This window comes from Stenotrophomonas sp. STM01 (assembly GCF_014852135.1).
In the GTDB taxonomy this organism is placed as follows: domain Bacteria; phylum Pseudomonadota; class Gammaproteobacteria; order Xanthomonadales; family Xanthomonadaceae; genus Stenotrophomonas; species Stenotrophomonas capsici.
The window spans coordinates 1875344-1932191 of the sequence record NZ_JACVBA010000001.1; the positions used below are offsets into that span (position 1 = coordinate 1875344).

Consider the following 56848-nt stretch of genomic DNA (forward strand, 5'->3'; position numbering starts at 1 on the left):
AGCATCGACACCACCGGCGTGGCCCAGCCCAGCGCACCGGCCAGGCCGAACGGCAGCAGCACGCAGAACAGCCACGCGCAGCGGTGCAGCAGCAGGGTGTAGGCAAACGGCAACGGGGTGCCGGCGATGCGCTCGCAGGCGGCCTGGACGCTGGACATGGCATGCAGGCGTGTTTCGAACTGCGCGTACAGGTACGGGTCCAACTGGCCGGCGTGCAGCGGCACCGCCAGTTCGCGCCCCAGCTGCGCCAGCACGCCGTCGGGGAGGTTGCGGCGTTCCAGCACCGGGGCCTGGTCCGGGGCCAGCCACGGTGCGGTCGCCGCGGCCTCGTCGCCGCCGCGCAGGCGGGCGGCCAGGGCATGGGCGAAACCGATCAGCAGGTGCGCGGCGCGCGCCTGCAGCGCCGGCTGGTGGGCCAGCAGCGCGGCCGCCTCGCGCGCGAAGCTGCGCGACTCGATGACCAGCTGCCCCCATTGCTTGCGGCCCTCCCACCAGCGCTCGTGGCAGGCGCTGTTGCGGAAACTCAGGAAGATCGACAGCACCAGGCCAAGCAGGGTGAACGGCACCACGGTGACGCCGTCACGGCCGAATGGGTGCCAGTACCGCTCGAATGCCGCCACGGCCACCGCCAACGCGCCGATGGCCAGCACCTTGGGCGCGATGGCCGGCACGATCGAGCCGCGCAGGATGTACAGCAGCTGCCAGCCGTGGGGGCGGGGTCGGATGATCATCGGGGGATTACGCCTGTCGCTGGCCCTGACGGCCGGGAAACACCCCGGCCAACCCCGTTATTTTACGCCCCCTGCCCGGCCATGGCCGTTCCCCCGGTCGGCGGGGCTTCAGATGATGCCGCCACCGATGCTCAGCCGGATCACGCCGACGATGATGACGATGGCGTTGAGCACCAGGCCGGTCTTGGCGCGGCCACGCTTGGTGGCGTGGGTGAACAGCAGGCCGATGGCGGCGATGATCGCGCCCACCGCGGCGAACGGGATCAGGAACCAGTTCCCCCAGCCCAGCAGCGGGATGAAGGCCAGCACCATCCACAGCAATGCCGCGATACCCCAGATAAGGCTGATCAGTCCCATGTCCTTTCCTCCATCAGAAACTCACTGCAAGATAGCCCGGAAATGCCCGTGTTCAAGTGGCCGCCGTCGCGGCAACCAGTTCGCGGCCGATTCAGTCACGGCCGTGGATCATCCGCAAACACAGATCACCGGGGAGTGAAGCCATGAAATTCCCGCTCGCCATCGCATTGGGCCTGGCCCTGGCCACCGGCGGCTGCGCCAGCACGTCCAAGGTCATGCTCGGCCAGGCACGCACGCCGGTGGATCCGGCCACGGTACAGATCTATTCCACCCCCCCGGCCGGCGCGGTCGAGATCGCCCAGCTGGAGTCCTCCAGCGCGGTCGGCTTCGGCACCCAGGGCCAGACCGACGCGGCCATCGCCCGCCTCAAGCGCGAGGCCGCCGCCCTGGGCGCCAACGGCGTGATCCTGATGGGCGTGGGCGCCGGCGGCTCGCCGGTGGGCATGTCGGTCGGCGCCGGCAGCTACGGCCGGCACAGCGCCGGTGGCCTGAGCGTGGGCATCCCCACCCAGCAGAAGCGCGCTGCCGGCGTGGCGATCTGGGTGCCGCCGGGACGGTAGGAGCGCCTTCAGGCGCGAAGCCGGGGAACGTCGAACACACGCGATACCTGCAATTGCACACGGCATCAGCTTCGCGGCCCAGGCCACCCTACAAAAAAGAAGGGCGCCTTGCGGCGCCCTTCTTTCACTTCCGGCGCTGGGCCGGAATGAAGACCTCATTGACCGCCGTAGCCAGCTGGTCCGGCGGCAACAGGCCCTGGTCGAGCAGGAAGTTGTTGAACGCCAGCCGGTCGAACTTGTCGCCCAACGCCAGCTCGGTCTGCATGCGCAGCTCCAGGATGCGGGTATAGCCATAGAAGTAGCTGCAGGCCTGGCCCGGCGAACGCACGGTGTAGCGGTCCAGTTCCTGGGTGGCCATCGCCTCGGACAGGCCCACACCCTCGACCAGCACCCGGCGGGCCTGTTCGCGGTCGGTCTGGCCGAGGTTGAGCATCGGGTCGAGCATGGCGCGGGCCGCACGCAGCAGGCGGAACTGCAGCGCGATCATCTGCCCGTCCAGCGGCTCGAACGGCACCATCTCCGCTTCGGCGTACAGCGCCCAGCCCTCGACGTTGACCGAGTTGAACGCGAACAACGTGCGCGCCAGCGAGATGCCCCGCTCGACCATCGCCGCGAACTGCAGGTCGTGGCCGGGGCGGCCTTCATGCGCGCTCAGCGTCCACGCCGCCGAGCCGAAGTTGAAGTCGTCGTATTGCGCCTTCGCGCCGGTGGCCGGGTTGCCCAGCGGCAACACGAAGGTGCCCTGCTGCCCGGTGTTGCCGACCAGCGGCGCCGGCAGGTAATGCGGGGCAGGCGAGGCTGCGCTCTCCGCTTCACTTCCCAGCCGCATCTGCAGCGGGCGCCGTGGCACGTCGACGATGCCCTGCTTGCGGATGATCGGGTCGATCGCATCGATGACGCCACGGTAGTGCGATTCGAGCTGGTCGTTGCCGATGGTGTCCTGCTTCAGCGCGCGGATCACCGCCGCATAGTCGTTCGGGTCGGCGACCTTCAGGCCCTTGTCCTTGGCCACCAGCGGTGCCAGCTGGCGCATCGCCGCACGGGTCTCCATGTATTCCAGCTGGGCACGGCGCACCAGCAGCGCCGGGTCGATGTCCACGCCCACTTCCTTGAGCTGGAAGGCATACAGCTCGGCCGGCAGGCGGTTGTCGGTGCGTGCCTGCGGCAGCACGTCCTTCTGCGTCCAGGCGATGTAGTCCTTCATCTGCGTGGACAGTTCGGCCAGCGCCGCATCGGCGCCTTCGATCTTGTACTTGGCGAACAACTTGCCGATGCCGTCGATGTAGGTATCGACGTTGGCGATGGCCTGCTCGACCTCGATCTTCGTCGGTTGCAGCAGGTTCGGCGTGCCGCTCTTCTCGGCATAGCGCTGGCGCGCCAGGGTGGCCAACGGCTGCGTGCCCGGTGCCTGCCCGACGTAGGCCTTCAGGCGGTCCAGTGCCTTGGCGCGACGCTCGGCCGGCACCTGGTCGGAGAGCAGTCCGTTGAGGCCGCTGAAGACGGTCTGCGGCACGTCCGCCCACGGCATCAGGTGCTGCTCGTTGAGCGTGCTGCCCTGGATGTTGCGCTCGGCCGTGGCGATCATGATCTCCAGGTCCTGGCGCACGTTGGGGTCACGCTCGAGCTGGAGCTTCTCGCGCAGCTGCTCGCGTGCACTGCCCAGTGCCTGGCGGTAGCGCGCGGCATTGTCCGGCCCCAGGTCCACCGCCTTGTCGTCGTAACCCGGCACGCCGAAGAAGCTGGCCATTTCCGGCTGGAACGGCGCCTGGGCCTGCAGCAGGATCTGCGCCAATTCGTTGCTGTGGGTGACCCAGGCCGGGGCGGCCGGGGTGGCCTTGGCGGCAGGCGCCGGGGCGGCGGTGGCAGTCAGCGGCGCGGCGAGCGCCAGGGCAACGGCAAGAACGAGCGGCTTCATCGGGCGACTCCGGAAAGGATGCCGGTGACGCTACGCAGTCAGGGCGCGAGCGGCAAGGGTGGGAAGTCAGGCCCGTCCCGGCCCTCCCCTTGCCCGAGGCAACGGGAAGCAGCGATTCACGCGCTTGCAGCAGGTCCACACGCCGTGGGCCTGCGCGCGCCGATCACAGGCAATGCGACATCAGTGCACAAGCTTTCTCGTCCTCGGTACGCAGGTCCAGCGGTACATGCTGGCCGGGCAGGTGCACCTGCAGCTTGTCGAAGGTCCAATGCTGGCGACGATACGCATCCACGTTGATCCGCCCCTTGCCGTGCGGACCGGAGATGCGGATCACCATCGACGCATTGGTCATTCCACCAGACCCGCCGATGCTGCCGAACGGGAACGGCTCGGCCTTGATCGGCTCCCCCAGCGCCTGTTGTACCTGCCGGTGCTGTGCGGCGCGGGCAATGGCCTGCCTGTAGGGCTCGCTGGCCTCCAGCGGTGCGGCCATCTGGCGCAGGCCCAACCAGTTGAGCAACAACCAGCTCGCCACGATCAGCACCGCCGCCAGCGGCAGCGCCCATTTCAGGTTGCGCTGCAGCCAGTTGCGCGGCGGCTTGCCGGGTGCACGTGATGCACCTGGCAAGGGGGGCGGGGACAAGGTCGGCATGCCCGCCTCTCGCCGCCGCTCAGGGCTTGAGGCAGCGTGCCAGGAAGCCCTCGGCGATGCGGTAGCGGTGCAGTGCGTTGGCACCGGACAGGCCATGCTTGGCACCCGGGTAGGTCATCAGTTCGAACGGCTGGCCACGCTTCTGCAGCGCGCTCATCAGGCTGGTCGAATTGGTGAACAGCACGTTGTCGTCGGCCATGCCGTGGATCAGCAGCAGCGGCGAGGTCAACCCGTCGATGTGGGTGAGCACGCGGCCCTCGGTATAGCCGGCCGGGTTGGCGGCCGGCAGGTTCATGTAACGCTCGGTGTAGTGCGTGTCATACAGGCCCCAGTCGGTGACCGGCGCACCGGCCACGCCGCAGGCGTACTGGTCCGACGCCTTGGCCAGCAGCATCAGGGTCATGTAGCCACCGTTGGACCAGCCCTGCACGCCGATCCGGCTGCCGTCCACCCACGGTTGCGCCTTCAGCCACTCCACGCCCTTGAGCTGGTCGGCCACCTCCACCGTGCCCTGCACGCCGTACAGCGCACCGCCGAAATCACGGCCACGGCGCGGCGTGCCGCGGTTGTCCAGCGAGAACACCACGTAGCCGTGCTGGGCCAGGTACTGGTTGAACAGGTGGTCGCCACGGCCCGGCCAGCTGTCGGTCACGGTCTGCGAGGCGGGGCCGCCGTATACGTACACCGCCACCGGGTACCGCTTGGACGGGTCGAAGCCTTCCGGCTTGATCAGGCTGTAGTGCAGCGGGGTCTTGCCGTCGGCGGCGGTCAGCGTGCCGTACTCGACCGGGCGCTGCGCTTCCACGTACCGGGCGTAGGGGTGCTTGGGGTCGGCCAGGTCATTGTCCAGCAGCGTGGCGATCTTTTCGCCATTGGCGCGGTACAGCTCGATCTGCGGCGGCGTGGTGCTGTTGGACCAGCTGTCCACGTACACGCTGGCATTGTTGGCGAACGCGGCGCTGTGCATGCCCGGCGCGTGCGAGAGCTTGACCGGCGTGCCGCCGGCCAGCGGCACGGCGTAGATCTCGCTGCGCAGCGACGATTCGACGCCGGCGCGGAAGTAGGCCTTGCCGGCGTCCTCGTCCACGGCCAGCAGTTCGTCCACCGGCCAGTTGCCCGAGGTCAGCGCGGTCAGCTGCTTGCCGTCGGCGCTGGCCAGGTACAGGTGCTGGAAGCCGCTGCGCTCGGACGACCACAGGAAGCGACCATCCTTGAGGAAGCGCAGGCTGTTGGTCAGCGGCACCCAGGTCCTGCTGGTCTCGGTGGCCAGCGTGCGCTGCCTGCCATCGGCCAGGTTGGCCTCGATCAGTTCCAGCGTCTTCTGGTCACGGCTCTGGCGCTGGAAGGTGAGGTGCTGCGGATCGCGCCAGTTGACGCGCGCCAGGTAGATGTCCTGCTCCTTGCCCAGGTCGACCCAGGCCGCTGCCGCGCCATCACGCGGCGCGACCACACCCAGCTTCACCAGTACGTTTTTGTCGCCGGCGGCCGGGTAACGCTGCTCGATCATCTCCACGCGGTCGGCGTACATCTCGTACCGCTTCTGCACCGGCACCGGCGATTCGTCGATGCGGGCGAAGGCGATGGCCGAATCATCCGGTGCCCACCAGTAGCCGGTGTGGCGGTCCATTTCCTCGTCGGCGACGAACTCGGCCACGCCGTTGCCGATGGTCGCGCTGCCATCGCGCGTCAGCTGCATCTGCTTGCCGCTGGCCAGGTCGATCACCCACAGGTTGCGCTCGCGCACGAAGCTGACGAAGCCACCCTTGGGCGAGAGCTTGGCGTCGGTGGTGAAGCCTTCGCCATGGGTGAGCTGGCGCACCGCCTCGCGGCCCTGCTTGCCCAGGTCGTACAGGTACAGCTCGCCGCCCAGCGGGAACAGCAGGCTCTTCGCGTCCGGCGACCACTGGTAGTCGACGATGCCGCTCAGCGCGGCGATGCGCTGGCGCTCGCGGCGCGCCTTCTCGGCATCACTGAGGGTTTCCTCGCCGGGCAGCACCACCTTCGAATCCACCAGCAACCGGGTCTGGCCGCTGGCGATGTCGTATTCCCACAGGTCCAGCTGGTTGCGGTCGCTGTCCTTGCCGCGCAGGAAGGTCACCCGCGAACCATCGGGGGCCACCTTGGGCTTCATCAGCGTCGGGCCGGTCAGCGGCGCCTTGCCGGTGATGGCCTCCAGGGTGAGTTTTTCGGCTTGGGCGACTGCAGGCATGGCACACATCATGGCAAGGGCAAGGAACAAGGGACGCATGGGATTCCTGTCGAAGGCATCACGGATCGCGCCATCCTAACGGAGCTGCCCCTACAGTGCCGGGGCCAAAAGTCCTGCATTCACATGGAGCTTCCCACGGTCATGGCCGACGCAACCCCGCAACAACAATGGCACGACGCCGTACATTCCTACGCCCACCATCTCAACGCCTATATCGCCAAGGGCGACGCCTGCGGCTGGGAGGGCATGGGCGAACCCGATGACCCGCCGGCGCTGTCGGCACTGCTGCCGGAACTGCGCCAGCAGCTGCGTGCCGCCAATGCCGAAGGCAGCGAGGCGGCCATTGCCCGCCTGCGCAGCCAGTGGCCACCCCTGCACGAGGCCACCAGCCCCTTGCTGGAAGACAACGGCCAAGGCTTCGGCGCGCTGGCCTGGCGTGCCGACGGCAGCCTGCTGATCCGCACCGGCACCTGGTATGAACCCGGCCAGGTGCTGCGCCTGCAGGGCCTGGAAGTCACCCCGGAGCCGGACCTGCAGATGTTCGGCAGCAGCCCGGATGGCCGGGTGCTGGCCCTGCTCCGCGAGGGCCGGATCGCACTGGTCCGCGGCGCCGACGACACCCCGGTCGCGGTGCTGCCGCTGCCCACCGGCCAGGAAGGGCTGCCGTCCGTCCTGGCCGCGCTGGCCGAAGACGACGCCACCGTGCAGCAGCTGGTGCCGTTCAACGATGCCCAGCGCGTGGTGGTGGTGCAGGCCGGCGGCGTGTTCCTGTGCAGTGCCACCGGCATCCAGCGCCTGCTGCCTGCCGCCCGTGAACTGGAAGAGGCCGCCGGCGAAGACGACCCCTACGGCGTGCGCCTGGACATGGTGCATGCGGCGGTGTCGCCCGACGGCAACTGGATCGCCTGCGGCCACCAGGACGGCCGCCATCGCATCTTCGACGGTCACGGCACGCCGGTCAGCGAGGTCGGCCCGCATGGCGAGTACCCGCACCATGCGGCGTTCTTCGCCGATGGCCGGCACGTCGCGCTCAATGCCTGCCACTTCTACAACGGCGCCACCATCGGCGTGGAGGTCGCGGCGCTGGCCCAGATCGACACGGACTTCTATGAAGACCACCCGGCGGTGCGGGTGATCGAACCCGGTGCCCGCGTCTATGCCAGCGCACCGCTGCCGGAAGGGCTGGTGCTCGGCGACGCCTATGGCTACCTGCGTGCGGTGGACAGCGCGGGAACCGTGCTGTGGAAGCAGCACGTCGGCAGCACCATCAGCGCCATGGCCACCTCACCGGACGGCCGCACGCTGGCGGTGGGCAGCCATTCGGGCACGCTGCACCTGCTCGACCTGGCCTCGACCGACGCCCACCCCGAGCAGGTCGGCACCCAGCCGCGCCGCGAACTGCGCCGCTGGCTGTTCTGGAAGCAGGAAGCACGGCCGCTGGCCTGGTGAGCATGGCCCCGCGGCGGCGGGGCCATGCCACGGGCAACGCTGGCCGGGCTCAGCGTTGCCCGAACAGGTGCCGCTTCTCTTCCTCGCTCAGTGGCTGCCCGGCCTGCGGGTTCACGGTCGGCCCGATCGCATAGGCGCGCTGGGTGGCCGGGCGCGCGGCGATGGCCTGGTGCCAGCGGCGCAGGTGCGGGAAAGCGTCGAAATCCACCGGCAGCTTGGCGTAGGCACCGATCCACGGGTAGCTGGCCATGTCAGCGATGCCGTAGTCGTCGCCGGCCAGGTAGGCCGACTGCTCCAACCGCTTGTCCATCACCCGGTGCAGGCGGCGCACCTCGCTGTCATAGCGCTCGATGGCGTAGGGAATGCGCTCGGGCGCATACACGTTGAAGTGCCCCATCTGCCCGCTCATCGGGCCCAGCCCGCCCATCTGCCAGAACAGCCATTCCAGCGTCGCGGCTCGGCCGCGCAGGTCGGTGGGCAGGAAACGGCCGGTCTTCTCGGCCAGGTACAGCAGGATCGCGCCGGACTCGAACACGCTCAGCGGTGCCCCGCCGTCGGCCGGGGCATGGTCGACGATGGCCGGCATCTTGTTGTTCGGCGAGATGGCCAGGAACTCGGCCTGGAACTGGTCGCCCTTGCCGATGTTGACCGGGTGGATGCGGTATTCCAGGCCCGCCTCCTCCAGGAACAGGGTGATCTTGTGGCCATTGGGGGTGGGCCAGTAGTGCAGGTCGATCATGAACACGCCTCCATCGGGACTGACACCGAGTGTACCGAGGCACACCGCTTGGCAGCGTGTGGGGGCGCCCGTTAACCTGCGCGCTTTCCGCAACGCAGCATCCCTTTCATGTCCGACCGCAAACCGTTGAGCCCGCTCTCGTCCCTGATCTTCGCCTCGCGTTGGCTGCAGTTGCCGCTGTATCTGGGCCTGATCGTCGCGCAGTGCGTCTACGTGTACCTGTTCGGCAACGAGCTGTGGCACCTGATCACCCACGCGCAGACCTGGACCGAGCAGCAGATCATGCTCATCGTGCTGGGCCTGATCGACGTGGTGATGATCTCCAACCTGCTGGTGATGGTGATCGTCGGCGGCTATGAAACCTTCGTGTCGCGGCTGCGCCTGGACGGCCACCCGGACCAGCCGGAGTGGCTGAGCCACGTCAACGCCTCGGTGCTGAAGGTCAAGCTGGCCATGGCGATCATCGGCATCTCCTCCATCCACCTGCTCAAGACCTTCATCGAGTCCAGCCAGATCGGTGCGCCGCTGTGCACCAAGGCGCTGACCGAGGCCGGCGAGCTGTGCTCCAAGTTCACCGCCGACGGCGTGATGTGGCAGACCATCATCCACTGCGTGTTCATCCTGTCGGCGATCGGCATTGCCTGGACCGACAAGCTGATGAGCAACGGCCACGCCAAGCCGGCCGCGCACTGAGTACCCCCGATGGGCGCCACAATGTGACGCCCATCACTTTTTCACCTTGTCACAATTTTCTGGCACCGCAGCCCGGTTCGGCGATGCTAGATTCGCGCTTCACTGTCGGCCGCCGCGGCTTTGGGAAACGCCGCGCCTTCTCGCCCATCAGGCACGGCCGTCCACGTTCGTCGATTCAAGGGGATGTTTGATGTCGTACGTCACGAAGCAAGGCAGGCTGCGCCTGTTGGCACCCGTCGTTCTGCTGGCCTCGCTGGCCGCCTGTTCCGGACCGGATGAAACCGCGCCTGCCGCCGCCAATACTGCCGCGGCTCCGGCCGCCGCCGCGCAGGCGGCCGCGGCCGACAAGGCCGCCTCGGAGAAGGTGCAGGGCATGGACACCGGCGCGTTGCGCGATGCCGCCAGTGCCGCGCTGCGCGAGAACCGCATGTACGCCCCGGCCGGTGACAACGCGATGGAGTACTACCTGGCCCTGCGCGACAAGCTGCCCGACGATGCCTCGATCAAGAGCGCACTGACCGACCTGCAGCCCTACACCCTGATCGCCGCCGAGCAGGCGCTGGGCCGCGAGGACTTCACCGAAGCCCAGCGCCTGATCGCGCTGGTGGAAAAGGTCGATCCCAGCGCCCCGGCGTTGCCTCGCCTGAAGCAGGGCGTGACCAGCGGCGTCCAGGTCGCCGAGCGCCGCACCACCGACGAAGCCGACAAGGCCAAGCGTGACGCCGAGAACCGCGCCAAGCAGCAGGTCGAGCAGCAGCGCCTGGCCCAGCAGCAGGCCGCCGAAGCCTCGGCCGCCCAGCAGCTGGCCGCCCGCCAGGAAGCCGCGCGCAAGGACAGCGAGCGACTGGAGGCCGAGCGCCAAGCCGCCGCCCGCCGCGAGGCCGAGCAGCGCAGCGCCGCCCAGGCAGCCGCCGCCGCTGCCGCCGCGCCGAAGCCGGCCGCGGCCCCCGCCGCCCCGACCCTGCGCGCGGTCAGCACCCCGGCCCCGCGCTACCCGGCCGATGCGCTGCGTTCGGGCACCTCCGGCGAAGTGCTGGTGGAACTGACCATCGGCACCGACGGCTCGGTCACCGACGCCCGCATCCTGCGTGCCACCCCGGCGCGCGTGTTCGACCGCGAAGCACTGGCCGCGGTCAGGCGCTGGAAGTTCGAGCCAATGGGCAGCCCGGTCACCACCCGCCGCACCCTGGCCTTCGCACCGAACAAGTAAGCCCGCAGGTGCGTGATGGCGACGAAGGCCTGGAGCGATCCGGGCCTTCTGCGTTTTGCCCCGTGCGGTGATCGTGCCGGCTAGACGCGGATGCTGTGCCGGCAGGGCTGCAGCCGCACCGGTGGTCCGGAAGGGACGGGGCCTGCCCTGCCGGCATCGCGCCACACCACGTCCCGGGCAATGCCGTGCCGACCGCTGCCCACCAAACAGAAGGCCCGGCATTCGCCGGGCCTTCTGCATCGCACTGCGGGTCGATCAACCCGAGATCGCCAGGCGCTCCTGGCGGTAACGCCACACCGCGATCCCCCACAACACCAGCGCCAGGCCCAGCGAGGCCAGCAGGTACACCCCCCACTGCGTGGCCGACGGCATCTCGCCACGGGTCACCTTCACCAGCATCTGGTTCTGCGACAGGAACGGCACCGCGTACTGCCACAGCTGGGTGTCCTTCAGCGGATAGGCCATCAGCGCGTAGCCCGGCAGCATCGGCAGCATCATCAGCCAGGCGATGTGACTCTGTGCTTCCTTCATGCTCTTGGCGCTGGCCGCCAGGCAGGTCAGCAGCGCGGTGCCGATCACCACCAGCGGCAGCAGGATGGTCAGCAGCTTGCCCATCGCCGCGAAGCTCACGTCCAGCGACGTGGCCGCGCCGGTGCCCATGCTGGCACTGAGCTTGAAGGAGAGCAGGATCAGCAGCATCGACACCAGCCCGACCGTGACCGCGGCCAGCATCTTGCCGCTGACCAGCGCGCCACGCGCCGCCGGCGTCGCCAGCAGGGGCTCCAGCGACTGCCGCTCGCGTTCGCCGGCGGTGGTGTCCATCGCCAGGTGCGAGCCACCGATGAAGGCCGACAGCATCAGCACCAGCGGCAACACGATCGACAGGAAGATGCCACGCTTGGCCTCGGCCGTGGCCAGGTCACGCGTGCCGACGTTGACCGGCGCGGCCACCTTCGGATCCACGCCGCGCGCCAACAGCCGCAACGCACCCACCGACTGGCTGTACTCGCCCAGCGTGGTCTTCAGCCGCATCACCTGCACGTCGCTGGTACGGCGCGTGGTGTCGGCCAGCACGTCGACCTTGGCCGGCTTGCCGGCATGCCAGTCCTCGGCGAAGTCCGGATCGATGATCAGCGCCACATCGTCCTTCTGCGCGCGGATGCGGGCCTCGATGTCCTTCGGCGCCTCGGTGGCGTTGATGCCGCGGCTGGCCAGGAAGGCCACCAGGTTCGGCGCCTGCGCCATGCCGACCACCGGCAGGGCCAGGTCCTTGTCCAGCTGGTTCTCGGTGCGCAGGCTGGTCAGCTTGCTCATGCCCAGGAACATCAGCGGGTACAGCAGCGGTGCGGTCAGCAGGGTGAGCAGGAAGGTGCGGCGGTCACGGGCGAAGTCGCGCAGCTCCTTGCGCATCACCGTGATCATGCAGCCCAGGAATCCGGTCCGGTTCATGCGTGCAGGCCCTCCTCGCTGCCGATCAGCTTGACGAAGGCATCCTCCAGGTTGGCCTCGTGCGCATGCTCGCGCAGCTCGTCCGGGGTGCCCTGCGCCGCCACCCGGCCATGGGCAATGACGACGATGCGGTCACACAGCGCCGCCACCTCCTGCATGATGTGGCTGGAGAAGATCACGCAGCGCCCCTCTTCGCGCAGCTCCTTGAGGAAACCGCGCAGGCCGCGGGTGGTCATCACGTCCAGGCCGTTGGTCGGCTCGTCGAGGATCACGTTGCGCGGGTCGTGGATCAGCGCGCGGGCAATGGCGGTCTTGGTCCGCTGGCCCTGGCTGAAGCCCTCGGTGGCGCGGTCCAGGAAGTCCTCCATCTGCAGCGCGGCGGCCAGCCGCGCGGTGCGCGCGGCGATGTCGGTGGCCGACATGCCGTGCAGCTCGCCGAAATAGTCGATGTTCTCGCGTGCGGTCAGGCGCTTGTACACGCCGCGCGCATCGGGCAGCACGCCCAGGTTGCGGCGCACCGTGTCCGGGTCCACCGCCGGGTCCACGCCATCGACCAGCACGCGGCCGCTCTCCGGCGTCATCAGGGTGTAGAGCATGCGCAGCGTGGTGGTCTTGCCGGCGCCGTTGGGGCCGAGCAGGCCGGTGATCTCGCCATCGCGCGCGGTGAAGCCCACCTCGTCCACGGCGATCACCGGGCTCTTGTCCTTGCCCCTGCCGGGGAAGGTCTTGCGGAGTCGTTCTGCAACGATCATGTAAGCGGATTCCTCAGTGATGCGTCGAGATCACGGTTCCCAGCCATTGAAGCTGGTGAACGGTGGCACGTAGTTGATCTTGTCCAGGCAGCTCGCATCCAGCGCGCGCGCATCGGCCTTGTCCATGAACTCGGTGAACAGCTTGGGCATGCAGCCGGCACCGATCACGTTGTGGCCCTGCCCGCGCAGCACGAACAGGCGGCCATTGGGCAGGTGCTTGACCACTTCCTCGCCATAGCGCGGCGGCGTGACCGGGTCGAACTCGCCTTCCAGCACCAGCGCCGGCACCTGCGTGGCCAGCGGTGCGTGGAAGTCCGCCGGGGCCTTGCCCTTGGGCCACACCGCGCACATCGCGGCCAGGCCTTCGGCCATGCGGTTGCCGAGCACGGTGTGCTCGTCGCCGGCGGTGGCGACCATGCTGTCGGCATCCTCGCTGCAGACCACCGACAGCTGCATGCCCATGGCCATGCTCTGGCTCATGTCCGACTGCAGCATCTGCGCCAATGCCATCAGGTTCTCGTAACGGCCGGCGCTGGCTTCGTGGATCAGCTTGGGCAGCAGCGCGCCGGCGGCCGGCATGTAGGCGTACATGCGCACCAGCCCGGCGACCAGGTCGGCGTTCAACTCACCCTGTTTCTGCTCACCGGTGGCCGCATCGCGGTAGGTGACGCTGACCGGTTGCGCGCGCAGGCGTGCCAGCAGCGCGTCCAGCTCGGCGCGCGGGTCGCCCAGGGCATCCTTGCACGAGGGCGTGAGGGTGCACTGGGCGAACTGCTTGGCCAGCGCATCGTCCAGGTTGCGCGCGAAGATGTTGCCCAGCGGCTGGCTGTTGGGCACCACCGAGTCGAGCACGATGCTGCGCGTCTGCTGCGGGTGGCGCATGGCGTACTGCTGGGCCACGCGGGTGCCGTAGCTGACGCCGATCAGGTTGATCTGCTCGGCGCCGATGGCCTTGCGCACGTCCTCCAGGTCGGCGACCGCGTCGGTGGTGGTGTAGTGGCGCAGGTCGGCCTTCTGCGAGAGCGTGCGCGCACAGGCGGCCGCATGCGCGCCCATGGCCGCGGCCGACACGTCGGTGCCTTCGCTGTCGGTGCAGGCCAGCAGGTTGGAGTCGCCGGTGCCGCGCTGGTCGACCAGGATCACGTTGCGCTGCTCGCGCACCTTGGTGAAGGCCGGGTCCAGCATCGGGTAGCTGTCCACCGCCGACTGGCCGGGGCCGCCGGCCAGGAACAACACCGGGTCGGGCTTGAAGTTGCCTTCCTTCTCCGGTGCCAGCCAGGCGATGTTGAGGGCGATCCGGCGGCCCTGCGGGTTGGCCCGGTCCTCCGGGACCTGCAACGTGGCGCATTGCGCCTCCAGGCTGGCGCGGCCGAACGTCGAGTCCAGGCTGCACGGCTTGAACGCCAGTGACCCCAGCACCATGCCCTTGGCGGGAGCGGCATCGGGTGGGGAGGCACTGCATCCCAGCAGGCCGCCGGCGACGGCCATGCCCAGGACAGTGGTACGGATGGTGCGGGACATCATCGGAACAGCCCCTCTCGGTTGAAAGCGTGGATTTGGACCTGCTGCATCACCAGACGCAGCATGGCCGGCTATGTGACATCAGGGAAGAAGATCCCCTCGATCTTCTGCTCGAACACGCGGGCGATGCGGAACGCCAGGGGCAGGCTGGGGTCATACTTGCCGGTCTCCAGCGCATTGACCGTCTGCCGCGACACCTCCAGGCGTTCGGCCAGTTCCCCCTGCGACCAGCCCCTGGCTTCGCGCAGTTCGCGCAGACGGTTCTCCATCCCGGCCTCAGTGGTAGCGCCGTGCGACCACGGCCTTGGCCAGGCCGTAGGACAGGCAGACCAGCGGGAACACCCAGATCATCGCCACGTTGGACGGCACGTCGATGACCTTGGCCGACTGCAGGAAGCCCCCGGTCAGGTAGACCAGCGACACGAACGCGGTGGCGGCGCTGACCGCTTCCAGTTCGATGCGCTGCTGCATTTCATCGACGTCGCGGATGTAGCGGACCATCGCGCGCAGCACCAGCACGATCGGCGGTACCGGCAGCAGAGCGATCAACGCGCGCAGCCCGGCGCCTTCGGCGCCACGCAGCAGGTACATCGACAGGCACAGCAGCACCACGTAGCCGAGCATGGCCACGACCACTTCACGGGTGTAGCGACGGCGCAGGGTCGGGGTGGCGGCATCGCAGCCGGCCGGCATCAACCGGCGCAGCACGCCGGCGATCAACAGGCCCAGGCCGATCCCGGCCAGCACCCCGGCCGCGCGTGCGTTGACCAGCGCCGCCAGCACCTGCTGCAGCAGCACGCCGCCCAGCAGCAGGACCGCGCCACTGCCCAGCAGCCACCATGACAACGCATGGCGGCTCATGGCCGCTGTCCCACGCGCGGGTTGGCACGGGAACGCATGGAAGTGCGTGTCTGGCGCATGATCCTGCCCTGTAAAGGATGCTTGACACATCCTGCAGTGCGGGTCCGGCCTCTGTCAAGCGTCCTTTACAAGCCCGCCAATGCGATGCGGGCCTCAGTGCGCCCGTTGTACCGCCATGCGCGCGTCGCCGCCGACCAGGCCCGACTCCAGCCCGTAACGCAGCAGGTCCAGGTCGCGCTTGAGGCCGAGCTTGAGCATGGCCGCACCCTTCTGGCTGCTGATGGTCTTCTTGCTGCGGTTGAGCCGCTCGGCGATCTCGTTGACGGTCATGCCCGATACGTACAGCCGGATCACTTCCAGCTCGCGGCCGCTCAGCGCGTGGATCTGCGCGCGACTGGTGGTGATCGAATCGGCCACCTCGGCGATGGTCGGCGACAGGTAGCGGCCATCGGCGTAGGCCACGTGCACGGCCGGCATCAGGTGGCTCATCGAGTCGGACTTGCTGAGGATGCAGGTGATGCCCAGCTTCAGCAGCGAGTGCACGATGCCCGGGTTGTCCAGCATGGTCAGCACCACGATGCGCAGTTCGGGGAAGCGCTGGCGGATCAGCCGGAACAGGAACATGCCGTCACCGTGCCGGCCACCGGGCATCGCGTAGCCGGTGATCAACACATCGCATTCCACCCGGCCAAGCAGTTCCAGCAGTTCGCTGGAATTGCGCGCGGTACCCATGATCGATGCGCCACCGGACGCTTCGATCACGTGGTGGATGCCGGCGCGGACGGCGGAATGATCGTCCGCGATGACGACCCGGAGGCTGAGTGGTTTCATGATGGCCAGAGTGATGAAGGTAGGCGGGCCGATGCACCGTGCAGGCACGCGCGGGCATCGTCGTGTGCCAGGTCCGACCCGTTGGTTGTTCCGGCACAATTTGTTAATTAAATGTATGTGCGGGCGCACAACGATGTAAGCGCCCAGGTCCGAAACCGGCCAGGCGGCCGATAGGACCGGTCTGAATTGATGCACGCAAGGCATCATCCGCCGTTCAAAGCGTGATCTTCATGCGTGCATCCTTGCAAAAGAAACTGCTTGTGCCGCGTCATCGTGGCTCACGCCATGGACATGCGGGCCGCACTCATTCCACGGCCGGGTCGACGCCGCCCGACGATGCCGGTGCGACCAGACCATTCTCCATCGCGTAACGGAACAGGTCCACGTCACGCTCCACGCCCAGCTTCTCCATCGCCTTGGCCTTCTGCGTGCTGATGGTCTTCTTGCTGCGATGCAGGCGCTCGGCGATCTCGTTGACGGTCAGCCCCGACGCGAACAACCGCACCACTTCCGCTTCGCGCTGGCTCAGCACGCCGTCCGGGTTGCGGCTGCGGCGGTTCCAGTCGACGCTGCTCACCACCCGTTCGATGCTCGGCGAGAAGTACCGGCCCTGCGTGCGCGCGGCATGGATGGCCGGCACCAGGTGGGTGATCGCATCGGACTTGCTGACGATGCATTGCACGCCCTGGGTCACCAGCGTGTGCAGCACCGCCGGGTTGTCCAGCATGGTCAGCACCACCAGCTTCACGTCCGGGAAGCGACGCCGCATCAGGCCGAACAGCGCCACGCCGTCGCCCACCTCGCCGCCAGGCATGGCGTAGTCGGAAACCACGACGTCGCACGGCACCTCGGCCAGCAGGGCCATCAGCGCCGTCGAATCACCGGCCGTCCCCACCAGTTCGATGGTCGATACCGAAGACAGTTCATGCCGCACGCCGGCGATCATCCCGGGATGATCGTCGGCCAGTACCACCCGGATCCTGAAACTGTCCACGCCACCCCCTCCAACGACCACCGCCCGCCGGCCGGTTCCGCCCTTGAAGGGTGCACCCATCGGCACACATGGGGACCATGTGCTGGGGCGATTCTATGTCAGTGGCCAGCCCGCCGCGCAAGCGCGTGCAAGCGTTGACGGGCCTGCTGCGACGTGCCGGCGCAATCCGTGGCGCGGCTCACTCGCCGCTGACGAAGTTCCACACCGGCGCGGCGTCGGCCTCGCGCAGATCGGCCACCTGCGTGACGCACTGGCCCGGCACCACCTGGATGCCCTCGCCCTTGCCGCGCGCCGGCAGGTGATACTCGACGCGGCACAGCGCGCGCGCATCATCGGCCCAGCGCACGGTCAACGTGCCAGTCTCGCGCAGGCCACGCACGAAGATGCGACCACCCTGCCCGACCACGCCGACTTCGCGGTCATCCTCGTCGATGACATTGGCGCCGAACGGCAGCACCGAACCGTCCTGGCGGCGTACTTCCAGCACCGCAGAGCGCCCGGACTCGGTGGCGAAGCGCACCTTCGCCACGGCACCGGCGCGCGGGGTGACCTGCTGGCTGTTGAGCTTCAGTTCCACGTCCGTGGACAGGCCCTTCGGGTCGATGCTGATGGTGTTCGCGCGATACGGGGTCAGGTACGGGATGACCGCGTAACCGCGCCCGTCCACCTTGACGCCGGCGGCGTTGAGCAGGCGCGCGCCCTTCGCATCGGCCACCTCGACGATGCCGAAGGTTTCCGACAGCGGCTGGGACAGCGTCCAGCCATCGGCATGGATCACCACCGCGCCGCGCGCGCCCACCGATGCCTGCGAGTGGTGGCTGCCCACCGCCATGCTGGCCTGCAGGTCGGCCTTGCCAGCGCGGTACATCAGGTTGGCATTGAGGTCGGAGGTGCTGTCGATGTCGCCGCCGCGTGCATGTGCCAGCGACAGGCCGTAGGACAGCTGGTTCTCCTCGCCCACGGTGCCGGACAGGGTGCTCTGCGCACGCGAGCGACCGCCATCGTTGTAGGACAGGTTGTTGCTCAGGGTCCGGGACCGCCCTGCGCTGCCCAGCGGCACCGTCAGGCTGGCGTAGTACTGGGTATCGGCGCGGCCATCGGCGCTGTGCTGGCGATTGGCCGAGATGCCGTAGTTCATCCGCCCCAGCGAACCGCTGTAGCCGAAGGAGTAGTTCACGTCCGAGCCGGGCCGGTTCCAGTAGTCGGACAGCGACGCGGTGGCATGCAGGCGGCCATGGCGCTCACCCAGGCGCTGCCCCATGCTCAGCGAGGCGCGGTTGCGCTGGCGCTGCGGTGCCCAGACATCGCTGTGGCGCTCGGCCTCACGTGCCTGCATCGCTTCGCCCAGGCCATAGAAGCCGCCGGTCGAGTAGCGGTACGCCGCGATCGCGACGTGGGTACCGGTGGCGGCGATGTCGCGTGCATAGCTCAGCCGGTAGCTGGCCCCACGCACCGCGTTGCCATCGGCCAGGACGGTGGAGGACTGGGTGACGTCGGCGCCTACCGCGCCGAGGCGGGTGTTCAGGGCCACGCCCACCATGCCGGCGGCATAGTCCGGCGCGGCGGTGACGCCGGCGTAGCCGGTCACGCGGTTGGACAGGCCACGCTGCCAGGTGCCCTGCGCGAACAGCGGCTCATCGCGGCCCTGGTGCTGGCGCAGCGTGCCCAGCGTGGCACTGAAACGGCTCACGCCCGGGCGCAGCGACAGCGGCACCGCGGCGAACGGCACCGAAAACACGCGCTGGCTGCCGTCGGCTTCCTGGATGGTGACCTCCAGGTCACCGCCATAACCGGTGGCGTAGAGATCATCGATCTCGAACGCACCCGGCGCCACCGTGGTCTCGTGGATCAGCGAGCCGCCTTGGCGGATCGTGATCCTGGCATTGCTGTTGGCCACGCCACGCACGGTCGGCGCGTAACCGCGACGTGATTCGGGCAGCATGCGGTCGTCGGTTTCCAGGCGCACGCCACGGAAGCCGACCGAATCGAACAGGTCACCGCTGGTGAAGGCCTCGCCGAGGGTCAGCTCGGCCGACAAGGCCGCCACCTCGCGCTTGGCATAGGTGGCCATGGCCTGGTAGTCGCGCTGGCCCTGGGTGTCGAAGCTGTAGGAGCCGTCATGGCGCAGGCGCCAGCCCCCCACGTTCAAACCGGCATTCACGCCAAGGTAGCCGCGGGTGACGGTTGCGTTGCCGCGCATCTTCTGCTGGTAGACATTGAAGCTGTAACCCAGCGAGGCGGCGTTGATGCCGGCATCCCAGTTGGAGGGATCCACGTAGCCACGTGCATGGCGCAACATGGCGACCTGCGGGATGCTCACCTCCAGGCGCTGCGCGGCGAAGTCGAAGTGCACGCGCGCATCGGCGATGACGTCCTCGATGCGCTCGCAGGCGGCCGCCACGGCCAGGCGGTCGCGGATGGCCGGGTCCAGCAGCGACAGGTCCGCGCCGAACCGGGCCAGCAGCGATTCATCGATGCAGGCCACCGCGTCGGCGCCCGCCTCGAGGCTGCGGAACGTGACGTCCGCACGCGCGACGTAATCGCCGTTGACCTGCAGGTCGGCGCGGTAGACACCGGGCAGCACCACGCTGCCCCGCTCGAAGCGGGAGATGTCAACGTTGCGGCCGCCACCGGCGACCAGGAACTCGGTGTCGAACTGGACCACCGCCGCGGCCGACATCGCCGTTTCCTGCCCCATCGCTTCCAGGCACTGCGTCGCGAGGATGGCAACGATCAGCGCCGGTAGGCGGCGGCGCACGGGGGTTGCAACGGAGCGGTGGCAAGCGGCGACAGGCAGGTTCACGGCAATCTTCCAGGTACGCACCAGGCGTCCCCATGCCGGGGCACCTGCTGATCGATTCGGGATCCGCCCAGCGGCCGCTCCGTGCCGGAAGCCGCTGGTGCGGGAAAGTGGGGGTCAGCGCGGAGCCGCCACTGGCGGCTCCTGGCTCAACGCGTGGGCGCGCTGACCGGCTGCACGCCCTGGGACGCACCGCCCCAGTCATTGATCGCGCTGTACTGCACTTCGGCGTGGGTAAGGACCGCGGCGGCCGAGGCGGCCGAGGCGGCCAGCGGAAACAGCTTGCTGCTGCCCGGCGCGACGTGGCCTCCGCCGGCATCAAGGGTACCGTTGCCGGTGCCCAGGCTGATGCTGCCGTAGTTGACGTAGTACGGCGTCGGGTTGCTGGCCTTGAGCGCGTAACCGGTGCCGTCTTCCTGCCGGCGCAGCTCCCAGCGAACCGCGGCGGGGGCGTCGGCGGCCTTGCCGGGCAGGCCGGCGGGGCGATACATCACCTTGATCCGGGTGCGCACCGCCAACTGCAGGCGGTTGGCATCGTCATTCACCTTCGGCGGTACTTCCAGCACATTGAGCCAGTACAGGCTTTCCCTGTCCCTGGGCAGGGCCGCCCCGGTGTGCAGCAGGCGCAATGCCTGGCCGTTGCCCGGGTCCAGCCGGAACATCGCCGGGGTGAGGGTGAACGGCACATTGATCGTTTCCGGCGATGCGGCGGCATCCCCCTCATCCAGCCAGGCCTGCACCAGCGCCGGCAGCTGCCCCGCGTTGTTCAGTTGAACCGTTGCTTCCTTGTCCTGGCCCGGAAAGATCACGCGGGTTCCTGCAATCACCACGCTTGCGTCGGCCTGCGAGGCAAACATGGCCAGTGCGACACTGGTGGACATCATCAATGTACGGATACCGTTGTTCATGGTCGTTTCTCCTGGGGCCGTGGGACCCGGTTGCCGCGCCGTCGTCCCGAAGGAGACGGCGCAGCGGAAATCCGTGCGTGGCGGCGATGCCGCCACGCGGTTTCGGCTTACTCGTAGGACATGGTGTAGCGGACGCGGGTCGCCACGGTGCCGGCTTCGGCAACACCGGTGGCTTCGTACTGCGCGTAGTAGTTCAGGACAGCGGAACCGCCAGCCAGGTCGACCTTCTGCGAGTTCTGGTCAACAGCGGCCTCACCCACCTTGATCAGGTCGTGGCGGTCATTGAGCAGGGCCACCTGGACGTTCTTGGCACCGCCGTCGTCGATGTTCAGACGGCCGTCCTTGGTCACATGGGCATCGGCTTCGAAGAAGGTCGAGATCTTGCCGGTATCCGGGGTGCAGCCGCTCACTTCGATCTTGAACGGGGTACGGCCGGCGACAGCGCCACCGGTGGCCAGCGAAGCAGCGGTGACGGTCGGCAGGACCACGTTGAAATCGGCATTGCCGCCATTGATGGAGCAGGTGACGGCAGTCACGGCGCCGGTGAACTCGATGGTGCCGTCGGCGGCCTGGGCGGCCGGGGCGGCGAACAGGGCGATGGCGAGGGCCGAAGCAAGGGAGAACTTGTTCATTTCAGTATTCCTGGATTGAGGGATTGGATTGCAACAAGGGCCTGACTTCCGTCCAGCGGGTCGTGCCGTGCGCCGTCTTGTCAGGGCAGGGGAAGTCTAGGGAGCAGGCTGCAGCGAGATAATCAGCGACGTCCGAATCCATGCAGCCTTCAGATAGGACTTATCTGAAACAAATGAAATCGGTTCGTTGAAGGGGTGCGCGATGCAATCGTGATGGGAATTACGCTATCGCCCGGGAGGAATCCCGATGCGCCTGCAAGCGACTCATTTCCGAAAAAAAAGCCTTCCTCGCGAACCCGAAAATTCCTACGACATCGTCTGCACTTGGCCTACCCGCTCCGGTCGGCGACGTTGCACGGATGCGATGGCGTCACGATGCCTTCTGCTGCGCCTGCACGATGCAGTGCGCTTACGTCCGCAGGGCGCCTGCCATCCGCATACCGTTGCCGGAAACAAAAAGGGCCGGCGCAAGGCCGGCCCTTTCCAACGTGCGGCGTTGCCTGTCAGGCGTTGTCGCTGCGCAGCACGTAACGCATGTAGGCGGCACGCGACATCGGCCGTGCATGCAGGTAGCCCTGGGTGACGTGGCAGCCCAGGTTGCGCACCATCGCCAGGTCTTCCTGGTCCTCGATGCCTTCGGCCACCACCGTGGCCACCAGCTGCCGGCCCATGGCGATGATGCTGGCCAGCACGCTGCGCGCATGCACGTGCTCGCGTGCCTGCATGATCATCCCGCGGTTGATCTTGATCTCGTTGAACGGCGCACGCATCAGCCGGTCCAGCGACGAATCGCCGGTGCCGAAGTCATCGATGGCGCACTGAAAACCACGCAACCGCAACTGCGCGACCACGCCGGACAGGGCCGCATTGCAGGCCGCACCACCGTCCTCGGTGATCTCGATGATCAGCTGTGACGGATCCACCCCGGCCACCTGGGCAAGGTCGGCCACGCTCTGAGCCCATTGCACCGAACAGGCGACGCTGGCCGGGACGTTCACCGCCACCACCCGGCCGGCACCGTGCCCGTCCATGGCCATGACCTCGAAGGCACTGGAGAGCATGTACTGGGTCAGGCAATCCATCATCCCGGCCCGCTCGAAAGCCGGCAGGAAGGCATGCGGCCCCAGCACCCGACCGCTCGGGTGATGCCAGCGGGCCAGGACCTCGGCGCCGCGCAGCGCGCCGGTCAGCACGTCGTGCTGGGGCTGGAAGTACGGCTTGATCTGGTGCGACAACAGCGCCCGGCGCAGTTCCTCGGCGCTGAAGCCATGCATCGACGGTTCCTCCGGCCGGGCCGCCTGCGGTGCCTGCGCGGCGCGGATGGCCTGCTCCTCCAGCAGGTCCTGCACCAGCATCGCGTCCAGCGGCTTGCGCAGCGCGGCAACCACGTTGAGGCCGCGCGCGGTGGCATGGCAGGACGCGGCGTGCAGGATGCGGCATGGATGGTTGCTCATGATCACCACCGCGGCCTTGCTGCCACGGTCGGCCAGCAGGTCGATCAGCTGCATGCCGGTGACGTCGGGCAGGTCCAGGTCCACGAACACCATGCCCCAGTCCTCACCGCGCAGCGCGTCGATACCGACGGCGCCGGCATGCACGCCCTTGACCCGGTCGGCACCGGCGCGTGCCAGCATCTTCATCACCGACGCCAGATGGAGCTCGTTGGCATCCACGACCAGCGCACTGGGGACCGGCAGGGCAACGGTGGCAGGAAGGACATTGCGGATCTGGGCGTTCATGAAGGCGTCTCCGGGCAGTGGGCGGGGTACCGTCTGTTGCGTCGGGGGACATTGTTCCAACCGCTCGTACCCGCCCATATCGGCCCAGTCTTATTCTTCTCCCCAGCAGGTAGGACATCCGCTCAGGCGTGCCCGGTTGACCCTATGATGGAGCGCCGTTCAGCTAAGGGGCACGGGATGACAACACCGCCGGAACGCGTGGGCCGGGGCCGCGATGCCCTGAGCCTGCTCAGCCGCCACCAGCGGCTGCTGCTGTTCGTGGGCGGGCTGGTGACCTCGCTGGTGCTGGCCACCGTCACCGCGGTGATGCTGTACGCGCAGGTCAACGACTACGTCGGCGAACGCCAGGCCGAATTCGTCATGCGCCGCACCGCGTTGCGCTCGCTGTTCGCCGTGCACGAAGGCGCCATGCGCATCAATGTCCGGCAGGAGGAGTACGCCTGGGCCAACCGGCAGGCCCCGGACCCCGCGCTGCTTGCGGCCTTCAGCGCCCACCACGGGCGGATGGTGCTGCAGCGCAACCGCAGCTTCCCGGCGGTGCTGGTGCGTGGTGACATCGACGCGGCGCACCCGCTGCAGGTGCATGCGCCTTACCTGCGCCTGGCCGACGAAGTGAGCTACCAGGCCGGCGCCTATTCGCATGCCCTGTTGGCCTCGGGCTATTTCTACAACCCCGACGGCAGCTTCATCGGGCTGGGCCCGCTGCAACCGGGCGACACCGCCACGCGTTTGAACACTGCCGGTGCCGCCGAGCTGATCGGCCAGGTGGCGCCAGACCTGGGCAACCTGCAGGACCCGCACGTGGTCGCGCGCCTGCTCGACCCTGCCCTGCCGTTGTGGCTGCGGCCGTCCACCGATCCGCTGAGCGGACAGCCCTCGGTGCGCCTGGTGCAGGGCGCGGCACAGGACGGGAAGCTGTTCGCGGTGTTCGTCGCCGCGTACCCTTCCGCGTCGTTCGCTTCGCGGCTGGCGACTGCACGCCCGCACGAGGCGCTGCTGATCGCCGACCACGACGGCCGCATGCTGATGGGCCCCAACCCGGGCACGTTGCCGCCTGCGCTGCTGCGCACCGCGCTGGCACAGCCGCCGGCGGATGAGGCGTTCAGCTACCAGGACGGCCAGTTCATCGCCAGCGACGTGCTCTCGGCCAGCGGCTGGAAGCTGGTCCATGTGTTCACCTGGCGCACCGTCCTGGCCGATCTGTGGCCACGGCTGGCGGCCTATGCCGGTGCGATGCTGCTGGTGATCGGCTTCGTCTGGACGGTGCTGCTGCTGATCGACCGCAAGGTCTTCAAGCCCGGCTACGCCCGCTCGCTGCGCATCATCGAGAGCGAGGACCTCAACCGCACGATGGTGACGACCGCTCCGTTCGGCCTGTCGCTGCTGGCGCCGGACACCGGCCAGGCGCTGCTGCAGAACGCGGTGATGGATTCCTATGCCGGGCAGGTACGCGCCGGCGACGCCCCGCTGCACCAGCAACTGCTGCGGTGGTTCGGCCCGGTCGGTGCGACGTCACCTGCCCGCGAAGCCGAGTTCACCCTGGCCATGGCCGATGGGTCGCACCGCGACCTGCTGGTGGTGGCCGTGCCCACCCGCTACCAGGGACGGCAGGCACTGCTGTGCAACTTCAAGGACATCACGCTGCGCAAGAAGGTCCAGCAGGAACTGGAACAGGCGCGCCGCGCCGCCGACGCGGCCAACCAGGCCAAGTCGGCGTTCCTGGCCACGATGAGCCACGAGATCCGCACACCGCTCAACGCCATCCTCGGCAACCTCGAACTGCTGGAACGCTCGCCGTTGTCCGGCAGCCAGCTGCAGCAGGTACGCACCGTCACCTCGTCCTCGTCCGCGCTGCTGGGCATCATCAACGACATCCTGGATTTCTCGCGGGTGGAATCCGGGCAGATGCAGCTGGAATCCATCGCCTTCGACCTCAGGGCCCTTGCCGTCGAAACGGCGGCGTTCTTCATGCCCATGGCACGGGCCAAGGGCCTGGTGCTGGACACCAGCCTGGACGATGGACTGGCCCCGGCGTACCGCGGCGACCCCACCCGCATCCGCCAGGTCCTCTACAACCTGCTGGGCAACGCGCTCAAGTTCACCCATGAAGGCGATGTGCTGCTGGAGCTGTACCTGCAGGACGAGGACCGGCCGGATTCGCCCTTGGTGATCGGCGTCAGCGATACCGGCATCGGCATGAGCACCGAGCAGCAGGCCGGGTTGTTCCAGCGCTTCTCGCAGGCGGACAGCTCCATCGCCCGCCGCTTCGGTGGCAGCGGCCTGGGCCTGGCCTTGTGCCGGGCGCTGGTCGAGTTGATGCAGGGCGGCATCCAGGTACACAGCGTCCTCGGCCAGGGCAGTACCTTCCTGGTCACGCTGCCGCTGGAACCGCTGCAGGCGGCAACTCCCACTCCGGGACCGTCGCTGGCTGTTGAACCGCCGCATAGCCAGCGACGGGTGCTGGTGGTCGACGACCATCCCGCCAACCGCGAGCTGATGCGGATGCAGCTCGACGCCCTCGGCCAGCAGGCCGACATCGTCGCCAGCGCGGCCGACGCCTTGGCCCTGCAGGAACGGCAGGCCTACGATGTGGTGTTCACCGACCTCAACATGCCCGGGATGGACGGCTGCATGCTCGCCCACGCCCTGCGCGCGCGTGGCTTCGTGCAGCCGATCATCGTCATTACCGCGCATGCCTCCGCACATGACCGGCAACGCTGCACGGAGGCCGGCATCAGCGAGGTGCTGGTCAAGCCGATCCTGCTGGACAGCATCGGCCGCATCCTTGCGCAGGACCACCCAGCGGCACCGGCGTCCGCCGCAAATGCCGCGGCCTCCGACCTTGCCACGGGCCCGCTGCCCGCCGCCGTGCATGCGGCCCTGGACAGTGCGTTCGAGCAGTCACTGGCGACACTGGATCAGCTGCTGGATCACGCAGGCCTAGCCAACGCGACGGTGCCCGGCGATGACCCCATCCACGCCATCGGCCAGCAGCTGCATTCGGTGCGCGGCGGCTTCGCGCTGGTCCATGAAACCGAGCTGGTGGCACGCTGCGCCCGGATGGAAGCGTTGCTGCAGCAGCGTGACCTGGGCGCAGTGCGCGCCGAGCTGGTCCACCTGCGTGAACAGGGCCGCCGGGCCTTGCAGCAGCGCAAGCCAGGGGCCTGAACCCAGCTGCCACCGGTGCCGGGAGGCATCATTCGTAGCTCAGCACGAAGGTGGCTTTGGCATTCGCGCTCCCCGGTGTGATTTCTGCCCGTGTCTGCACGTACCGGGCCATCAACGGGATCTCGAAGCGGCCGTTGTGGGTGCGTCCGGCAAACCAGCGTGCATCGGCGGCCGGCTCGCCGGCGTTGCCGCCATAGGACAGCAGTTTGCCGCCGTGGAGCACCTGCAGCCCCACGCCCACAGCGGTCGAGCCAGGGGTGAGGGACAGCTGGGTGGAGCGGTTCGCCGGATCGTTCTGGTCCGTCAACATCCCGTACACCGCCGTGGAAATCTGCGGGCGGCCGCCGTCGCACTCGACCGCGATGCTGAAGCCCTGCTCGCCCACCGTGGTGCCAATGCCGTTGAACTCCTTCAGCCGGGCCGAGCCCATGGGCACGGGCACCAGCGGCGTGGCGACCGTGCAGGTCGGCCGTCCCGCGTCCACATTGGTGGCGCCGTTGAACGCGAACACGCGCCATTGATGGTTGCCATGGCTGGTCAGGTAGGCACCGCCCTGCAGTCCGGCAAGCGAACCCGACTGGCTGATCGGCCCGGTCTTGACCAGTTGCAGGCGCCCCGGCCAGCTATGCGTGTCCTTGTGAGGAAAGATAAAGCGGTTTTCCAGCGGAAAAGCGACGCCATTGAAGTAGAAGCGGATACCCACGCCGGGGATGCCGCTCTCGTAGGTGTTCCCACCGAGATACACGCCACTGGAGAGCATGTACTTGTTGGGCGCTTCCCCTGTGATGCCCGGACAAAGCGTCTCAGTGGCCCCCTGCAGGACCATGGTCCCGCTGATGTCGGCCAGTAGCTTGCCGTCGGCGAGGTCCGGATTGATGGTGATCGTCTCCGGCAGGGTCATCGCGAAGGTCGCCGGCAGCCCGGTGTTGGTGGTGCAGACTTCGGCCATGGCTGTGCCACTGGCCCCCAGCAAACCGGCCAGGACGAACTGCCACGCGTTCGCGCGTGTACTGCTGCTCATCGGCATAAAGGTGCCTTGGTCAAAAGGGAGGGCTCGTCACCGGCGTCGGCAACGACCTGCGTGGCGGTCAGGCCACGCGAGGGCCGCCATTCTTTCAACCATGGCAATCGGAAACGATCAGCGATTTCCGAATTCGGACTTCACGTTTCCAGGGCAAGCGTCATGATGGCGCCGGATTGCCATCAGCACCTTCTCTCTGACTACACATTTCGTCCCGACGGAGCGTACGTTGGACGCGCCCGTTCGGTTCTGTGCCGAGAATGAATGCCCTGTGCAGACCTTCTCGATCAAGGCCGTTGCAGATCAGGAAAGCCGGCGCTGCCGACGGAGGGGACGTCAACCGTCACGCGCTTCATTGACGAAGCCAGGTCCGGCAATGACGGCAACACGTCCTGACCAACGCCGAAGCGCTCCGGCGTTCACGCAGGAGGTGATGTGTGCCCGCGGCGGCAGCCACCGTAGCAGGCGAGCGCATCGACGCCTTGGGCTGCCCTGTTCGAACAGCAGCGCTCATCGGTGAAGGGCAGCACGTCTACTGAAACCGCCATGGCCCGATGGACCACAGCAGCGGCGCACCGGTCAGGGCTTCATGCAGCCGGACTCGTTCGCCATCACCGCAACCGGCGCCCTGACCTGCAAAGACCTACAGCGGTGCCCGGTCGATAGCCGAGAGCGGTTCGTTGATGACGAAGATCATGCCCCGCACCTCCGGAATGCCGAACGTCGCCAGGCGTGCAGCGTGCATGTCGAGGTAGGCCTGCGCCTCTTCCCGGCTCTGGAACAGATAGACGCCACCGGCACGGCCGCTTGCCGCATCCTCGGTCCAGATCTTCCAGATCAGCCCCTTCTCCGTGGCGATCGATGCCGCCAGGTCCTGCATGGCGTGCGTCATCTCCACGCCCCAGGGGCCGGCATAGGAAAAATCGACCTGCAGCAGATATTTCATGTTGAACGTCCTCCGTCCCTGCTTTTCCCAGTGAGCCATCGAACCATTCGGTGGCTCGAACAGCCATCAAAGCACCATCACGTCCTCGCCGTCACTCTCCCTTTCCAGGACTTGCGCATTGCCCATATCCCATCGTTTGCCTACCTGATTTCGCCAGACGGCAGAACTTGGCATGGCTCTACCGTGATGTTCCATCAGTAGTGGCTGACAGCACTCGATCCGCGATGGTTTTGCACGCGCCCTGTATATGCGTCCGCAGCGGCCTTCCATGGCGGCGCAGCAAACGTTACAAACACCGCATCGCCAGCCCGCTATTCGTAGCTGAGCGTAAAGGTGGCACGTGCATTCGCGCTGCCAGGCGTGACCGTTTGCCCGGTCTGGACGTAACGGGCCGACAACGGAATGATGAAATCACCGGCCTCGGACCTGCCTGCGAACCAGCGGTTCTCGGTACCGGCCCCCTTCTGGTCCGGCCCATAGCTCAGGATGTTGCCCGCGTGCACAATCTGCACACCTACGCCAGATGCCGTTGAATCCGCGCTCAATGAAAGGGCATTCGAGCGGTTGCCCGGGTCCGTTTGATCGGTCAGCACTGTGTACACCCCGACCGATGTGCCGGCGTTTCCACCCACGCATTTCACACCAAGGTTGAAGGTCTGGGCACCGGATACCGAACCAGGTCCGGTAAAGGAGTATTTCTGGGCCTGCGGCATCGAGACAGGCACTGCCGGTGTACTGACCGAGCATGTCGGCGTCCCCGAATCCACCGTCACACTGGACGTCATTCTCAGCGTCATCCACACAAAATCCCCTGCGCTGGGAATAATGACCCGCCCAAAATCCGCCTTCAGCGTTCCCTTTCCCGTTATCGGACCAATCTTCACCAGCTCAAGCAAGATGGTAACCGGTGACGGACCTCTTGCCGGGATGCTGCGCTTGTGTGGCGTATCAAATGGATAGGTGAGGAGGTAGTACGCACGGATTCCGATTCCATCGATTCCACTTTCGTAGGTGCTGTTGCCCAGATAAGCGCCCGTGGTCATTTCCCAGCGCGCATCGATGGACGTGAGGTTCTCACACGTCAAAATGGCGGATGTATAGGATGACAGGACCTGTTGCAGCTTCCCCAGGACTGTTCCGTCCGGGACATTCGGATTGATCTTCAAGCTGGTGGCACTCGGAGTCATCTGGTGCACAGCCGGAACACCCCTGTCCGTCACACAGGTGACGGCAAGCGCCTGCGGCGACACTCCCGCCAGGGTAACCCACACAAGGACCGCAAGAGCTCTTTTGAACAAGCGCATTTTTCTTCTCCAACCGATGGGTTCCAGCAGCTCTGGTCCACACCGGAAGATGCGACCCTCCATGTCCAGCCGTCTGACGGGCCAAGGCACGCAGTCATCACCTCCGATAGGCGCTGCTCACGGGGCAATTGTTCCAGCCTGCTGTACGGGCAACGATCAGCCCCTGCCCAAAGTTGAAGAAATTGAGTAAGGAAAGTCCTAGATTTCCTATTCCCGGCATGCAAGGTGCTCAGCGCTCCGGCCAGCGTGGTCCGCACGCAACCCCGTCCTACCCGGAGAACGGCAGGATCGTTTCAGTTTGGTGGCAACGTCCACCGCTCATCGGCATCCTGGAATGGCTGCCTGAAGGTCCGGCGTGTCTTCCGGACCCGTAGCCTCGGGTCGCCCCAGCGCCGACAAGCCTGTCGATGCTCACGCCAACAATGGAGCGGTGCGAACGACCTGCCCTTGATCCGCACCACACTCCAGGCCGTCGGTGAAACGCAGCGCATGTCCGCATGCAGGGCGCACCGCTGCATCCGGCCAGCCGCGACCAGTTCGCCGCCGACGCGGTCTATTTGCTGCTGACGTACTTCTCGCGGCGGATCTGCGGCGGCGGCAGGCCGGCGGCCTTCAGCAGCTCGGCGCAGGCATCGACCATGTCCGGGTTGCCGCACAGGTAGGTGATGTCGCGCGTCGGGTCCGGGCCGATCTCGGCCAGCTGCTGCTGCACGTAGCCCTTGCGCACGTCCGGGTGCGGGTCGGCCGGCAGCTCGCGCGACAGGCAGGGCATGTAGCGGAAACCCGGGGTGGCCTCGGCGAAGGCACGGAAGTCCCCGCTGTAGAGCAGTTCCTGCGGGGTGCGGGCGCCCTGCAGCAGCACCACTTCCACGCCGCGCTCGGCGATGGCCCGGCGCAGCAGCGGCAGCATCGAGCGGTACGGGGTGACGCCGGTACCGGTGGCGATCAGCAGGTAGCGGCCGTTGTGGTCGCCCGGGTTCAGGCAGAAGCGCCCGAATGGGCCGCTGCCGGTCAGGTGGCCGCCCAGCTCCAGCCCCTCGAACAGGGCCGTGGCGGCGCCGCCGGGCACGAAGCTGACCGCGATTTCCACCGCCTCGCCCGGGCCCAGCGCGTGGTCGTGGATGGTGGCCAGCGAGTAGCTGCGCTTGGTCGCGGTGCCGTCGGCGTACTCGAAGTGAACCTGAATGAACTGGCCGGGCTGGAAATCCAGCGGTTGCCCATCGTCACGGACGAACTGGTAGTGGCCAACGGTGGGCGCCAGCATGCGGCGTCCGACCAGCTTGAGGGGGAATTGGGCAGGCACGAAGGGAAAGCTGTGTTTGACCGGGCAAAGCCGCGGGGCCTTCTATAATAGCGCTTTGCATTCACGCGGCGCCGCAGACCCGGCGCGAAGGCCCGAGCTTGGACTCCCGAATCTCCCCCGCAGCCCCCGCGCTGCGCATTACCGATCTGCGCAAGACCTACGACAACGGCGTGCAGGCCCTGAAGGGCGTGTCGCTGGAAGTGGCCCCGGGTGATTTCTTCGCCCTGCTCGGCCCCAACGGTGCCGGCAAGTCGACCATGATCGGCATCATCTCCTCGCTGGTGAACCTCAGCGAAGGCCAGGTGGAGGTCTTCGGCAGCGACCTGGTCAGCCAGCGCAGCGCGACCATGCGCCTGATCGGCCTGGTGCCGCAGGAGATCAACTTCAACCTGTTCGAGAAGCCCTTCGACATCCTGGTCAACTACGCCGGCTTCTACGGCATCCCGCGCGCCGAGGCCGAGGTCCGCGCCGAGCAGGAGCTCAAGCGCGCGCACCTGTGGAACAAGGCGCAGATGATGAGCCGCACGCTGTCCGGCGGCATGAAGCGGCGGCTGATGATCGCCCGCGCGATGATGACCCGCCCGCGCCTGCTGATCCTGGACGAGCCCACCGCCGGCGTGGACATCGAGATCCGCCGCGACATGTGGAAGACGCTGCAGGAGATCAACGCCGCCGGCACCACCATCATCCTCACCACGCACTACCTGGAGGAAGCCGAGCAGCTGTGCCGCAACCTGGCCATCATCAACCACGGCCGCATCGTCGAGCAGGGCCCGATGCGCGGCCTGCTGGCCAAGCTCGACGTGGAAGGCTTCATCTTCGACATCGACGGTGAACTGCCGGCGCAGCTGCCGCACATCGAAGGCGCCACGCTGCAGGCCACCGACGCGCACACGCTGGACTTGGACATGCCGCGGGCGATGGACCTCAACCGCGTGTTCGACACCTTCAACGCCGCCGGCATCCGCGTGCGCTCGATGCGCACCAAGAGCAACCGCCTGGAAGAGCTGTTCGTGCGCCTGACCGGCAACCTGGAGAACAACGCATGAACACCTCCGTCACGTCCTCTTCCGAGACCACCACCGGTTCGCGCAACTGGGTGGCGCTGGGCACCATCGTCCGCCGCGAGATCAACCGCATCCTGCGCATCTGGGGCCAGACCCTGGTGCCGCCGGCGATCACCATGACCCTGTACTTCCTGATCTTCGGCGGCCTGATCGGCTCGCGCATCGGCGAGATGGGCGGCTACAGCTACATGCAGTTCATCGTGCCGGGTCTGGTGATGATGAGCGTGATCCAGAACAGCTACGGCAACATCAGCTCCTCGTTCTTCGGCGCCAAGTTCGGCCGCCACATCGAGGAGCTGCTGGTCAGCCCGATGCCGAACTGGGTGATCCTGGGCGGCTACGTGGCCGGTGCGGTGGTGCGCGGGTTGATGGTCGGCGTGATCGTGCTGATCATCGCGATGTTCTTCACCCCGGTGCGCATCCCACACCCGCTGGTGACGCTGAGCACGGTGCTGCTGGGCGCGACCATCTTCTCGCTTGCCGGCTTCATCAATGCCGTCTACGCCAAGAAGTTCGATGACGTGGCGATCGTGCCGACCTTCATCCTGACCCCGCTGACCTACCTGGGCGGCGTGTTCTATTCGGTCACGCTGCTGCCGGGCTGGGCGCAGGCCCTGACCCACGCCAACCCGATCTTCTACATGGTCAACGCGTTCCGCTTCGGCCTGCTGGGCAGCAGCGACGTGCCGCTGTGGGTCTCCTACACGCTGATGCTGGGCTTCGTCGCCGCGCTCACCGCCTTGGCACTGTGGCTGCTCAAGCGCGGTGTTGGCCTGCGCAGCTGAGCCGCTGAACCAGGATCGACCGGCATGACAAGGGCGGGACCGCGAGGTCCCGCCCTTTTTCATATCCGTGCACCACGCCATCTTTTGATGGCGTGACGCTATTGCTATGCTGCGCGCACAGGGGGCTCTTGGACCACACGTCGACAGGGCACTGAATGACCGCAGCACAATGCCGTTCCACCTCGGCCCGTTCATCGGCCGTCATCCTGCCTGCCCCGTTTCGTCGCGCGCCCGCAGCCGACGCTACCGCGCTCCCTCATCGGCCGGATCCCCGTCGCATGCTCCGCTGCTGACACAGCGTTGATGCATCCATCGCGCACGCTTGCTTTCCTCGTCCCATCCCCGGTTGGCCCATCTCGCCATCCGGGGCGATTTCCTTGTCGGAGCATTCCATGAACGTACAACCCGTCACCAAGCGCACTGCCCTGGCCCTGTCGACCCTCGCCCTGTTGCTGGGCAGCGCGTGCAACCGCACGCCCGCACCGGCCGAGCCTGCCGCGCCCGCCACCGATGCAGCAGAGACCAACCCGCCAGCACCGGCTGCCGAGGCAACGACCACCAGCAACGCTTTCGACATCGAGAAGCTGCCCGTCTCCACGGCCACGCTGGGTGAATTCCCTTACATCGGCCTGCCGGAGGGCTATCAGGCGCAGCGCCCGGAGACCAACCCGTTCGAGCGTGTACCGTTCTGGACCGGTGACCGCCTGGAGTGGGTCGAGGGCCAGGTCTACGGCGCACGCCTCCAGGCCAAGGACGGACACCCGTTCTCGCAGCTTGAGCTGACCCGCAACCTGCAGGCACTGGTCGAGAGCCTGGGTGGACGCCAGGTGTTCAACGGCAAGATCCCCGCCGCCGCCCTGGATGACATCCAGAAGTCTTCCGCTGCCGTTGAACGCGTGGATGCCCTGGGCGACATCTACAACGAAACTGCCGATGTCTACGTGATCCGCCAGCCGGACCGCAACATCTGGCTGCATGTCGCCAAGAGCGGCAACCAGGCCGGGCTGCTGATCGCCGAGACCAAGCCGGTGCAGATCACCGCCAAGGCACTGCCGGCCGACGCGCTGAAGAAATCGATCGACGACGCCGGCAAAGTGGCCATCCAGGTGCAGTTCGAAACCGACCAGGCCACCATCCTTCCCGCGTCGAAGCCGCAGCTGGAGCAGGTGACCGCACTGCTCAACGACAATCCCGAGCTGCGACTTTCGATCAATGGACATACCGACAACACGGGAAATGCGTCACACAATCTGTCGCTCTCGCAACGCCGTGCAGCCTCCGTTCGCGACTTCCTCGTCACTGCGGGAATCGATCAAAAAAGGCTTGAATCCAGCGGTTTTGGCGATTCACAACCGGTTGCCGACAACAACACCGAAGAGGGCAAGGCACAGAACCGTCGCGTGGAGTTGGTGAAGCTCTGAATTAACTTCATCGTCACGCAGATAAATGCCATTTGTCTTGAACATGCAATGGAGGCGTGTTTAGATCGTGCCCGCATCAGTTCAGGGGGCGTCATCAGCGACTGGTGTCATTGACTTGAATTCCGAAGTAACAGGACGGCGCAGCAGTGCATCCAATGCACTGCATTGCCAAAAAAAACTAGGAGAAAGCCATGCGTCACACGCCCCGTAAGTTTGGTTTCAAAAAGCAGCGCGGTCAGGGCATGACCGAGTACATCATCATCACCGCACTGGTGGCCATCGCCGCCATCGCCGCCTTCACCTACTTCGGTGGAACCGCGCGCAGCCAGGTTGCCGGTATGGCCAAGGAACTCTCCGGCCAGAGCGCAACGCAGTCGATCAATCGTGCCAAGAACGTCTCCAACCAGGCACAAGAGGAAGCCGACAAAGACAAGGGCATGGACGCTTACTCCAACAAGTAAGCCGAGCCTGTCCTGACGTCACGCGCAGCCCCCGCTGCGCGTGGCGCTTTCCGTCGTTGTTACTCGCCTTGGTGCCCACGCGTGGGCGCCAACGGGCGAGCCATGCCCGGTGAAACCTCATGAGCCCTCGTGCCAGAGCACAAGCCTTCTGTACCCGCAGGATTCCCTCATTGAGCCAGCGACGCACCATGGCCGGGCAGGCAATGGTGCTCGGTCTGGTGATGCTGCTGGTGCTATGTGTCGGCGTGATCGTGCTGTTCGATACCGGACAGACGGTCAACAAGAAGGTCGAGCTGGTCAATGCCGCCGATGCGGCCGCCTACAGCGTTGCCGTGCAGCAGGCACGGGCACTGAACTTCGCCGCCTATTCCAACCGCGCGCGCGTGGCCAATGAAGTCGCCGTTGCGCAGGTGATCGGCCTGTACTCGTGGATGAACCAGTTCCACACCACGACCATCGTGCTGGAAAAGGTGATGAGCGTACTGGCCAAGATTCCCTATGTCGGGCCGATATTCCAGGCGCTTTCAAGCATATTCAAGGCCATCGGACAGACCCTCAAGGGCATCCGGCGCGCCTATCACGGTCTGGCCCAGGTCACGGTGACCGCGCTGGATGCGCTCAACGGCACATTGGCCACCGCCTCACGTTCAATCCTGGAGGCCGTGGGCCGCGTCGATGGAATACTGGTCGCCCGGGACATCGTCAAACGAAATTCCGCCGATGCCGCGCTAAGCGCGGTGGGCGCTGGCGTGCTGACCTCGCAGTTGTTCACCGCCAACAACAACTTCCTGCAGAGCTACCGTATTCCGCGTTCGCGCGGCGGCGGCGCTGGCGGCTCGGCACAGGATCGCAGAGGGGCCGATCGCTTCCGCAACGTGGTGATGCAATCGCGCGACCCGTTCTCGTGGAGCCGCAGCGATCATGACCTGAACCTGTTCCTGATCAAGTTCAACCAATCCGGCGGCACCGACATGGTCGACTACGACCGGTGGGTGGCCGCCGATGCCATGGGCCTGGAAGTGAACCTGCCGTGGCCGTTGAAGGACATCAACATTCCGCTGGGCTGGGGCGGCGCGCAAGCGGTCCAGCGTTACCAGCAGCAGCGCTTCATGCCCGGCTTCGCCAACGGCAGTGGCTGGGTATCGGAATTCAACAACAACCGACGCTATCGCCCTTACGGCAACATCCGCGGCGAGAACCGTGCTGCCAGCAGCATGGTCGACAGTGACCCGAACGTCAGCCTGGACAATGGCAAGAAGCGTGATGCGTACTTCACCGGTTACCAGGGCCTGCGTGACTATGACGACGTGAAGTCCGGCCAGGGGCTGCGTCCCTATACCGAGCCGGGTAGCCGCGCCGACCCGGCCAAGAACACCGGCCCGATCTTCACCGTGCATGTGGAGACCGATGTCGCCAAGGCACGCACCAGCGCCGCGATCGATGGTATCGGTGGCCCGGCTGGTTCGCCGATGGCGATGGAAGACAAGGCCGCCGGCGGCAAGATCTCGGCCTATGCCTCCGGCCAGGTGTACTTCAACCGCCCGCCGAACTACGCGCTGTTCAAGCGCGGCGACAACCGCTTGGAAGTGGGCAACCTGTTCAGTCCGTACTGGCAGGCTCGCCTGATCGACACACCGGACTCGGTGGAAGTGCTGCTCGGAATCACCCGCCTATGATCCATACGTCCTCCCTGCAGCGCCTGCGCTGCCCCCTGCTGGTTGCCGCCGCTGCGCTGCTGGTTGCCTGCAACAGCGACGCCAGTGGCAGCGGCGAACCGGGCGCGGTCAAGAACATGCCGCCGATCCACCTGGACCAGACGGCCGAACTGCTCACCGATGGCCAGAACGGTCGACGCGCCGCCTACCTGGAAGCCGTGCGTGCCTGCGAGGCTGGTGGCATCCCCACCCGTCGTCTGAGCGACACCGAGGTGGCGCTGGTCGGCGTGACCCGTTACGAGATGTGGCTGGACGGCAAGAGCGAAACCCTGCAGACGCGCAGTTGGGATGCCGGACAGGAGTCCCCCGACGCCCTGTGCCAGTTCAAGCTGGAACTGGAGGGCACGTTCTCCAGCAGCAGCGCCACCACATTCGTCGAACAGGACCTGGCCACCGGTGCACGCGAGGAGCAACCGGTGGAAAGCACCGACGCGCTGCAGCGCTTTGCGCTGGTCCCCGAGGATGATCGTGCACCGGCAGGTTTCCAGGGCCCTGCCGCCAGGCAGGTGGCGGGCCAACCCTGCGACGAATGGACCACGCCGGACCAGGCGCGCCTGTGCGTGTGGTCCGGCGGCCGCGCCTGGGGATTCGGCGCCTCGCGCGGCGATGACCACCGTTCCTCGCCCGACAACATCGTGCTGGAAGCCGAGCCCGGCAATGGCAACGGCTACCGGGTGACCACACAGGTATTCACTGTCGGCCAGGCATTCGCCGCGCCCACCGCCGCCACGGAGAAGCGCCAATGAACACGCCCCGCCTGCAGCGCGGCCAGAGCATGGTTGAAATGGCAGTCCTGTGCCTGGTGCTGGTGCCGCTGTTCCTGCTGATTCCGACCCTGGGCAAGTACGTCCACATCCGCCAGCAGGCGCAGCAGGCCACGCGTGCGGCCGCCTGGGAAGCGACCGCCTCGCGCTCCTATGCGGTACCAAGCAACGCGCAGGTGCGCCCGCAGCTGATCGCGCGCCACTTCGGCGCCGCCGACAGCAAGATCATCAGCAACGTGCCGGCCAGCACCGCCGAGCGCCTGGACGACCCGCTGCTCAACACGTTCTCCAACCAGCCGCTGCTGCAGCGTAGCGACATCACGCTTGGCGCATACCGCAATGACCGCGAGCCCGGGATCATGGGCAGGCTGAGCGGCTTGATCTCCAAACTGCCGGGGCCGTTCCCGCCCAACGAGCGTGGCCTGATCACGGCCAGCATGGACATGCGCATCCGCGACCTGCGCACCGCCGACGGCAGTGCCGCCGCTTACCTGGAGCCGTTCGACACGATCGGCCTGCGCATGCAGACCACCAGCGCACTGCTGGCCGATCCGTGGAATGCCGCTGGAGCAGGGATCAGCGGCAACAATCCGCGCTCGGTGAAGGCACAGATCCGCAACATGGTGCCGACCAGCAACCTGGAGGATGGCGCGAAGATGCTGCAGGGCGTGTCGTCACTGCCCCTGTTCGGGGTGCTGGGTGACCTGAAGCCGGGCTACATCGAACCGGATGTGGTGCCGATGGACAAGCTGGAGCGTTATGCGCCACGTCCGTGATGTCCTGTGCGTGTTTGCCCTGGGCCTGGCGGCCAGCATGCCGGCGATGGCGTCCAGCTGGCCGGAGCTGCCCCTGCCCGATGACAGCCAGGGCGAATGGGTCTCGCGGCACATGATCCACAACGGCGTACCGATGCGCGCGGCACGTTTCCAGAGCCAGCTGCCCCCGGCGCAACTGGTGCGCTACTACGAGCAGCTGTGGCCCGGGCAGGTGACCGTCACCGATCTGGGCAGCAAGAAGATCGTCGCGCACGGCACCAACAAGCACTTCTTCACCATCGAGATCAGCGGCGGTGCGGCCGGTAGCGAAGGTCAGATCGGCATCGTCGAAGTGCTGAAGGAAACGCCCCGGGCCGAGCCCGGCGCCGACTTCCTCAAGCCCTCCGGCACCCAGGTGGTGACCGATACCGTCTACCTCGACAACCCCGGACGCACGCTGACCATGAACGTGCGCATGTCGCCGTTCCAGGCAGACGGGTTCTACAAGTCACGCCTGCCCGAACGCGGCTGGCGCAGCCAGGACGCAAAGCCCTGCCCGATGATGGCGTTGAGCTGCACCGCCAGTTACAGCAACGGCAAGGAGCAGATGACCCTCACCTTCAATCGCAACGGCGAAACCACCGACATGGTGGTCAACCAGATATCGAGATAGCGCGGCCATGAGACAGCCAACACCGCCAAGCCGGCGCGCCCAACGCGGGGCCGCCCTCATTGAGTACACCATCGTCACCGTGCTCGGGATCATCGTCCTGGTCGCCGAGCCCAACATCATCCTCGAACTCGTCCAGGCCCTGCGCAAGGCCTATTCGAGCTTCGTCTACGCACTATCGCTCGGATGGGTATGAAGAAGATCAACATCAAGCCGAACCGCAACCTCGTCTTCATCCTGGTCGCACTGGTACTGGGCGGCCTGGCCGCGCTGCTGGCGGTGAACTACGTGCAGAAGACCGTCGCCGAGCGGACCCGCGACGATGGCGAGACGGTCGTCGTCGCGGTCCCCAAGCAGAACCTCGAGCAGGGCATGCAGATCACCTCCGATGACCTCGCCGCGCGGCCGGTCCCGGTTGATCTGGTACCCGCCGACGCGATCACGCCGGACAACTATGACCAGTATGTCGGTCGTGTGCTGCGCTCGCCGCTTGCCAAGGGCGCACCGGTCCCGGGGGCTGCCCTGGTGCCGCTGTACGACCAGTTCTCCTCGGTCATCAAGAGCGGCAACGTGGCTTACACGATGTCGGTGGACGAAACCAATTCCATCTCCGGCATGGTCGCCCCCGGTGACCATGTCGACATCCTGTTGACCGTGGACGAGGAAGGCGGCGGCGCGCGCGTGCTGCCGCTGCTGGAGAACATCAACGTGCTGGCCACCGGTACCCGCATCGGCGAGCAACCCGTGGATGAGGAAAATCCCGGCTACTCCAACATCACCCTGGAACTGGCCCCCCGCGAAGCCGAGCGCCTGACCGTGGCGGGCAAGGCCGGCGGCTTGCGGGTGATGCTGCGCCACAACGAGGACTCCGAGTCATTCGGCCTCGGTGGCCTGACCCAGAAACAACTGTTGCAGAAAGGCAAAGAGTCCAGCGGTTCGCAGGGCAGCGGCGTTCATTTCATCATCGGAGGCAAGGGCTGAAGCATGCGTACTCGCATCTCACGTTTTTCAATGCTGGGCGCATTCATCGCCATATCCCTGCCCTGCGCCGTCGGCGCGCAGCAGGTGGACATGATGTCCGGATCCACCCCCAGCGCACCGCAGGCACCGCAGCAGATGCCGATCCTGGTGCAACCCGCCGCGGCCACGCCGGCGGCACCGGCATCCAATGCAGGCGCCGGCTCGCTGGTTCCGGGCCATCAGTTCCCGGCACCGGTGGCCAATGCCGCCTACAGCCGTCCCGCCGGCAGCCGCCAGACGGTGCCGCTGCCCGAGCGTGCCCGCCTGTACGTCGGCCAAGCCGCGGTGTACCGCCTGCCGCGCGCGCTCAAGCGTGTAGCGGTGGGCAACGGTGAAATGCTGCAGGTCACCAACATCGGCCGCAATGAGCTGGTGGTGATCGGCAACAAGACCGGCGACAGCACCATCCACCTGTGGATGCAGGACGGCAGCCAGATCGAGGTGCCGGTCACCGTCGGCGAGAGCGACGCCGAAGGCCTGGCCGACACCGTGCGCACCTTGCTTGCCGATGCCGGCAACATCACCGTGCATACCATCTCCGACCGCGTCGTGGTCACCGGCCAGGACGTGCATCCGGGCATCGCCGCGCGCATCGCCAGCCTGAAGGAGATCTACCCGCAGCTGCTGGACTTCACCTCCTCCGACCCGGTCGGCATGCGACCGATGGTGTTGATGGACGTGAAGATCATGGAGTTCGACTCCAACGCATTGGAGGAGCTTGGCATCAAGTGGGACAACGTCATCCGTGGCCCATCCGGCGGGCTGCTGAAGGATTTCACCACCAACGACTACTACCGCGTGCTGCCGGACGGTTCACCGTTCGAGAACCTGCAGCCGGCGCTACCCACCGCCGTGCGCGGTACCCAGGCGTTCTTCGGCATCGCCACCACCATCGGTTCCAGCATCAACCTGCTGATGAACAAGGGCAAGGCGTTCATGCTGGCCTCGCCACAGCTGAGCGCCCGCAGCGGCGGCTCGGCCAAGTTCCTGGTCGGCGGCGAGGTACCGATTCCGATTCCGCAGGGCTTCGGCCAGGTGACGGTGGACTTCAAGGAGTACGGCATCAAGCTGGACATCGAGCCGGTGGTCAACTCCAACGACGAGATCTCCACCACCTTCATGGCCGAGGTCAGCCGCATCGATCCCAGCGTGATGGTGCAGGGCGTCCCGGGCTTCACCACCCGCCGTACCTCCTCGGAGATCAACGTGCGCGCCGGTGAAACCATCGTCGTGTCCGGGCTGGTGGACAGCAGCGCCGCCAAGAGCGCGGAGAAGTTCCCGATCCTGGGTGACATCCCGATCCTGGGCAAGCTGTTCCGCTCCGACGGCTTCCGCGGCAACCGCACCGAGCTGGTGATGTTCGTCACCCCGCGCGTGATCAGCCCGGAATCGCAGGAGAACATCGACGCACTGGAACGTGGCAACAGCATCCAGGAGCGCGGCAAGGAAGCCATGTCCCGCCGCAACAAAGAGTTCGTGCAGTAGGAATCAGCATGTTCAACGTATTGATCACCACCTCCAACCGCGAAGAACGCCGTGTCCGCTGCATGCACCGCGAGTGCAGCATCGGCCGTGGCGACGGCAACCTGATCATCCTGCAGGGCTGGAGCATCGCCCAGCAGCACGCCGCCCTGAAGCGCGAGGAGGCCGGCATCTTCATCCAGTCGCTGGGCGCACGCGCGGCGATCCGCGTCAACGGACAGGACGTGAAGGACTCGCACGGCCCGCTGAGCAGCAACGACAGCGTGGAGATCGGCGACTACCGCCTGCAGGTGATCGACGAGGACCCGCCGGAAGCCAGGCCGGTCGAACCGGTGGCGGTGGTGCAGGCCACTTCGGCGCCGGCGCCGGCCAATGACCCCGACGATGCGCCCCGGGAACCCTCGCAATCCCTGGCAAAGCCTTCCGAACTTGCCGTGGAGAACACGGTGTGGCGCGCGCGCGTGCATGCCGCGCTGGTCAAGCAGATGGACCTGCGCCGCGTCGACGTGCGCGGCATGACCGATGACGTGCTGCGCTCGACCACCATCAAGCTGATCGAGAGTGTCATGGAGAAGGAGTTCAGCGACCTTCCCAAGACCGTCAACCGACGCCGCCTGGCCAAGGAAGTGCTGGACGAGGCGATTGGCCTGGGCCCGCTGGAAGACCTGCTGGACGACAACAGCGTCACCGAAATCATGGTCAATGCACACGACCAGATCTTCATCGAGCGCGCCGGCCGGATCGAGCAGTCCACGGTCAATTTCACCAACGACCGCGCGGTCCTGTCGGCGATCGAACGCATCGTCACCCCGCTGGGCCGCCGCATCGACGAAAGCTCGCCGCTGGTGGACGCACGCCTGAAGGACGGTTCGCGCGTCAACGCGGTGATCCCGCCGGTCGCGCTGCGCGGCCCCAGCATCAGCATCCGAAAGTTCTCCAAGCGCAAGCTGCACGGCGAGGACCTGCTCAAGTTCGGCTCGCTGAACCCGCAGATGCTCGAGTTCCTGATCATGGCGGTGAAGGAACGCCGCAACATCGTGGTCAGTGGCGGTACCGGCTCGGGCAAGACCACGCTGCTCAACATCCTGTCCAACTTCATCCCCGACGATGACCGCGTGGTCACCATCGAGGACGCCGCCGAACTCAAGCTCTCCCAACCCAACCTGGTGGCGCTGGAAGCGCGCCCGCCGAACATGGAAGGCAAGGGCCAGATCACCATCCGCGACCTGGTCAAGAACGCACTGCGCATGCGCCCGGACCGCATCGTGGTCGGCGAGTGCCGTGGCGGTGAGGCGCTGGACATGCTGCAGGCGATGAACACCGGCCACGAAGGCTCGCTGACCACCGCCCACGCCAACAACCCGCGCGAGACGCTGTCGCGCCTGGAAGTGATGGTGATGATGTCCGGCATGGAATTGCCGATGACGGTGGTGCGCGAGCAGATCGCCTCGGCGGTGGACCTGATCGTCCACCAGAAGCGCTACCCCTGCGGCTCGCGCAAGGTCAGCCACATCTCCGAGGTCACCGGCATCGAGAGTGGCACCATCCAGCTGCAGGACATCTTCCTGTTCAGCCCGCGCTCCTACCACGGACGTGATGGCAAGGTGGTCGGCGAGTTCCGCGCGACCGGCGCGGTGCCGGAGTTCTACGAGACCCTGGCCGAGCGCGGCGTCAACATCGACCTGGGCATCTTCCGCACGGGAGCGCCGGGATGAGCGAGATCTGGCTGATCGCGCTGCTTGCCTTCGGCAGCTTCGCGCTGGCCGGCATGTACCTGGCCAGCAGCAGCGCCGGGTTCATGGAGCGCTATCGCGAGAACTTCATGAACCAGGCCAGGCTCAACCTGGCCGACATGTTCCTGTTCGTCGACCCGAAGGCATTGTTCGCCGGCAACGCGTTGTTGCTGGCGATCCTGCCGTTGCTGCTGTGGCTGGTCACCGGCAACCTGCTGCTGCCGATCGTGGTGCTGCTGTTGCTGGCCATCCTGCCGCGCAAGATCTACCTGTGGCTCAAGCAGCGCCGGCTGGACCGCATCCAGGCACAGCTGCCCGATGGCCTGCTGATGCTGGCCAGCAGCCTGCGCGCCGGCGTGGGCTTCAACCCCGCGCTGGAAACCCTCGCCCAGGACGGGCAACCGCCGCTGGCACAGGAGCTGTCGCTGATCCTGCGCGAGCAGCACATGGGCGTGCGCACCGAGGAGGCGCTGGAGCACTTCGCCGAGCGCGTGCCGATCGATGACGCCAAGCTGTTCGTCGCCGCGGTGACCATCTCGCGCGAGGTCGGCGGCAACCTGGCCGAGACGCTGGCCACGCTGGCCGAGACGCTGCGCCGCAAGTTGATGATGGAAGGCAAGGTCAAGGCGCTCACCGCGCAGGGCCGCCTGCAGGGCATCGTGATGGCGATGCTGCCGGCCGGCCTGGTGGGCTTTCTGGTGCTGTTCTATCCGGAAACGATGAACCCGATGTTCCACACCTGGCAGGGCTGGTGCGTGATCGCCCTGATCTGCGTGCTGGAGTACCTGGGGTATCGCATGTGCCGGAAAATCATGACGATCGACATATGAGTTGGATGATCATCCTTGTTGCGGTGATGGCCATCGGTGCGGTGGTGCTGGTGATGTTCGCCGTGCGCGGCATGCTGCAGCAGGTGCCGCAGAGCGACCGTGACTATCAGGATCCGTTGCCACGCATGCTGCAGCTGTTGTGGCCGGTGGTGGTCGCCGCCACCCATGCGGTCGGCCCGCGGCTGAAGGCCGCCCAGCTCGAACGCGCGCACCGCGCCCTGACCTCCGCCGGCCAGGACTTCGTGCTCACGCCCGAGGAGCTGTATGGCACGCGCATCGTCTCGGCCGGCGCGGTGGCGCTGTTCCTTGGGCTGGTGGTGGTGCTGCTGGGCAAGGCCAGCGTTGGCGCGCTGTTCTTCTGCCTGCTGTTCGGCCTGCCGCTGGGCTGGATGTATCCCACGCTGTGGCTGGGCGAGCGCCGCAAGGTCCGTACCAAGTACGTGGTGCGCGACCTGCCGGTGTTCCTGGACTTCATCACCATGGGCGTGGAGGCAGGCCTGAACATCTCCGGCTCGATCGAGCAGTCGGTGCAGCGTGGTCCGCCCGGCCCGCTGTCGCAGGAATTCTCGCGCATGCTGCGCGACATGCGTGCCGGTCTGCCGCGTGCCGAGTCGCTGCGGCGCATGGCCGACCGCATGGACATCTCGCAGGTCACCAGCTTCACCAGCTCGCTGATCCAGGCCGACAAGGTCGGCGCCAACCTCAGCGACACCCTGCGCGCACAGGCCAACCAGCGCCGCGAAGAGCGCTTCCTGCGCGCCGAGAAGCTCGCGCTGGAAGCACCGGTGAAGATGATGCTGCCCCTGGTGATGTTCTTCTTCCCGCTGATCTTCGTGGTGCTGGCGTACTTCATCTACCTGCAGATGAAACAGCAGGGGATCCTGTGAAGACCCTGGCCCTGTATCGCGGCACGGATTGCCTGGTACCGCAGGTGCTGCACGCGCGTGCCTGGTACCGGCGCCTGTTCGGCCTGCTGGTGCTGCCGCGCCTGCGCAAGGGCCAAGGCCTGTTGATCGAACCCTGTGCCAGCGTGCACACGCTGGGCATGCGCTACCCGCTGGACCTGCTGTTCCTGTCCCGTGACGGCCAGGTGCTGGGTTGGCGCGAGTCCGTGGCGCCCTGGCGCGCGGCCTCGCAACGCGGCGCGCGCAGCACACTGGAACTGCCCGCCGGTACGCTTGCCGCGTTCTCGCTGCGCGTGGGCGAGCAACTGCATTGGCACCCAGTTCCCGACGCTGCCCCGGTCCCCGCGGCCGATGGAGGCCTGCAATGAAACCCCTGCGCACCCCACCCCGCCGCCAGTCCGGGCAATCGCTGGTCGAGTTCTGCATCGTCGTGCCGGCATTCCTGTTCCTGATCCTGGTGACCTTCCAGCTGGTGCTGATCTACCGCGCCAAGACCACCCTGGATTACGCCGCCTTCCAGGCCGCGCGTGCCGGAGCCGTGAACGGCGTGGACCATGCCAAGATGCGCAACGCCCTGGCCTTCGGCCTGACCCCGCTGCTGGCCACCTCACCGGACGCAGCGGGTGTCGCCCGCGCCCGCGCCAGCGCCGAGCTGGAGACCCGCCTGTTCGCCGACATCGAGGTCATCGCGCCGACCCGCGCGGCCTTCAACGAATTCCGCGAGCGACAGTACGACGGCCGCTACGCGCTACCCAACGACAGCCTGGCGTTCCGCGACAACCGCGTGGGCGGCAGCCAGGTCAACGTGCAGGATGCCAACCTGCTCAAGATCAGGGTGACCTACAAGCTGCCACTGATCGTGCCGTTCGCCGACCGTGTCATCGCCGGCCTCTCCTCGCTGCTGACCGAAGGCGAGAGTTACCACCCGGCCTCGATGCTGATCGAGGAACCGGTCAGCGGCCACCGCCGCCTGCCGATCGAGTCCTACGCCGTGGTCCGCATGCAGACGCCCATCTATGACAGCAGCCGCCTTGCGCGTTGATCGTCGCGCCGTGTGGACGGCACTGCTGGCCGTGTCCGCGGCCGGTATCGCGCAGGCACAGCCGCAAGGCATGCAGGCACGCATCGAGGCGACCGTCGAGGGCTACGGCAACCTGGCGCCCCGCGGCACCGACAAGCCGATCCGGCTGACCCTGCGCACCGCCGCCGAAGGCATGCGCGCCGACTTCCATTTCGATACCGGCGGCTCGGACGTCTACCTGCTCAAGCGCAACGACGAACCGCGTGCATGGTGGATCAGCGCGCAGGGGCGTTACATGATCCCGGCCAACGACGCCAGCGGCCCGTACTGGTATGACGTGCAACGGCCCTGCGACAACGTGCAGGGCCGTTGCACACCGGCACAGGGCCAGTTCATCGCCGGGCGCCTGGCCAAGGGCGTGAACTATGACCACGCCCGCCATGGGCCCGACGGCACCACCCGTGGCACCTTGTGGATAGACAGCGAGACCGGGCTGCTGCTGGCCTACCGCGGCACCCACGGAAACCGTCAGGACAGCCGCAGCTTCCGTGCCTCGCGGGTGGATTACGAACCGCTCGACGCAGCGGCGTTCGCCAAACCCACGACATTGCACGTCCCCAAGGGCATGACCGACTGAGGCGACCGCCGGCCCACGCGCCTGCCGACTCACTATGATGGGGCCCACTCCCCTGGTTCGAACGGTGTTTCCCGCAGATGCGTATCCTGATCCTTGGCGCCGGTGGCACCGGCGGTTACTTCGGCGGCCGCCTGGCGCAGGCCGGCGTTGATGTCACCTTCCTGGTGCGGGCCAACCGCGCCGCGCAGCTCGACCGCGATGGCCTGGTGATCCGTAGCCCGTTGGGCGATGCGGCGTTCCCGGTCGCGCACGTCACCGCCGAGGCGTTGCCGGAACTGGCGCGGCAGCGCCCCTTCGACCTGGTCATCCTGAGCTGCAAGGCCTACGACCTGGACAGCTCGATCGATGCCATCGCGCCGGCGGTGGGCCCGGCGACCACGGTGCTGCCGATCCTCAATGGCCTGCGCCACTACGCGGCGCTGGACGCGCGCTTCGGCCGCGACCGGGTGCTGGGCGGGTTGTGCTTCATCAGCGCCACCAAGGCCGGGGACGGCGCAGTGCTGCACCTGGACAAGCCGGCCAAGCTGACCTTCGGCGAGCGTGATGGCGGTGCCGCCAGTGCGCGCGTCGCGGCATTGGCCGCGGCCTGCGCCCAGGCCGGCATCGACCATGTCGCCTCCGAGGACATCGCACGCGAGCAATGGGTGAAGTACACCTTCCTGGCCACGCTGGCGGCCGGCACCTGCCTGATGCGTGGGGACGTCGGCAGCATCGTCGCCACCGACCACGGCACCGCATTGATGCAGGCGCTGTACGCCGAATGCCTGGCGGTGGCCGCGCACGCCGACCAGCCAATCCCGTCGGTCGCCCAGCAGATCGCGCTGGGGGCGGTGACCAAGGCCGGCTCGCCGATCAAGGCCTCGATGCTGCGCGACCTGGAAGCCGGCCAGCGGGTGGAAGCGGCACACATCGTCGGCGACATGCTCGACCGCGCGTGCGCCGCCGGGCAGGCCGCCCCGCTCCTGCAGGCCGCCTACTGCCACCTGCAGGTCTACCAGGCGCAGCGCGGCGATTGAGCCGCGTGCTCAGCCCGGCAGGCGGAAGAACGCGCGCGTAGCCGCGGTGGCGTTGGCGGCGGTGACGGCCACGTCCTCGCCACGGTCGCGCGCCAGCTCCTGGACGATGTGCGACAGGAACGCCGGCTCGTTGCGGCGGTCCTTGGGCATCGGCTTGAGCGTGCGCGGCAGCAAGTAGGGCGCGTCGGTCTCGATCATCAGCCGCTCGGCCGGGATGTGCTTGACCAGCTCGCGCAGGTGCGCGCCGCGACGTTCATCGCACAGCCAACCGGTGATGCCGATGTAGTAGTCGCGGTCCAGGTAATCGAACAGCTCGCCGCGCTCGGCGGTGAAACAGTGCACCACCGCCGGACCAAGCTGGCCGTCGAAGTTCTTCATCATCGCGATGAAGTCATCGTGGGCGTCACGCTGGTGCAGGAACAGCGGCTTGGCGGTGTCCACGGCGATCTGCAACTGGCGTTCGAAGGCCTTGCGCTGCGCCGGGCGCGGCGAGAAATCGCGGTTGTAGTCCAGCCCGCACTCGCCCACCGCCACCACTTCCGGGTGCACGTGCAGCGCGCGCATCTCCGCATCGCACTCATCGGTGTATTCACTGGCATGGTGCGGGTGCACGCCGGCGGTGGCGTACAGGAAGCCGGGGTGGCGCCGCGCCAGTTCCAGTGCCTGCGGTGAATGCTCGCGGCTGGCGCCGGTGACCACCATCTGCACCACGCCGGCGGCGCGGGCGCGCTCCAGTACCGCGTCCAGGTCGCGTTCGAAGGAGTCGTGGGTGAGGTTGGCGCCGATGTCGATCAGTTGCATGGAGCGGGAACCGGAAAGCAGTGAAGGAGGCCATTGTAGTCGTTGTGCCGGGAGCGCTAGCGGCGTGCGACTTACCCCTCCCCAGCTCTCCCCTTCGCTACGCGAAAGGGAGGGGGCCAAGCGCTGCCTGCGGCGATCTGTCCAGGTGCGAAAGACCGCCCTCTCCCTTGCGTAGCAGGGGAGGGCTGGGGAGGGGTAAGCCTTCCAGCACCGCTGGCCGCATGGTCCCGCACCACCAGCCTTCTACAATGCACGCATGGCATCCGAATTCCCCATTTCCCCCCTGCTTCCGCAGATCCTCCAGCAGCTGGCCACCCGGCCGCGGCTGGTGCTGGAGGCCCCGCCCGGCGCCGGCAAGACCACCCAGGTGCCGCTGGCTCTGCTGGACGCGCCATGGCTGGCCGGCCGCAGGATCATCATGCTCGAACCACGTCGCGTGGCCGCGCGCAGCGCCGCGCTGTTCATGGCGCGCCAGCTCGGTGAGCCGGTTGGCGAAACCGTCGGCTACCGCATCCGCTTCGAGAACAAGGTCTCCGCGCGCACCCGCATCGAGGTTGTCACCGAAGGCATCCTGACCCGCATGCTGCAGGACGACCCCCTGCTGGAAGGCGTGGGCGCGTTGCTGTTCGACGAATTCCACGAACGCCACCTGACCGCCGACCTCGGCCTGGCGCTGGCGCTGGACGTGCAAAGCCAACTGCGCGAAGACCTGCGCATTGTGGTGATGTCGGCCACGCTCGATGGCGAGCGCCTGGCCGATTTCCTGGATGCGCCGCGCCTGTCCAGCGAAGGCCGCAGCCATCCGGTCGAGGTCAGCCACTTCCCGGCCCGCCGCGATGAAGCGCTGGAAGCACAGGCCCGCCGCGCGGCGGAACAGGCGTTGGCCGAGCATCCCGGCGACGTACTGGTGTTCCTGCCGGGGCAGCGCGAGATCGCCAGGGTGCAGGCCGCGCTGCAGGCGGCATTGACCGCTGCCGAGGCGGGCCGGAACGTCGATGTCCTCGCCCTGCACGGCGAGCTGCCGATCGAACAGCAATCACGCGTGCTGCAGCCCGATCCGGAGGGCCGCCGCCGCGTGGTGCTGGCCACCAACGTCGCCGAGTCGTCGGTCACCCTGCCCGGCGTGCGCGTGGTGATCGATGCCGGGTTGGCGCGTGAGCCGCGCTACGATCCCAACAGCGGCTTCTCGCGGCTGGATGCGATGGCCATCTCGCAGGCCTCGGCCGACCAGCGCGCCGGCCGCGCCGGCCGTGTCGCCGCTGGCTGGACATGGCGGCTGTGGCCGCAATCGCAACGGCTGGAGCCGCAGCGGCGCCCGGAGATGGCGCAGGTGGAACTAGCCGCGCTGGCGCTGGAGCTGGCCGCGTGGGGCAGCGACGACCTGCGCTTCGTCGACCCGCCGCCGGCCGGTGCACTGGCCGCCGCGCGCGAGCTGCTGCAGCGGCTGGGTGCGTTGAGCGTGGGCAACACCCTCACCGCGCTGGGCAAGCGCATGCTCGGCCTGGGCACGCACCCGCGCATGGCCGCGATGCTGCTGTCGGCCAGGAATCCGCGCGAGCAAGCGCTGGCCGCCGACCTGGCCGCATTGCTGGAAGCACGCGACCCGTTGCGCCAAGGCGGCGATGCACTGGCCGCCCGTTGGCGTGCGCTGGCGGCCTTCCGCGCCGGCCGCGCACCGCACGATGCCAGCCGCAGCGCGCTGGCCGCGATCGATGCGGCTTCGAAACAATGGCGGCGGCGCCTGCGTTGCGACGCCACGCCACCCGGCAACATCGAGGCACATGAGCTCGGCGACCTGCTCGCCCATGCCTTCCCCGACCGCATCGCCGTGCAGCACCCCAGCGATCCCCTTCGTTACCAGCTGGCCAATGGCCGCAGCGCGCGCCAGTTCGATCACAGCGACCTGCGCGGCGAGCCATGGCTGGTCATCAGCGAACTGCGCCATGACCCGCGTGATGCGCTGATCCTGCGTGCGGCCCCGGTCGATGAAACGCGCCTGCGCACCGACTTCCCCGAACGCTTCCGGCAGCAGGACGTGGTGCGCTGGAACGCCGCCAAGCGTGCGCTGGAAGCGCGCCGCGAAAGCAGCTTCGAACGCATCGTGCTGGACAGCCGCCCGGCCGGCCGCGTGGACCCGGCGCATGCCGCGCGCGCACTCACCGATGCGGTGCGCGAACTGGGGCTCGACGCGCTGCCGTGGACCGAGAACCTGCAGCAATGGCGCGCACGGGTGATGGGCCTGCGCGCGTGGATGCCCGAACTCGCCCTGCCCGACCTGGCCGACGCCGCGTTGCTGGAAACGCTGGAGGACTGGCTGCTGCCGGCCTTCAACGGCAAGACCCGGCTGGACGCGCTCACCGAGGAGGAACTGGGCGAGGCCCTGAAATCCGGCATCGACTGGAACACCCGGCAGCAGGTGGACCGCCATGCCCCGGTGCGCATCAGCGTGCCCTCGGGCATGGACCGCCGCATCGACTATGCACTGGACGACGACGGCATCAACCCGCGTCCGCCGGTGCTGGCGGTGAAACTGCAGGAACTGTTCGGCCTGGCCGACACGCCGCGCATCGCCGATGGCCGCGTGCCGTTGCTGCTGCACCTGCTTTCGCCCGGCGGCAAGCCGCTGCAGGTAACCGGTGACCTGAAGAACTTCTGGCAGAACACCTATGCCGAGGTGAAGAAGGAAATGAAGGGCCGCTACCCACGTCACCCGTGGCCGGATGACCCGTGGAGCGCGACCGCCACGCATCGGGCCAAGCCGCGCGGGACGTGAGGCCGGGCGGGCGCCGGGAGCGGCAGCCCTCCCTTTGGCGTGGCCAAGGTGAGGGCGGGGAGGGTGCCGTCCGCGCCACCAACACCCAAGCGTGAACGCACACGTTTCATCCCGCGCTCAGCCCCGCGCTTTCCGGCTAACATCCCCTACACGCCCGTGCAGCGAAACTGGGCGTCTGATCCTCGCAAACAAGGAGCCCCCACATGAGCAAGTTCAGCGATATCACCGGACCGGCCCTGGAGCGGGCAATGGAACTGGTCAACCATGCCGGCGGCAGCCTCAAGGGTGGCGGTGCCAATGCCGCCGAATGGCTGAAGGCCGGTGCCGCCATCGGCGCCCTGAAGACCGGTGGTCGTACCGTCAGCCGCGTCGCCCGCCGCAACCCGACCGCCACCGTGGCGGTGGCCGCCGTGGGCCTGGGCCTGATCGGTTACATGCTGTACCGCAAGAACAAGCGTGACAACGAAGCCATCGAGGCCAAGTCGCGCCAGATCGCGCAGCGTCGTCGCCACGCGCACGCGGCCAGCGTCACCGACGAAACCAGCGACATCGGCAGCGATACCTGAGCCGCGGCGGCAACGCCGGCAGTTCCGCAGGAGCGCAGCAACGGCCGTCGGCCGTGCTGCGCTTCTTTCGTTTCAGCGTGCGCCCACTTCCCGCCACTGCCCCGGCTGCAGGTCCTCCAGCGCATACGGCCCCATCGCCGCACGCACCAGCCGCAAGGTGGGCAGGCCGACCGCCGCGGTCATGCGCCGTACCTGGCGGTTGCGGCCTTCGCGGATCGTGATGGCCAACCATGCATCGGGCACGGTCTTGCGGAAACGCACCGGCGGGTTGCGTTCCCACACGGCCGGTGCCTGTTCCATCCGCTGCACGCCGGCCGGCAACGTCGGCCCATCATTGAGCTGCACGCCGTCACGCAGCGCCTGCAGCCTGTCCTCGCTCGGCACGCCTTCCACCTGCACCCAGTAGGTCTTGGGCTGCTTGTGCTTCGGGTCGGTCAGGCGATGGGCCAGGTTGCCGTTGTCGGTGAGCAGCAGCAGGCCTTCGCTGTCGTAGTCCAGCCGGCCGGCCGCGTACACGTTGGCCGGCAGGCCGAACCCGGCCAGCGTCGCGCGCGGCGGCTGGCTGCGGTCGGTGAACTGGCACAGCACGTTGAAGGGCTTGTTGAAGGCGATAAGCATGGAAACGGCGGGCGACGGGCGGGACGCCATTGTCCCATCCCCGCCGCGCGACGCTAGCGCGGCGTGCGCCGGCGCCCGGCCACCGTCCGCCGCAGCACCGCGGCAAGCTGCGCCGCCGCCCCCTCCATCTCCGCCACCGTGTAAGCGGCGAAGCCGAGCAGGAAGCCGGCCTGCGGCGTGCGCGTGGCATGCAGGGCGCTCAGCCCCTGCAGCGCGACGCCCGCCCGGCGCGCGCCATCCAGCACCGCCTGCTCGTCGATGCCGGGCCGGAGCAGGCAGGGCAGCTGCATGCCGCCCGCCGGCACCTGTGGCACCAGGTAGTCGGACAACTGCGTGCGTACCAGGTGCAGCAGTGCATCGCGCCGCTGCACGTAGAGATGGCGCATCGCCCGCACGTGCGCGCCGAAGTGGCCCGCCTCCATGAAGCGCGCCAGCGTCAGCTGGGTGAGCGTGGGGCTGTGCCCGTCCATCAGGCTGCGCGCCACCGTCATCGGTTCCACCAACGCCGGCGGCAGCACCAGGTAGCCGATGCGCAGGCCGGGGAACAGCGACTTGGTGAACGTACCGATGTAGAGCGTGCGCTCGTGCGGGTCCAGCCCCTGCACGCACGCGGTGGGCTTGCCGGCGTAATGGAACTCGCTGTCGTAGTCGTCCTCGATGATCCAGGCATCGTTGCGCTCGGCCCAGTGCACCAGCGCCAGCCGGCGGTCCAGCGCCAGCGTCGCCCCGGTCGGGAACTGGTGCGATGGCGTGAGGAACACCGCCCGTGCACCCGCCGCCAACTGCGGCAGCCGCTCCACCTGCATGCCCTCGGCATCGACCGGCACCGGCACCGGCCGCAGCCCCGCCGCATCGAAGGCACGCGCCGCGCCGTGGTACATCGGATCCTCGACCAGGATGCGCTCACCGGCATCGAGCAGCACGTTGGCACACAGCGCCAGCGCCTGCTGCGAGCTGGTCAGCACCAGCACCCGTTCCGGCGTGGCGTGGCCACCACGTTCGAGGTTGATGTAGTCGGCGATCGCCCGGCGCAATGCTTCCACGCCCTGCGCCGGGCTGTGCGCCAGCACCGCGCTGCCCTGCGCGCGGATCACCTCGCGCTGCAGGCGTTCCCAGGTCTGCAAGGGGAAGTTCCGTGTCTCCGGCACGCCGGGCGCGAAGGCATGCTGCGTGGCGCCGGTGACCCCGCCGGTGGCGCGCAGCGCCTGGCCGCGCGTGCTCAGCCGCACGGCCTGCCGCGGCGCGTGGCCACGTCGTTGCGCCTTGCCGCCGGCAAATGGCCGGGCACGCTGCGACACCCGACTGCCGCTGCCCACCTGGCGTTCGATGAAGCCCTCGGCATGCAACTGGCGGTAGGCCGCCTCGACCGTATCGCGGGATACCCCCAGCGACTGCGCCAACGGGCGCGTGGCCGGCAAGGGGCGGCCCACTTCCAGCGCACCGTCCAGGATCAGCTGGCGGATCGCCCGCTGGATACGGGCATGCAGCGCCAGCCCGGCATGGGCGGGGTCGCCGATGCCGGCCTTCACCGACTCCAGTTGCGCGTGCCTGAACATCGCCGTGGGGTCTCCCGGGTTGCCGCAATGGTCTGCCCAGCAGGCCATAAGTGGAGGGGCGCAACATGCCATTGCCCGCCTACAAAGACAACCTGCCTTCGTCCCCGGATGCCGGATGTCCCCGCCACCTTCCTCCCCTCCCGTTCCTTCCCCGGCACTGCGTGCGGCCGACCTGCTGCATCCGACCATCGCGGCGCTGGTGTCGGTCATCGTCAATTACGGCGGCACCTTCGTGCTGGTGTTCCAGGCCGCGCGCGTGGCCGGGCTGGGCCCGGAACTGACCGCCTCCTGGGTGTGGTCGGTGTCCATCGGCGTGGGGCTGACCGGCATCGCGCTGAGCGTGTGGGCGCGCGCGCCGATCATCACCGCCTGGTCCACCCCCGCCGCCGCCTTCCTGGTCACCGCACTGGCCGGCGTCTCCTACCCGGAAGCCATTGGCGCCTACCTGGCATCGGCCGCCGCGTTCGTGCTGCTGGGCCTGTCCGGCGGCTTCGAGAAGGTAGTGCGCTGGATACCGCCAGGCATCGCGGCCGCGTTGCTGGCCGGCATCCTGCTGCCGTTCGGCATCGGTGCCTTCGCTGGCATCAACATCGACCCGCTGCTGGCCGGCGTGCTGGTCCTCGCCTACCTGGTGCTGAAACGGATCAGCGCGCGCTATGCGGTGGTGGGCATCCTGCTGCTCGGCATCGCGCTGCTGGTCGCGCAGGGCCGCATCGACCTGGCGGCGCTGGAGCTGAAGATCGCCACCCCGGTGTTCACCGCGCCGGCGTTCTCGATCAATGCCCTGCTCGGCGTGGCATTGCCACTGTTCCTGGTCACGCTCACCGGCCAGTACATGCCGGGCATGCTGGTACTGCGCAACGACGGCTACACGACCAGCGCCAACCCGATCGTCGCGGTCACCGGCCTGGGTTCGCTGCTGATGGCCCCGTTCGGTGCGCATGCCTTCAACGTGGCCGCGATCACCGCGGCCATCTGCACCGGCCGCCACGCGCACGAGGACCCGCGCAAGCGCTGGCTGGCCGGCGTCGCCGCGGGCGTGTTCTACGTGATCGTCGGGGTGTTCGGGCTGACCCTGGCGGCGTTGTTCATGGCCATCCCCGCCACCTTCATCAGCACCCTGGCCGGGCTGGCGCTGCTCGGCGCGATCGGCGGCAGCCTGGCCACCGCCATGGCCGATGCGCGCGGCCGCGAAGCAGCGCTGGTCACCTTCCTGGCCGCGGCGGCCAACATCCAGCTGTTCGGCATCGGCGGCGCGTTCTGGGGGCTGGTGATCGGCCTGCTCGCCCACCTGCTGCTCGATGCAGGCCTGCCACGCCGCCGCACGCGGCCCGCCGCCGGAACCGCCACGCACCACCAGCCCACCGCACCGGAGGCCCCCCATGTATGACCCCCACCTGCGCCTGGACCAGTTCGACCCCGAGCTCGCCCACGCCATCGAGAACGAGCGCCGTCGCCAGGAAGACCATGTCGAGCTGATCGCCTCGGAGAACTACGCCAGCCCGCTGGTGATGGCGATCCAGGATTCGGTGTTCACCAACAAATACGCCGAGGGCTACCCCGGCCGCCGCTACTACAGCGGCTGCGAACACGTGGACGTGGCCGAGCGGCTGGCCATCGAGCGCGCCTGCGCGCTGTTCCAGTGCGACCATGCCAACGTGCAACCGCACTCCGGTGCGCAGGCCAACGCCGCGGTGTTCCTGGCGCTGACCTCGCCCGGCGATACCGTGATGGGCATGAACCTGGCCCAGGGCGGCCACCTCACCCACGGCAACCCGGCCAACTTCTCCGGCCGGCACTACCGCATCGTGCCCTACGGGCTGGACCCGGCCACCGGCCTGATCGACTACGACGCGATGGAGCGCATCGCACTGGAAACCCGGCCCAAGGTGCTGATCGGCGGCTTCTCCGCCTATTCCCGGCACAAGGACTGGGCGCGCATGCGCGCCATCGCCGACAAGGTCGGGGCGTGGTTCTGGGTGGACATGGCCCACGTCGCCGGGCTGGTGGCCGCCGGCCTGTACCCGGACCCACTGCCGCATGCGCACGTGGTCACCACCACCACGCACAAGACCCTGCGTGGCCCGCGTGGCGGCCTGATCCTCTCGCGCGGTCAGGACGCGGCGTTCAACCGCCGGCTCGACGCCGGCGTGTTCCCGGGCATCCAGGGCGGCCCGCTGATGCACGTGGTGGCGGCCAAGGCGGTGGCATTGAAGGAAGCCCTGCAACCGGGCTTCCGTGACTACCAGCAGCAGGTGCTACGCAACGCGCGTGCGATGGCGGCGGTCATCCAGGCCAGTGGCTTCCCGCTGGTCTCCGGCGGCACCGACAACCACCTGATGCTGCTGGACCTGTCATCGCGCCCGTACACCGGCAAGCAGGCCGACCAGGCGCTGGCGCGCGCCCACATCACCACCAACAAGAACACGGTGCCGAACGACCCGCGTCCGCCGCTGGTCACCTCCGGCATCCGCCTCGGCACGCCGGCGGTCACCACGCGCGGCTTCGGCGTGCTCGAGTGCGAACTGCTCGCGCACTGGCTATGCGATGTGCTCGAGGCACTGGCGCAGGACGAGCACGCGCAGCGCCGCGTCAGCGAACGCGTCGCGCGCCAGGTCACCGAGCTGTGCCGGCACCATCCGGTGTATCGCCGCGCCACCACCGGCTGAAACGACGGCGGGAGGCGCAGGCATCCTGCGCCTCCCGCCTGCTGCATGCCGCTTGCCGTGCTTCAGGGCTTCACGAAACGCAGCGTCATCCGGTCGCTCTCGCCGATGGCGGTGTACTTGCCGGCATCGGCGGCGGCGTGGTTGTTGGACGGCGGCAACGTCCACACGCCGTTGGGATGGTCCTTGGTGTCGCGCGGGTTGGCATTGACCTCGCTGCTGGCATCGAGCTTGAAGCCCGCCGCCTCGGCCATGGCGATCACCTGTGCCTGCCCCACGTAACCGCTCTTGTCCTCGGCCGGCACGTCGGCCTTGGCGCGGTGCTCGACCACGCCCAGCGTGCCACCGGGCTTGAGCACGGCGAAGAACGCGCCGAACATGCCCTCGGCCTGGCCGCTGGAGCGCCAGTTGTGCACGTTGCGGAAGGTCAGCACCAGGTCGGCCGAGTTCGGCGCGCCCAGCACCGGTGCGGCCGGGTCATAGGCCACTTCAACGGCCTTGTCGAACAGCGCCGGCGACTCGCTGAACTTCTTCGCCAACCCGTCGCGCAAGCGCTGCTGGTAGTCGCGCCCGCCACCGGCCGGCAGCGCCGCCGGGTCCACGACGGCAGCCACGTACTTGCCGCCATCGCGCAGGTAGGGCGCCAGGATCTCCGAATACCAGCCGCCGCCCGGGGTGATCTCCACCACCGTCTGGCCCGGCTGCAGGCCGAAGAATGCCAGCGTCTGCGCCGGGTGCCGGTAGACGTCGCGGGCCACGTTGGCCGGCGTGCGCGTGCTGGCATCCACGGCGGCCTGCAGCGAAGCCGGCACCTGGACCTGCGCGCTCGCGGCGGCACTGTC

The 56848-nt window shown here is 67.6% G+C and carries 52 protein-coding genes (2 of these 52 cut by a window edge); 27 read left to right on the top strand and 25 right to left on the bottom strand.

Translation table 11 applies throughout. The annotated features are described in order from the left end of the window. Nucleotides 1-731: the 5' portion of a bestrophin family ion channel gene (locus IB227_RS08730; protein WP_192287019.1), read on the bottom strand. 184 nt of this gene lie to the left of the window's left edge; the window shows 731 of its 915 coding nt (coding positions 1-731); it begins with the start codon at nucleotides 729-731; the stop codon falls past the left edge of the window. A 108-nt stretch (nucleotides 732-839) separates the two neighbouring features. Next, entirely contained in the window at nucleotides 840-1088 is a 249-nt protein-coding gene (locus IB227_RS08735; protein WP_132863745.1) for a hypothetical protein, read from the bottom strand. Between the two features lie 143 nt (nucleotides 1089-1231). Here IB227_RS08735 and IB227_RS08740 point away from each other — a divergent pair, with 143 nt between their 5' ends. Then, nucleotides 1232-1648, top strand: a complete 417-nt coding sequence (locus IB227_RS08740; protein ID WP_192287020.1) for a hypothetical protein — start codon at nucleotides 1232-1234, stop codon at nucleotides 1646-1648. A gap of 124 nt (nucleotides 1649-1772) precedes the next feature. Here IB227_RS08740 and IB227_RS08745 read toward each other — a convergent pair whose 3' ends face one another. From IB227_RS08745 to IB227_RS08755, 3 genes are all read right to left on the bottom strand, one after another. Next, nucleotides 1773-3563 carry a DUF885 domain-containing protein gene (locus tag IB227_RS08745; protein ID WP_192287021.1) on the bottom strand — a complete coding sequence of 597 codons (1791 nt, stop codon included), beginning with the start codon at nucleotides 3561-3563 and terminating at the stop codon, nucleotides 1773-1775. 163 nt (nucleotides 3564-3726) lie between these two features. Next, nucleotides 3727-4215: a cytochrome c oxidase assembly factor Coa1 family protein gene (locus tag IB227_RS08750; protein WP_192287022.1), complete on the bottom strand. Its 489-nt coding sequence runs from the start codon at nucleotides 4213-4215 to the stop codon at nucleotides 3727-3729. A 19-nt stretch (nucleotides 4216-4234) separates the two neighbouring features. Further along, nucleotides 4235-6463: a S9 family peptidase gene (locus IB227_RS08755; RefSeq protein ID WP_192287023.1), complete on the bottom strand. Its 2229-nt coding sequence runs from the start codon at nucleotides 6461-6463 to the stop codon at nucleotides 4235-4237. A gap of 102 nt (nucleotides 6464-6565) precedes the next feature. Between IB227_RS08755 and IB227_RS08760 the strand changes: the two genes are divergently transcribed. Continuing rightward, nucleotides 6566-7873 (top strand): PQQ-binding-like beta-propeller repeat protein, encoded by a 1308-nt coding sequence (locus tag IB227_RS08760; RefSeq protein ID WP_192287024.1) that lies wholly within the window; start codon nucleotides 6566-6568, stop codon nucleotides 7871-7873. 49 nt (nucleotides 7874-7922) lie between these two features. Here the strand turns inward: IB227_RS08760 and IB227_RS08765 are convergent, their stop codons facing one another. Next, nucleotides 7923-8612 carry a glutathione binding-like protein gene (locus tag IB227_RS08765; RefSeq protein ID WP_132863753.1) on the bottom strand — a complete coding sequence of 230 codons (690 nt, stop codon included), beginning with the start codon at nucleotides 8610-8612 and terminating at the stop codon, nucleotides 7923-7925. 108 nt (nucleotides 8613-8720) lie between these two features. On the opposite strand from IB227_RS08765, the gene IB227_RS08770 reads away from it, so the two are divergent. Further along, nucleotides 8721-9305, top strand: a complete 585-nt coding sequence (locus IB227_RS08770; RefSeq protein WP_192287025.1) for a TIGR00645 family protein — start codon at nucleotides 8721-8723, stop codon at nucleotides 9303-9305. A gap of 190 nt (nucleotides 9306-9495) precedes the next feature. Next, complete coding sequence (locus tag IB227_RS08775; RefSeq protein WP_192287026.1) at nucleotides 9496-10515, top strand: energy transducer TonB; 1020 nt, start codon at nucleotides 9496-9498, stop codon at nucleotides 10513-10515. 255 nt (nucleotides 10516-10770) lie between these two features. Here IB227_RS08775 and IB227_RS08780 read toward each other — a convergent pair whose 3' ends face one another. The 11 genes from IB227_RS08780 to IB227_RS08830 form a co-directional block, all read right to left on the bottom strand. Beyond that, a complete protein-coding gene (locus IB227_RS08780; protein ID WP_192287027.1) occupies nucleotides 10771-11964 on the bottom strand; it encodes an ABC transporter permease in 1194 nt (397 codons plus the stop codon). Beyond that, nucleotides 11961-12716, bottom strand: a complete 756-nt coding sequence (locus IB227_RS08785) for an ATP-binding cassette domain-containing protein (protein ID WP_192287028.1) — start codon at nucleotides 12714-12716, stop codon at nucleotides 11961-11963. Before IB227_RS08785 ends, IB227_RS08780 begins: the two co-directional genes overlap by 4 nt. A gap of 30 nt (nucleotides 12717-12746) precedes the next feature. Beyond that, nucleotides 12747-14240, bottom strand: coding sequence for an alpha/beta hydrolase (locus tag IB227_RS08790; protein ID WP_225591631.1), 1494 nt, complete (start codon nucleotides 14238-14240; stop codon nucleotides 12747-12749). A 68-nt stretch (nucleotides 14241-14308) separates the two neighbouring features. Next, nucleotides 14309-14506: a helix-turn-helix transcriptional regulator gene (locus IB227_RS08795; protein WP_132863762.1), complete on the bottom strand. Its 198-nt coding sequence runs from the start codon at nucleotides 14504-14506 to the stop codon at nucleotides 14309-14311. Nucleotides 14507-14513: 7 nt separating this feature from the next. Beyond that, nucleotides 14514-15098: a hypothetical protein gene (locus IB227_RS08800; protein WP_192287029.1), complete on the bottom strand. Its 585-nt coding sequence runs from the start codon at nucleotides 15096-15098 to the stop codon at nucleotides 14514-14516. A 153-nt stretch (nucleotides 15099-15251) separates the two neighbouring features. Next, entirely contained in the window at nucleotides 15252-15929 is a 678-nt protein-coding gene (locus IB227_RS08805) for a response regulator transcription factor (RefSeq protein WP_192287030.1), read from the bottom strand. A gap of 304 nt (nucleotides 15930-16233) precedes the next feature. Beyond that, on the bottom strand, nucleotides 16234-16923 hold the full coding sequence (locus IB227_RS08810; protein WP_318639530.1) for a response regulator transcription factor: 690 nt from the start codon (nucleotides 16921-16923) through the stop codon (nucleotides 16234-16236). A 178-nt stretch (nucleotides 16924-17101) separates the two neighbouring features. After that, complete coding sequence (locus IB227_RS08815; RefSeq protein ID WP_192287032.1) at nucleotides 17102-19681, bottom strand: fimbria/pilus outer membrane usher protein; 2580 nt, start codon at nucleotides 19679-19681, stop codon at nucleotides 17102-17104. A gap of 191 nt (nucleotides 19682-19872) precedes the next feature. After that, nucleotides 19873-20631 carry a fimbria/pilus periplasmic chaperone gene (locus IB227_RS08820; RefSeq protein WP_225591632.1) on the bottom strand — a complete coding sequence of 253 codons (759 nt, stop codon included), beginning with the start codon at nucleotides 20629-20631 and terminating at the stop codon, nucleotides 19873-19875. A gap of 107 nt (nucleotides 20632-20738) precedes the next feature. Next, on the bottom strand, nucleotides 20739-21263 hold the full coding sequence (locus IB227_RS08825) for a fimbrial protein (RefSeq protein WP_192287033.1): 525 nt from the start codon (nucleotides 21261-21263) through the stop codon (nucleotides 20739-20741). Nucleotides 21264-21766: 503 nt separating this feature from the next. Further along, entirely contained in the window at nucleotides 21767-23002 is a 1236-nt protein-coding gene (locus tag IB227_RS08830; protein ID WP_192287034.1) for an EAL domain-containing response regulator, read from the bottom strand. A 177-nt stretch (nucleotides 23003-23179) separates the two neighbouring features. Here IB227_RS08830 and IB227_RS08835 point away from each other — a divergent pair, with 177 nt between their 5' ends. Further along, nucleotides 23180-26170: an ATP-binding protein gene (locus tag IB227_RS08835; RefSeq protein WP_192287035.1), complete on the top strand. Its 2991-nt coding sequence runs from the start codon at nucleotides 23180-23182 to the stop codon at nucleotides 26168-26170. Between the two features lie 28 nt (nucleotides 26171-26198). Here IB227_RS08835 and IB227_RS08840 read toward each other — a convergent pair whose 3' ends face one another. From IB227_RS08840 to IB227_RS08855, 4 genes are all read right to left on the bottom strand, one after another. Then, nucleotides 26199-27191 (bottom strand): fimbrial protein, encoded by a 993-nt coding sequence (locus IB227_RS08840; protein WP_192287036.1) that lies wholly within the window; start codon nucleotides 27189-27191, stop codon nucleotides 26199-26201. Between the two features lie 643 nt (nucleotides 27192-27834). Further along, nucleotides 27835-28137, bottom strand: a complete 303-nt coding sequence (locus tag IB227_RS08845; protein WP_192287037.1) for a monooxygenase — start codon at nucleotides 28135-28137, stop codon at nucleotides 27835-27837. Nucleotides 28138-28448: 311 nt separating this feature from the next. Then, complete coding sequence (locus IB227_RS08850; protein ID WP_192287038.1) at nucleotides 28449-29441, bottom strand: fimbrial protein; 993 nt, start codon at nucleotides 29439-29441, stop codon at nucleotides 28449-28451. Between the two features lie 553 nt (nucleotides 29442-29994). Continuing rightward, complete coding sequence (locus tag IB227_RS08855; protein ID WP_192287039.1) at nucleotides 29995-30744, bottom strand: ferredoxin--NADP reductase; 750 nt, start codon at nucleotides 30742-30744, stop codon at nucleotides 29995-29997. A gap of 98 nt (nucleotides 30745-30842) precedes the next feature. Between IB227_RS08855 and IB227_RS08860 the strand changes: the two genes are divergently transcribed. The 18 genes from IB227_RS08860 (at nucleotide 30843) to panE (ending at nucleotide 47026) form a co-directional block, all read left to right on the top strand. Beyond that, entirely contained in the window at nucleotides 30843-31793 is a 951-nt protein-coding gene (locus tag IB227_RS08860) for an ABC transporter ATP-binding protein (RefSeq protein ID WP_225591633.1), read from the top strand. Further along, complete coding sequence (locus IB227_RS08865; RefSeq protein WP_192287040.1) at nucleotides 31790-32596, top strand: ABC transporter permease; 807 nt, start codon at nucleotides 31790-31792, stop codon at nucleotides 32594-32596. Before IB227_RS08860 ends, IB227_RS08865 begins: the two co-directional genes overlap by 4 nt. Before the next feature lie 392 nt (nucleotides 32597-32988). Next, a complete protein-coding gene (locus tag IB227_RS08870) occupies nucleotides 32989-34017 on the top strand; it encodes an OmpA family protein (RefSeq protein WP_192287041.1) in 1029 nt (342 codons plus the stop codon). 191 nt (nucleotides 34018-34208) lie between these two features. Continuing rightward, a complete protein-coding gene (locus IB227_RS08875; RefSeq protein WP_192287042.1) occupies nucleotides 34209-34478 on the top strand; it encodes a pilus assembly protein in 270 nt (89 codons plus the stop codon). A 170-nt stretch (nucleotides 34479-34648) separates the two neighbouring features. Continuing rightward, on the top strand, nucleotides 34649-36154 hold the full coding sequence (locus IB227_RS08880; protein WP_225591634.1) for a pilus assembly protein TadG-related protein: 1506 nt from the start codon (nucleotides 34649-34651) through the stop codon (nucleotides 36152-36154). Next, nucleotides 36151-36939 carry a hypothetical protein gene (locus IB227_RS08885; protein ID WP_192287043.1) on the top strand — a complete coding sequence of 263 codons (789 nt, stop codon included), beginning with the start codon at nucleotides 36151-36153 and terminating at the stop codon, nucleotides 36937-36939. Before IB227_RS08880 ends, IB227_RS08885 begins: the two co-directional genes overlap by 4 nt. After that, complete coding sequence (locus tag IB227_RS08890; RefSeq protein ID WP_192287044.1) at nucleotides 36936-37733, top strand: TadE/TadG family type IV pilus assembly protein; 798 nt, start codon at nucleotides 36936-36938, stop codon at nucleotides 37731-37733. The genes IB227_RS08885 and IB227_RS08890 overlap by 4 nt, the downstream gene beginning before the upstream one ends. After that, on the top strand, nucleotides 37717-38385 hold the full coding sequence (locus IB227_RS08895) for a hypothetical protein (protein ID WP_192287045.1): 669 nt from the start codon (nucleotides 37717-37719) through the stop codon (nucleotides 38383-38385). The genes IB227_RS08890 and IB227_RS08895 overlap by 17 nt, the downstream gene beginning before the upstream one ends. A 7-nt stretch (nucleotides 38386-38392) precedes the next feature. After that, nucleotides 38393-38578 carry a hypothetical protein gene (locus IB227_RS08900; protein ID WP_192287046.1) on the top strand — a complete coding sequence of 62 codons (186 nt, stop codon included), beginning with the start codon at nucleotides 38393-38395 and terminating at the stop codon, nucleotides 38576-38578. Continuing rightward, nucleotides 38575-39363 (top strand): Flp pilus assembly protein CpaB, encoded by a 789-nt coding sequence (cpaB, locus tag IB227_RS08905; protein ID WP_192287047.1) that lies wholly within the window; start codon nucleotides 38575-38577, stop codon nucleotides 39361-39363. The genes IB227_RS08900 and cpaB overlap by 4 nt, the downstream gene beginning before the upstream one ends. Before the next feature lie 93 nt (nucleotides 39364-39456). After that, complete coding sequence (locus IB227_RS08910) at nucleotides 39457-40887, top strand: pilus assembly protein N-terminal domain-containing protein (protein WP_225591635.1); 1431 nt, start codon at nucleotides 39457-39459, stop codon at nucleotides 40885-40887. Between the two features lie 8 nt (nucleotides 40888-40895). Further along, entirely contained in the window at nucleotides 40896-42599 is a 1704-nt protein-coding gene (locus IB227_RS08915) for an ATPase, T2SS/T4P/T4SS family (RefSeq protein WP_192287049.1), read from the top strand. Continuing rightward, on the top strand, nucleotides 42596-43447 hold the full coding sequence (locus tag IB227_RS08920; protein ID WP_192287050.1) for a type II secretion system F family protein: 852 nt from the start codon (nucleotides 42596-42598) through the stop codon (nucleotides 43445-43447). The genes IB227_RS08915 and IB227_RS08920 overlap by 4 nt, the downstream gene beginning before the upstream one ends. Continuing rightward, nucleotides 43444-44334 (top strand): type II secretion system F family protein, encoded by an 891-nt coding sequence (locus tag IB227_RS08925; RefSeq protein WP_192287051.1) that lies wholly within the window; start codon nucleotides 43444-43446, stop codon nucleotides 44332-44334. Before IB227_RS08920 ends, IB227_RS08925 begins: the two co-directional genes overlap by 4 nt. Beyond that, nucleotides 44331-44720, top strand: a complete 390-nt coding sequence (locus tag IB227_RS08930; RefSeq protein ID WP_192287052.1) for a DUF192 domain-containing protein — start codon at nucleotides 44331-44333, stop codon at nucleotides 44718-44720. The genes IB227_RS08925 and IB227_RS08930 overlap by 4 nt, the downstream gene beginning before the upstream one ends. Beyond that, on the top strand, nucleotides 44717-45394 hold the full coding sequence (locus IB227_RS08935; protein WP_192287053.1) for a TadE family protein: 678 nt from the start codon (nucleotides 44717-44719) through the stop codon (nucleotides 45392-45394). Before IB227_RS08930 ends, IB227_RS08935 begins: the two co-directional genes overlap by 4 nt. Continuing rightward, nucleotides 45384-46010 carry a hypothetical protein gene (locus tag IB227_RS08940; RefSeq protein ID WP_192287054.1) on the top strand — a complete coding sequence of 209 codons (627 nt, stop codon included), beginning with the start codon at nucleotides 45384-45386 and terminating at the stop codon, nucleotides 46008-46010. The genes IB227_RS08935 and IB227_RS08940 overlap by 11 nt, the downstream gene beginning before the upstream one ends. A 77-nt stretch (nucleotides 46011-46087) precedes the next feature. After that, complete coding sequence (gene panE, locus IB227_RS08945; protein ID WP_192287055.1) at nucleotides 46088-47026, top strand: 2-dehydropantoate 2-reductase; 939 nt, start codon at nucleotides 46088-46090, stop codon at nucleotides 47024-47026. A 9-nt stretch (nucleotides 47027-47035) separates the two neighbouring features. On the opposite strand, the gene IB227_RS08950 is transcribed toward panE, so the two are convergent. Then, complete coding sequence (locus IB227_RS08950) at nucleotides 47036-47827, bottom strand: TatD family hydrolase (protein WP_192287056.1); 792 nt, start codon at nucleotides 47825-47827, stop codon at nucleotides 47036-47038. Between the two features lie 256 nt (nucleotides 47828-48083). Here IB227_RS08950 and hrpB point away from each other — a divergent pair, with 256 nt between their 5' ends. Together hrpB and IB227_RS08960 are read left to right on the top strand one after the other, a co-directional pair. Next, on the top strand, nucleotides 48084-50600 hold the full coding sequence (gene hrpB / locus IB227_RS08955; protein ID WP_192287057.1) for an ATP-dependent helicase HrpB: 2517 nt from the start codon (nucleotides 48084-48086) through the stop codon (nucleotides 50598-50600). Between the two features lie 203 nt (nucleotides 50601-50803). Next, nucleotides 50804-51166 carry a hypothetical protein gene (locus IB227_RS08960; RefSeq protein ID WP_132863792.1) on the top strand — a complete coding sequence of 121 codons (363 nt, stop codon included), beginning with the start codon at nucleotides 50804-50806 and terminating at the stop codon, nucleotides 51164-51166. 72 nt (nucleotides 51167-51238) lie between these two features. On the opposite strand, the gene IB227_RS08965 is transcribed toward IB227_RS08960, so the two are convergent. Together IB227_RS08965 and IB227_RS08970 are read right to left on the bottom strand one after the other, a co-directional pair. Next, complete coding sequence (locus tag IB227_RS08965) at nucleotides 51239-51784, bottom strand: pseudouridine synthase (RefSeq protein ID WP_132866098.1); 546 nt, start codon at nucleotides 51782-51784, stop codon at nucleotides 51239-51241. 53 nt (nucleotides 51785-51837) lie between these two features. Continuing rightward, a complete protein-coding gene (locus tag IB227_RS08970) occupies nucleotides 51838-53340 on the bottom strand; it encodes a PLP-dependent aminotransferase family protein (protein WP_192287058.1) in 1503 nt (500 codons plus the stop codon). Between the two features lie 115 nt (nucleotides 53341-53455). Between IB227_RS08970 and IB227_RS08975 the strand changes: the two genes are divergently transcribed. Both IB227_RS08975 and glyA read left to right on the top strand, forming a co-directional pair. Then, on the top strand, nucleotides 53456-54730 hold the full coding sequence (locus IB227_RS08975) for a benzoate/H(+) symporter BenE family transporter (protein WP_192287059.1): 1275 nt from the start codon (nucleotides 53456-53458) through the stop codon (nucleotides 54728-54730). Next, entirely contained in the window at nucleotides 54723-56009 is a 1287-nt protein-coding gene (gene glyA / locus IB227_RS08980) for a serine hydroxymethyltransferase (protein ID WP_192287060.1), read from the top strand. The genes IB227_RS08975 and glyA overlap by 8 nt, the downstream gene beginning before the upstream one ends. A 62-nt stretch (nucleotides 56010-56071) precedes the next feature. On the opposite strand, the gene IB227_RS08985 is transcribed toward glyA, so the two are convergent. Further along, nucleotides 56072-56848 carry the 3' portion of a class I SAM-dependent methyltransferase gene (locus tag IB227_RS08985; RefSeq protein ID WP_192287061.1) on the bottom strand. The gene runs 81 nt beyond the window's last position, so the window shows 777 of its 858 coding nt (coding positions 82-858); its start codon lies off the right edge, out of view — the gene reads right to left on this strand; the stop codon is at nucleotides 56072-56074.

Excerpts from the sequence above, each read along its gene's own strand:
- IB227_RS08885 (WP_192287043.1), top strand. The coding sequence starts at position 36,151 with ATGATCCATACGTCCTCCCTGCAGCGCCTGCGCTGCCCCCTGCTGGTT.
- IB227_RS08850 (WP_192287038.1), bottom strand. The coding sequence starts at position 29,441 with ATGCGCTTGTTCAAAAGAGCTCTTGCGGTCCTTGTGTGGGTTACCCTG.
- IB227_RS08970 (WP_192287058.1), bottom strand. The coding sequence starts at position 53,340 with ATGTTCAGGCACGCGCAACTGGAGTCGGTGAAGGCCGGCATCGGCGAC.
- IB227_RS08875 (WP_192287042.1), top strand. The coding sequence starts at position 34,209 with ATGCGTCACACGCCCCGTAAGTTTGGTTTCAAAAAGCAGCGCGGTCAG.
- IB227_RS08920 (WP_192287050.1), top strand. The coding sequence starts at position 42,596 with ATGAGCGAGATCTGGCTGATCGCGCTGCTTGCCTTCGGCAGCTTCGCG.
- IB227_RS08935 (WP_192287053.1), top strand. The coding sequence starts at position 44,717 with ATGAAACCCCTGCGCACCCCACCCCGCCGCCAGTCCGGGCAATCGCTG.
- IB227_RS08775 (WP_192287026.1), top strand. The coding sequence starts at position 9,496 with ATGTCGTACGTCACGAAGCAAGGCAGGCTGCGCCTGTTGGCACCCGTC.
- IB227_RS08840 (WP_192287036.1), bottom strand. The coding sequence starts at position 27,191 with ATGAGCAGCAGTACACGCGCGAACGCGTGGCAGTTCGTCCTGGCCGGT.
- IB227_RS08785 (WP_192287028.1), bottom strand. The coding sequence starts at position 12,716 with ATGATCGTTGCAGAACGACTCCGCAAGACCTTCCCCGGCAGGGGCAAG.
- IB227_RS08900 (WP_192287046.1), top strand. The coding sequence starts at position 38,393 with ATGAGACAGCCAACACCGCCAAGCCGGCGCGCCCAACGCGGGGCCGCC.
- panE (WP_192287055.1), top strand. The coding sequence starts at position 46,088 with ATGCGTATCCTGATCCTTGGCGCCGGTGGCACCGGCGGTTACTTCGGC.
- IB227_RS08950 (WP_192287056.1), bottom strand. The coding sequence starts at position 47,827 with ATGCAACTGATCGACATCGGCGCCAACCTCACCCACGACTCCTTCGAA.
- IB227_RS08965 (WP_132866098.1), bottom strand. The coding sequence starts at position 51,784 with ATGCTTATCGCCTTCAACAAGCCCTTCAACGTGCTGTGCCAGTTCACC.
- cpaB (WP_192287047.1), top strand. The coding sequence starts at position 38,575 with ATGAAGAAGATCAACATCAAGCCGAACCGCAACCTCGTCTTCATCCTG.
- IB227_RS08765 (WP_132863753.1), bottom strand. The coding sequence starts at position 8,612 with ATGATCGACCTGCACTACTGGCCCACCCCCAATGGCCACAAGATCACC.
- IB227_RS08790 (WP_225591631.1), bottom strand. The coding sequence starts at position 14,240 with ATGATGTCCCGCACCATCCGTACCACTGTCCTGGGCATGGCCGTCGCC.
- IB227_RS08825 (WP_192287033.1), bottom strand. The coding sequence starts at position 21,263 with ATGAACAAGTTCTCCCTTGCTTCGGCCCTCGCCATCGCCCTGTTCGCC.
- IB227_RS08760 (WP_192287024.1), top strand. The coding sequence starts at position 6,566 with ATGGCCGACGCAACCCCGCAACAACAATGGCACGACGCCGTACATTCC.
- IB227_RS08915 (WP_192287049.1), top strand. The coding sequence starts at position 40,896 with ATGTTCAACGTATTGATCACCACCTCCAACCGCGAAGAACGCCGTGTC.
- IB227_RS08960 (WP_132863792.1), top strand. The coding sequence starts at position 50,804 with ATGAGCAAGTTCAGCGATATCACCGGACCGGCCCTGGAGCGGGCAATG.
- IB227_RS08890 (WP_192287044.1), top strand. The coding sequence starts at position 36,936 with ATGAACACGCCCCGCCTGCAGCGCGGCCAGAGCATGGTTGAAATGGCA.
- IB227_RS08925 (WP_192287051.1), top strand. The coding sequence starts at position 43,444 with ATGAGTTGGATGATCATCCTTGTTGCGGTGATGGCCATCGGTGCGGTG.
- IB227_RS08745 (WP_192287021.1), bottom strand. The coding sequence starts at position 3,563 with ATGAAGCCGCTCGTTCTTGCCGTTGCCCTGGCGCTCGCCGCGCCGCTG.
- IB227_RS08830 (WP_192287034.1), bottom strand. The coding sequence starts at position 23,002 with ATGAACGCCCAGATCCGCAATGTCCTTCCTGCCACCGTTGCCCTGCCG.
- IB227_RS08750 (WP_192287022.1), bottom strand. The coding sequence starts at position 4,215 with ATGCCGACCTTGTCCCCGCCCCCCTTGCCAGGTGCATCACGTGCACCC.
- IB227_RS08805 (WP_192287030.1), bottom strand. The coding sequence starts at position 15,929 with ATGAAACCACTCAGCCTCCGGGTCGTCATCGCGGACGATCATTCCGCC.
- glyA (WP_192287060.1), top strand. The coding sequence starts at position 54,723 with ATGTATGACCCCCACCTGCGCCTGGACCAGTTCGACCCCGAGCTCGCC.
- IB227_RS08800 (WP_192287029.1), bottom strand. The coding sequence starts at position 15,098 with ATGAGCCGCCATGCGTTGTCATGGTGGCTGCTGGGCAGTGGCGCGGTC.
- IB227_RS08795 (WP_132863762.1), bottom strand. The coding sequence starts at position 14,506 with ATGGAGAACCGTCTGCGCGAACTGCGCGAAGCCAGGGGCTGGTCGCAG.
- IB227_RS08735 (WP_132863745.1), bottom strand. The coding sequence starts at position 1,088 with ATGGGACTGATCAGCCTTATCTGGGGTATCGCGGCATTGCTGTGGATG.
- IB227_RS08845 (WP_192287037.1), bottom strand. The coding sequence starts at position 28,137 with ATGAAATATCTGCTGCAGGTCGATTTTTCCTATGCCGGCCCCTGGGGC.
- IB227_RS08910 (WP_225591635.1), top strand. The coding sequence starts at position 39,457 with ATGTCCGGATCCACCCCCAGCGCACCGCAGGCACCGCAGCAGATGCCG.
- hrpB (WP_192287057.1), top strand. The coding sequence starts at position 48,084 with ATGGCATCCGAATTCCCCATTTCCCCCCTGCTTCCGCAGATCCTCCAG.
- IB227_RS08870 (WP_192287041.1), top strand. The coding sequence starts at position 32,989 with ATGAACGTACAACCCGTCACCAAGCGCACTGCCCTGGCCCTGTCGACC.
- IB227_RS08820 (WP_225591632.1), bottom strand. The coding sequence starts at position 20,631 with ATGAACAACGGTATCCGTACATTGATGATGTCCACCAGTGTCGCACTG.
- IB227_RS08895 (WP_192287045.1), top strand. The coding sequence starts at position 37,717 with ATGCGCCACGTCCGTGATGTCCTGTGCGTGTTTGCCCTGGGCCTGGCG.
- IB227_RS08835 (WP_192287035.1), top strand. The coding sequence starts at position 23,180 with ATGACAACACCGCCGGAACGCGTGGGCCGGGGCCGCGATGCCCTGAGC.
- IB227_RS08770 (WP_192287025.1), top strand. The coding sequence starts at position 8,721 with ATGTCCGACCGCAAACCGTTGAGCCCGCTCTCGTCCCTGATCTTCGCC.
- IB227_RS08865 (WP_192287040.1), top strand. The coding sequence starts at position 31,790 with ATGAACACCTCCGTCACGTCCTCTTCCGAGACCACCACCGGTTCGCGC.
- IB227_RS08755 (WP_192287023.1), bottom strand. The coding sequence starts at position 6,463 with ATGCGTCCCTTGTTCCTTGCCCTTGCCATGATGTGTGCCATGCCTGCA.
- IB227_RS08975 (WP_192287059.1), top strand. The coding sequence starts at position 53,456 with ATGTCCCCGCCACCTTCCTCCCCTCCCGTTCCTTCCCCGGCACTGCGT.
- IB227_RS08740 (WP_192287020.1), top strand. The coding sequence starts at position 1,232 with ATGAAATTCCCGCTCGCCATCGCATTGGGCCTGGCCCTGGCCACCGGC.
- IB227_RS08780 (WP_192287027.1), bottom strand. The coding sequence starts at position 11,964 with ATGAACCGGACCGGATTCCTGGGCTGCATGATCACGGTGATGCGCAAG.